Origin of the sequence: Methylocystis sp. ATCC 49242, assembly GCF_000188155.2 — a bacterium.
Classification (GTDB): Bacteria; Pseudomonadota; Alphaproteobacteria; order Rhizobiales; family Beijerinckiaceae; genus Methylocystis.
Genome location: NZ_KE124774.1, coordinates 1,631,496 through 1,687,311 on the forward strand (window position 1 = coordinate 1,631,496; position 55,816 = coordinate 1,687,311).

The 55,816-nt window shown below is 64.2% G+C and carries 62 protein-coding genes and 1 pseudogene (2 of these 63 only partly in view); 43 read left to right on the plus strand and 20 right to left on the minus strand.

Features of this window, described 5'->3' with window-relative positions:
- The 5 genes from MET49242_RS10095 to MET49242_RS10115 all read right to left on the minus strand — a co-directional run.
- A protein-coding gene (locus MET49242_RS10095) for a hypothetical protein (protein ID WP_144259559.1) crosses the window boundary here: on the minus strand, positions 1-396 show its 5' portion. The gene continues 765 nt to the left of window position 1, outside the view; only the first 396 of its 1,161 coding nucleotides appear in the window; it begins with the start codon at positions 394-396; its stop codon lies beyond the left edge, outside the window.
- Positions 393-1,448: a flagellar motor protein MotB gene (locus tag MET49242_RS10100; RefSeq protein ID WP_036282732.1), complete on the minus strand. Its 1,056-nt coding sequence runs from the start codon at positions 1,446-1,448 to the stop codon at positions 393-395. Before MET49242_RS10100 ends, MET49242_RS10095 begins: the two co-directional genes overlap by 4 nt.
- Complete coding sequence (locus tag MET49242_RS10105) at positions 1,445-2,110, minus strand: hypothetical protein (protein ID WP_036282734.1); 666 nt, start codon at positions 2,108-2,110, stop codon at positions 1,445-1,447. Before MET49242_RS10105 ends, MET49242_RS10100 begins: the two co-directional genes overlap by 4 nt.
- Positions 2,095-3,756, minus strand: a complete 1,662-nt coding sequence (fliF, locus tag MET49242_RS10110; protein ID WP_036287619.1) for a flagellar basal-body MS-ring/collar protein FliF — start codon at positions 3,754-3,756, stop codon at positions 2,095-2,097. Before fliF ends, MET49242_RS10105 begins: the two co-directional genes overlap by 16 nt.
- A 195-nt stretch (positions 3,757-3,951) precedes the next feature.
- Positions 3,952-4,839 (minus strand): flagellin, encoded by an 888-nt coding sequence (locus tag MET49242_RS10115; RefSeq protein ID WP_036287621.1) that lies wholly within the window; start codon positions 4,837-4,839, stop codon positions 3,952-3,954.
- A 503-nt stretch (positions 4,840-5,342) separates the two neighbouring features.
- Between MET49242_RS10115 and istA the strand changes: the two genes are divergently transcribed.
- Entirely contained in the window at positions 5,343-6,881 is a 1,539-nt protein-coding gene (istA, locus tag MET49242_RS10120; RefSeq protein ID WP_051134113.1) for an IS21 family transposase, read from the plus strand.
- The gene (gene istB, locus MET49242_RS10125) at positions 6,878-7,720 is read left to right on the plus strand and encodes an IS21-like element helper ATPase IstB (protein ID WP_036282736.1); all 843 of its coding nucleotides are present in this window, start codon (positions 6,878-6,880) and stop codon (positions 7,718-7,720) included. Before istA ends, istB begins: the two co-directional genes overlap by 4 nt.
- Before the next feature lie 172 nt (positions 7,721-7,892).
- On the opposite strand, the gene MET49242_RS10130 is transcribed toward istB, so the two are convergent.
- The 8 genes from MET49242_RS10130 to MET49242_RS10165 all read right to left on the minus strand — a co-directional run bounded on the left by MET49242_RS10130 (position 7,893) and on the right by MET49242_RS10165 (position 15,867).
- Entirely contained in the window at positions 7,893-8,402 is a 510-nt protein-coding gene (locus MET49242_RS10130) for a YchJ family protein (protein WP_036282737.1), read from the minus strand.
- A 193-nt stretch (positions 8,403-8,595) separates the two neighbouring features.
- A complete protein-coding gene (locus MET49242_RS10135) occupies positions 8,596-8,832 on the minus strand; it encodes a formate dehydrogenase subunit delta (RefSeq protein WP_370634996.1) in 237 nt (78 codons plus the stop codon).
- A gap of 22 nt (positions 8,833-8,854) precedes the next feature.
- Complete coding sequence (locus tag MET49242_RS10140) at positions 8,855-9,109, minus strand: formate dehydrogenase subunit delta (RefSeq protein WP_051134114.1); 255 nt, start codon at positions 9,107-9,109, stop codon at positions 8,855-8,857.
- Positions 9,099-9,926: a formate dehydrogenase accessory sulfurtransferase FdhD gene (gene fdhD, locus MET49242_RS10145; protein WP_036282741.1), complete on the minus strand. Its 828-nt coding sequence runs from the start codon at positions 9,924-9,926 to the stop codon at positions 9,099-9,101. The genes MET49242_RS10140 and fdhD overlap by 11 nt, the downstream gene beginning before the upstream one ends.
- Complete coding sequence (gene fdhF, locus MET49242_RS10150) at positions 9,923-12,802, minus strand: formate dehydrogenase subunit alpha (protein ID WP_036282742.1); 2,880 nt, start codon at positions 12,800-12,802, stop codon at positions 9,923-9,925. The genes fdhD and fdhF overlap by 4 nt, the downstream gene beginning before the upstream one ends.
- Positions 12,803-12,813: 11 nt before the next feature.
- A complete protein-coding gene (locus MET49242_RS10155) occupies positions 12,814-14,367 on the minus strand; it encodes an NADH-quinone oxidoreductase subunit NuoF (RefSeq protein ID WP_036282743.1) in 1,554 nt (517 codons plus the stop codon).
- Complete coding sequence (locus MET49242_RS10160; RefSeq protein WP_036287625.1) at positions 14,367-14,840, minus strand: formate dehydrogenase subunit gamma; 474 nt, start codon at positions 14,838-14,840, stop codon at positions 14,367-14,369. Before MET49242_RS10160 ends, MET49242_RS10155 begins: the two co-directional genes overlap by 1 nt.
- 127 nt (positions 14,841-14,967) lie before the next feature.
- A complete protein-coding gene (locus MET49242_RS10165; RefSeq protein ID WP_036287627.1) occupies positions 14,968-15,867 on the minus strand; it encodes a LysR family transcriptional regulator in 900 nt (299 codons plus the stop codon).
- Positions 15,868-16,203: 336 nt separating this feature from the next.
- On the opposite strand from MET49242_RS10165, the gene MET49242_RS10170 reads away from it, so the two are divergent.
- Genes MET49242_RS10170 through MET49242_RS10190 form a run of 5 tightly spaced genes read left to right on the plus strand, consistent with a single transcriptional unit; the run spans position 16,204 to position 20,464 of the window.
- Positions 16,204-17,796 carry a D-alanyl-D-alanine carboxypeptidase family protein gene (locus tag MET49242_RS10170; protein ID WP_036282745.1) on the plus strand — a complete coding sequence of 531 codons (1,593 nt, stop codon included), beginning with the start codon at positions 16,204-16,206 and terminating at the stop codon, positions 17,794-17,796.
- Positions 17,793-18,995, plus strand: coding sequence for a GTP-binding protein (locus MET49242_RS10175; protein ID WP_051134115.1), 1,203 nt, complete (start codon positions 17,793-17,795; stop codon positions 18,993-18,995). Before MET49242_RS10170 ends, MET49242_RS10175 begins: the two co-directional genes overlap by 4 nt.
- Positions 18,992-19,756 (plus strand): ComF family protein, encoded by a 765-nt coding sequence (locus MET49242_RS10180; protein ID WP_036282747.1) that lies wholly within the window; start codon positions 18,992-18,994, stop codon positions 19,754-19,756. The genes MET49242_RS10175 and MET49242_RS10180 overlap by 4 nt, the downstream gene beginning before the upstream one ends.
- 43 nt (positions 19,757-19,799) lie before the next feature.
- Entirely contained in the window at positions 19,800-20,069 is a 270-nt protein-coding gene (gene grxC, locus MET49242_RS10185) for a glutaredoxin 3 (RefSeq protein WP_036282748.1), read from the plus strand.
- Positions 20,066-20,464 carry a DUF1178 family protein gene (locus tag MET49242_RS10190; protein ID WP_036282750.1) on the plus strand — a complete coding sequence of 133 codons (399 nt, stop codon included), beginning with the start codon at positions 20,066-20,068 and terminating at the stop codon, positions 20,462-20,464. The genes grxC and MET49242_RS10190 overlap by 4 nt, the downstream gene beginning before the upstream one ends.
- 53 nt (positions 20,465-20,517) lie before the next feature.
- Here MET49242_RS10190 and MET49242_RS10195 read toward each other — a convergent pair whose 3' ends face one another.
- From MET49242_RS10195 to MET49242_RS10205, 3 genes are read right to left on the minus strand one after another with little or no spacing between them, the layout of a single operon-like run.
- Complete coding sequence (locus MET49242_RS10195) at positions 20,518-21,111, minus strand: DUF1254 domain-containing protein (protein WP_244430782.1); 594 nt, start codon at positions 21,109-21,111, stop codon at positions 20,518-20,520.
- A complete protein-coding gene (locus MET49242_RS10200; RefSeq protein WP_036282753.1) occupies positions 21,108-21,698 on the minus strand; it encodes a DUF1214 domain-containing protein in 591 nt (196 codons plus the stop codon). The genes MET49242_RS10195 and MET49242_RS10200 overlap by 4 nt, the downstream gene beginning before the upstream one ends.
- 12 nt (positions 21,699-21,710) lie before the next feature.
- Positions 21,711-23,945, minus strand: coding sequence for a transglycosylase domain-containing protein (locus MET49242_RS10205; RefSeq protein ID WP_036282755.1), 2,235 nt, complete (start codon positions 23,943-23,945; stop codon positions 21,711-21,713).
- Between the two features lie 140 nt (positions 23,946-24,085).
- Between MET49242_RS10205 and MET49242_RS10210 the strand changes: the two genes are divergently transcribed.
- The 29 genes and pseudogenes from MET49242_RS10210 to MET49242_RS10340 all read left to right on the plus strand — a co-directional run bounded on the left by MET49242_RS10210 (position 24,086) and on the right by MET49242_RS10340 (position 46,034).
- Positions 24,086-24,577: a YcgN family cysteine cluster protein gene (locus MET49242_RS10210; RefSeq protein WP_036287630.1), complete on the plus strand. Its 492-nt coding sequence runs from the start codon at positions 24,086-24,088 to the stop codon at positions 24,575-24,577.
- 287 nt (positions 24,578-24,864) lie between these two features.
- A complete protein-coding gene (locus MET49242_RS10215) occupies positions 24,865-25,401 on the plus strand; it encodes a hypothetical protein (RefSeq protein WP_036287633.1) in 537 nt (178 codons plus the stop codon).
- A complete protein-coding gene (locus MET49242_RS10220) occupies positions 25,304-26,677 on the plus strand; it encodes a DNA-packaging protein (protein ID WP_144259560.1) in 1,374 nt (457 codons plus the stop codon). Before MET49242_RS10215 ends, MET49242_RS10220 begins: the two co-directional genes overlap by 98 nt.
- A 26-nt stretch (positions 26,678-26,703) precedes the next feature.
- Positions 26,704-27,912: pseudogene (locus tag MET49242_RS10225) on the plus strand (phage portal protein).
- Positions 27,909-28,094, plus strand: a complete 186-nt coding sequence (locus MET49242_RS10230; RefSeq protein WP_036282760.1) for a hypothetical protein — start codon at positions 27,909-27,911, stop codon at positions 28,092-28,094. The pseudogene MET49242_RS10225 and the gene MET49242_RS10230 overlap by 4 nt, the downstream one beginning before the upstream one ends.
- Positions 28,094-28,270 carry a histidine kinase gene (locus tag MET49242_RS24915; protein ID WP_144259561.1) on the plus strand — a complete coding sequence of 59 codons (177 nt, stop codon included), beginning with the start codon at positions 28,094-28,096 and terminating at the stop codon, positions 28,268-28,270. The genes MET49242_RS10230 and MET49242_RS24915 overlap by 1 nt, the downstream gene beginning before the upstream one ends.
- Before the next feature lie 11 nt (positions 28,271-28,281).
- Entirely contained in the window at positions 28,282-28,893 is a 612-nt protein-coding gene (locus MET49242_RS10235; protein WP_036287636.1) for an HK97 family phage prohead protease, read from the plus strand.
- Positions 28,894-29,033: 140 nt separating this feature from the next.
- Positions 29,034-30,260 carry a phage major capsid protein gene (locus tag MET49242_RS10240; RefSeq protein ID WP_036282761.1) on the plus strand — a complete coding sequence of 409 codons (1,227 nt, stop codon included), beginning with the start codon at positions 29,034-29,036 and terminating at the stop codon, positions 30,258-30,260.
- Positions 30,261-30,330: 70 nt separating this feature from the next.
- Complete coding sequence (locus tag MET49242_RS10245) at positions 30,331-30,906, plus strand: head-tail connector protein (RefSeq protein ID WP_036282762.1); 576 nt, start codon at positions 30,331-30,333, stop codon at positions 30,904-30,906.
- Complete coding sequence (locus tag MET49242_RS10250; RefSeq protein WP_036282764.1) at positions 30,903-31,232, plus strand: phage head closure protein; 330 nt, start codon at positions 30,903-30,905, stop codon at positions 31,230-31,232. The genes MET49242_RS10245 and MET49242_RS10250 overlap by 4 nt, the downstream gene beginning before the upstream one ends.
- Positions 31,233-31,242: 10 nt before the next feature.
- Positions 31,243-31,653, plus strand: a complete 411-nt coding sequence (locus MET49242_RS10255) for a DUF3168 domain-containing protein (protein WP_036282766.1) — start codon at positions 31,243-31,245, stop codon at positions 31,651-31,653.
- Positions 31,654-31,673: 20 nt separating this feature from the next.
- Positions 31,674-32,084: a phage major tail protein, TP901-1 family gene (locus MET49242_RS10260; RefSeq protein ID WP_036282768.1), complete on the plus strand. Its 411-nt coding sequence runs from the start codon at positions 31,674-31,676 to the stop codon at positions 32,082-32,084.
- Between the two features lie 8 nt (positions 32,085-32,092).
- Positions 32,093-32,449 (plus strand): gene transfer agent family protein, encoded by a 357-nt coding sequence (locus tag MET49242_RS10265; protein WP_036282769.1) that lies wholly within the window; start codon positions 32,093-32,095, stop codon positions 32,447-32,449.
- 148 nt (positions 32,450-32,597) lie between these two features.
- Positions 32,598-32,693: a hypothetical protein gene (locus MET49242_RS26610; protein ID WP_371212547.1), complete on the plus strand. Its 96-nt coding sequence runs from the start codon at positions 32,598-32,600 to the stop codon at positions 32,691-32,693.
- Positions 32,690-33,277, plus strand: a complete 588-nt coding sequence (locus MET49242_RS10270) for a phage tail tape measure protein (protein WP_036282770.1) — start codon at positions 32,690-32,692, stop codon at positions 33,275-33,277. Before MET49242_RS26610 ends, MET49242_RS10270 begins: the two co-directional genes overlap by 4 nt.
- A gap of 21 nt (positions 33,278-33,298) precedes the next feature.
- Positions 33,299-33,937: a DUF2460 domain-containing protein gene (locus tag MET49242_RS10275; RefSeq protein WP_036282772.1), complete on the plus strand. Its 639-nt coding sequence runs from the start codon at positions 33,299-33,301 to the stop codon at positions 33,935-33,937.
- Between the two features lie 9 nt (positions 33,938-33,946).
- Positions 33,947-34,837 carry a DUF2163 domain-containing protein gene (locus tag MET49242_RS10280; RefSeq protein ID WP_036282773.1) on the plus strand — a complete coding sequence of 297 codons (891 nt, stop codon included), beginning with the start codon at positions 33,947-33,949 and terminating at the stop codon, positions 34,835-34,837.
- The gene (locus MET49242_RS10285; RefSeq protein WP_036282774.1) at positions 34,834-35,271 is read left to right on the plus strand and encodes an NlpC/P60 family protein; all 438 of its coding nucleotides are present in this window, start codon (positions 34,834-34,836) and stop codon (positions 35,269-35,271) included. The genes MET49242_RS10280 and MET49242_RS10285 overlap by 4 nt, the downstream gene beginning before the upstream one ends.
- 28 nt (positions 35,272-35,299) lie before the next feature.
- The gene (locus MET49242_RS10290; RefSeq protein WP_036282775.1) at positions 35,300-39,175 is read left to right on the plus strand and encodes a glycoside hydrolase/phage tail family protein; all 3,876 of its coding nucleotides are present in this window, start codon (positions 35,300-35,302) and stop codon (positions 39,173-39,175) included.
- 8 nt (positions 39,176-39,183) lie between these two features.
- Positions 39,184-40,767 carry a DUF2793 domain-containing protein gene (locus MET49242_RS26440; protein WP_036282777.1) on the plus strand — a complete coding sequence of 528 codons (1,584 nt, stop codon included), beginning with the start codon at positions 39,184-39,186 and terminating at the stop codon, positions 40,765-40,767.
- A gap of 12 nt (positions 40,768-40,779) precedes the next feature.
- Positions 40,780-41,217 carry a hypothetical protein gene (locus tag MET49242_RS23315; RefSeq protein ID WP_051134116.1) on the plus strand — a complete coding sequence of 146 codons (438 nt, stop codon included), beginning with the start codon at positions 40,780-40,782 and terminating at the stop codon, positions 41,215-41,217.
- Between the two features lie 78 nt (positions 41,218-41,295).
- Entirely contained in the window at positions 41,296-41,802 is a 507-nt protein-coding gene (locus MET49242_RS10305) for a M15 family metallopeptidase (RefSeq protein ID WP_036282778.1), read from the plus strand.
- Positions 41,803-41,841: 39 nt separating this feature from the next.
- The gene (locus tag MET49242_RS10310) at positions 41,842-42,063 is read left to right on the plus strand and encodes a hypothetical protein (RefSeq protein ID WP_036282780.1); all 222 of its coding nucleotides are present in this window, start codon (positions 41,842-41,844) and stop codon (positions 42,061-42,063) included.
- Between the two features lie 31 nt (positions 42,064-42,094).
- Positions 42,095-42,274: a hypothetical protein gene (locus MET49242_RS10315; protein WP_036282781.1), complete on the plus strand. Its 180-nt coding sequence runs from the start codon at positions 42,095-42,097 to the stop codon at positions 42,272-42,274.
- Positions 42,275-42,445: 171 nt separating this feature from the next.
- On the plus strand, positions 42,446-42,808 hold the full coding sequence (locus MET49242_RS10320; protein ID WP_144259563.1) for a PepSY domain-containing protein: 363 nt from the start codon (positions 42,446-42,448) through the stop codon (positions 42,806-42,808).
- Between the two features lie 33 nt (positions 42,809-42,841).
- Positions 42,842-43,525: a response regulator transcription factor gene (locus MET49242_RS10325; RefSeq protein WP_036282782.1), complete on the plus strand. Its 684-nt coding sequence runs from the start codon at positions 42,842-42,844 to the stop codon at positions 43,523-43,525.
- Positions 43,526-43,531: 6 nt separating this feature from the next.
- Entirely contained in the window at positions 43,532-44,914 is a 1,383-nt protein-coding gene (locus tag MET49242_RS10330) for a sensor histidine kinase (RefSeq protein ID WP_036282784.1), read from the plus strand.
- A gap of 66 nt (positions 44,915-44,980) precedes the next feature.
- A complete protein-coding gene (locus MET49242_RS10335) occupies positions 44,981-45,370 on the plus strand; it encodes a hypothetical protein (RefSeq protein ID WP_244430783.1) in 390 nt (129 codons plus the stop codon).
- 31 nt (positions 45,371-45,401) lie between these two features.
- The gene (locus tag MET49242_RS10340) at positions 45,402-46,034 is read left to right on the plus strand and encodes a hypothetical protein (RefSeq protein ID WP_051134117.1); all 633 of its coding nucleotides are present in this window, start codon (positions 45,402-45,404) and stop codon (positions 46,032-46,034) included.
- 7 nt (positions 46,035-46,041) lie between these two features.
- On the opposite strand, the gene MET49242_RS10345 is transcribed toward MET49242_RS10340, so the two are convergent.
- Together MET49242_RS10345 and MET49242_RS10350 are read right to left on the minus strand one after the other, a co-directional pair.
- Positions 46,042-46,437, minus strand: a complete 396-nt coding sequence (locus tag MET49242_RS10345; RefSeq protein ID WP_036287652.1) for a DUF3126 family protein — start codon at positions 46,435-46,437, stop codon at positions 46,042-46,044.
- Between the two features lie 146 nt (positions 46,438-46,583).
- The gene (locus MET49242_RS10350; RefSeq protein ID WP_036282787.1) at positions 46,584-47,129 is read right to left on the minus strand and encodes a hypothetical protein; all 546 of its coding nucleotides are present in this window, start codon (positions 47,127-47,129) and stop codon (positions 46,584-46,586) included.
- Positions 47,130-47,334: 205 nt separating this feature from the next.
- Here MET49242_RS10350 and MET49242_RS10355 point away from each other — a divergent pair, with 205 nt between their 5' ends.
- The 7 genes from MET49242_RS10355 to MET49242_RS10390 all read left to right on the plus strand — a co-directional run bounded on the left by MET49242_RS10355 (position 47,335) and on the right by MET49242_RS10390 (position 54,489).
- Complete coding sequence (locus MET49242_RS10355; protein ID WP_051134118.1) at positions 47,335-47,976, plus strand: DNA-3-methyladenine glycosylase I; 642 nt, start codon at positions 47,335-47,337, stop codon at positions 47,974-47,976.
- Positions 47,977-47,979: 3 nt separating this feature from the next.
- Complete coding sequence (locus MET49242_RS10360) at positions 47,980-48,609, plus strand: HD family hydrolase (protein WP_036282788.1); 630 nt, start codon at positions 47,980-47,982, stop codon at positions 48,607-48,609.
- Between the two features lie 22 nt (positions 48,610-48,631).
- On the plus strand, positions 48,632-49,150 hold the full coding sequence (locus tag MET49242_RS10365; RefSeq protein WP_036282789.1) for a tyrosine phosphatase family protein: 519 nt from the start codon (positions 48,632-48,634) through the stop codon (positions 49,148-49,150).
- Positions 49,151-49,161: 11 nt separating this feature from the next.
- On the plus strand, positions 49,162-50,148 hold the full coding sequence (locus tag MET49242_RS10370; protein WP_244430784.1) for an NAD regulator: 987 nt from the start codon (positions 49,162-49,164) through the stop codon (positions 50,146-50,148).
- 79 nt (positions 50,149-50,227) lie between these two features.
- Positions 50,228-51,031, plus strand: a complete 804-nt coding sequence (locus MET49242_RS10375; RefSeq protein ID WP_036282791.1) for a hypothetical protein — start codon at positions 50,228-50,230, stop codon at positions 51,029-51,031.
- Positions 51,032-51,349: 318 nt separating this feature from the next.
- Entirely contained in the window at positions 51,350-53,104 is a 1,755-nt protein-coding gene (locus MET49242_RS23320) for a DUF882 domain-containing protein (protein ID WP_244430785.1), read from the plus strand.
- Positions 53,105-53,302: 198 nt separating this feature from the next.
- Positions 53,303-54,489 (plus strand): IS3 family transposase gene (locus MET49242_RS10390; protein WP_371212522.1). Its coding sequence is split into 2 segments (ribosomal slippage): positions 53,303-53,555 and positions 53,555-54,489, totalling 1,188 coding nucleotides; the frame shifts between segments, so codons are not numbered across the junction.
- A gap of 169 nt (positions 54,490-54,658) precedes the next feature.
- Here MET49242_RS10390 and MET49242_RS24190 read toward each other — a convergent pair.
- On the minus strand, positions 54,659-55,360 hold the full coding sequence (locus tag MET49242_RS24190) for a site-specific integrase (protein ID WP_084678999.1): 702 nt from the start codon (positions 55,358-55,360) through the stop codon (positions 54,659-54,661).
- Between the two features lie 244 nt (positions 55,361-55,604).
- Positions 55,605-55,816, minus strand: partial view of an IS5 family transposase gene (locus MET49242_RS10400; RefSeq protein WP_036279258.1) — the end only. The gene runs 601 nt beyond the window's last position; the window shows 212 of its 813 coding nt (coding positions 602-813); its start codon lies beyond the right edge, outside the window; the stop codon is at positions 55,605-55,607.

The window sequence follows — 55,816 nt, forward strand, 5'->3', positions numbered from 1 at the left end:
GCGTGCGTCGAAATCCATCAATTTGGCGGCGGCTTCGTCCTGCCCTTCCGCGTAACGCAGAGCCGCTTCCAGCAATGGCGACAACTCGTCGGAAACGAATTTGGCGTCGAATATTTCTCGCAGATTTGTTGGCGCTCCGCCACACAACAGATAGATTGCCGCGGCGCGGACATTTTTTTCTTCCGTCCATGTCTCTGGCTCGAGGGTCATGATCGTACGCTCGATGAGATCGAACTGGCGCGCGACATTCTCGCGCGCCTTTTCGTCACCCATCACCATTCGATTCTGCATCCCGTTGAGGTCGCGCACCATGTCTGGGAATTCGACGGCGTGTACGCCGTGACTGAATATCACAACGCCGGCCGCAACAAACGTGCGCAGTAGGCGCCCTCTCATTGGCCGTCTCCTCGCAGCAGTATCTCGATGCGACGATTGACGGGCGCGAGCGGATCCTTTGGCGTCTTCAGGTGACGGTCCGCCATGCCGACGATCTTTCCGACGCGGGCGGGCGGCAGTCCGCCGCGAATGAGCATATAGTTGACAACGGTCGCGCGATCGGATGACAGGCGCCAGTTATCGTAGCTCTTGCTTGTATACGAACGACCGTCTGTATGGCCGCGCACCTCGATCTCGCCGGTCTTTTTGGCCAGAACCTTTCCGATCTGCCCGATGATGCGGACCAGCTGCGGTTTCGGTTCAATGGAGCCAACTTCGAACATCGAGAAATTCGCGTCGTCCGTCAGCGTAATCAATACCCCCTCGTCGGCCTGCTTGACTTCCGTCTTCGGCGCGGCGTGCGCGCCACGCGCTTCCTGATTGACGATCTTTTCGAGTTCCGCTTGCAGCGCAGCTGCGCTCGCTTTCGCTTTTTCGCCCTGTTCAGCCGGCGTGACGCTTGGCGCGTGGCTGTCTTTTTTTGGTGACTCGACCTTGTTTTCCTCTTGAGCGCTTTTCGCCGCGCCTTGAGGCGGAGATGCGCTCTTCGCCACGCGATCGAAAGGATCGCGGGGCGTCATTGCGCCGACTTTCGGCGACGACTCCGCGCCATCGGCGGTAGTTGGAGGCGGTTCACGTTTTGCTATTTCGTCCAAGGTTTTTATGGGATCCTTGTGCAGCGCAGAATCCTTGTCCTTGGACTCCGCTTCTTGCGTCGTCTTTACATCGTCCGCTTTCTGAAGGCTCTTGCCTTGTCCTGTCTGCTTGGGATCGCGCATGCCCTTATGTGCGGGATTTGAATCGATCAGTTGAACGGGGTTGAAGTATTGGACAATAACCGCTTTGGTTTCCTTCGATGTGGAATTGATCAGCCACATCACCAGAAAAAACGCCATCATCGCCGTCATGAAATCGGCAAAGGCAAGTTTCCAGACGCCGCCGTGATGATCTTCGTCGCCATCGCCGCGCTTTTTCCGGATGATTATCGGCGAGCCGTTATGGCCTTCACTCATCGCTTTTCGCCCCGCTCTCTCAATAGAAGGTTCATCCAGTCGCTCAGAGAGGTTTCGACGGTCGTCGACGCGAATGTCACACGCGCATCTACTTCATCGCTCTCGTGACAGCTGATTGCGACGGGCTCGGAGGCGAGGGCGCTTTCTATCTTCTCGAGCAAATCCCTGGGACCGCGAATTTCCATGGCCGACGCGCCGTCATTGGCAAGTCCCGTGCGCAACGCCGCAATCAGATCTTCCGTCACCCGCCCCGTCACCTCGCGCGCGACGAAAGGCGAAATGATGCGCGCGACATCCGAGCGCAGCTCTTCAAAGGCGGTGTCCAGCGCCTGCGCCAGCCGAGCGCTCAGCGCCGCGCCCTGCTCAGTCGCCCATCTTTCGCGTTCATCGCGCAGGCGCGCCTCGAATTCAGCGCGCTGGGCGTCGAGCGCGGCTTCCTGTCTTGCCTGAAATTCGGCGATGATTGCTTCGCGATCTACCTGCGGCTCGGGTTCGGGCTCGGGCTCGGGCGCTACAGGCTCCGGCGCCTCGAACAAGCTCTCCATCGCGGGGGCGCGATCCTCTTCCTCGTCGAGCGTCATCGCCGTCGGCGGCGCGTCGAAACGCGTCAAATAAGCGGCGACGTCGTGGATTATGGCTCCGGGTCTTACGATCGCATCCATTGTTTCAAGATCGCTGCTGCTTGTGCTTCGTCATTCTGGATGAGTTCTTCGAGCTTGCGCCGCGCAATGTCCTGCCGGCGTTCGCTGATATCCTCGAGGAGCGTCGGACCGGACATCGCGATTGCGCCGCCGGGCGTAGCTCCCGCCAGCCCTGGTATGCCGTCGAAGGTCGGCGCCTCGAAAGTCGGCGATTCGAAGCTCTGGTCACCCATGCCGATCAGCGGCGGAGGTTCGGTGCGCTCCGTGCTCGACTCGGCGAGCAAAGCGCGACGCGCCGGAGCCAAGCCGAAGATCACGACGAGGGCGGCAATGCCGAGCGCCGCGATCATGTTCAGAATGGAGCCGAGGTGGCTGCCGAGCATGGCGACGAAGCCGGGGCTTTCCACCGGAGTCATCTCATGCTCGTTGAACATGAAGTCGACAGCCGTCACCTTCAGCGCGTCGCCCCGCTCCTTTTTCAGTCCAGCGGCGGACGAGATAAGCTGCTCGATTTCCTTCAGCTGGCGATCGATCGCCTCCTGCTTCGGCGGTTCCTTGTTCGGCTCGGCGAAGGCGGAGCGATTGATGAGAACCGCGACGGAAAGATGCTCGATATTGTAGCCGCCGCTGACGGTCGTGACCGTCTTCGACGACATCTCGTAGTTTGTCAGCTCCTCGTTTTTCTTGTTCTCGTCATTGGACTGCTTGCCGTCGGCGTTGTTGACGCCGTTTTGCGGAATGTTGTTCGTGACGGTCGTCGCGGCGGCGCTGCTGCTGTCCTGAGAACGCGAGCTCTCTTTCACCGTGCGCACGGAACGCTCGACCTTGGAGTCGGGATCATAGATGGTTTCGTTGATCTGCTTGCGGTCCGTGTTGACTCGCGCGCGGACCGTCACCTGGAAATTCGGCAGACGCAGATAGGGCGTGAGCGTGCGGCGGATATTGTCCTGAATGTCCTTCTGAATGTTCTTTTCGAGCGTCAGCGTCTTGACGGGCACAGCATCGGTCGCGTCGCCGTCGGATGACGAAAGGATCATGCCGTCGGTATTGAGTACCGTGACCTGATCGACATTCATACCAGGCAATGACGAGGCGACGAGATGTCGGATCGCCTGCGCCGCGCTGGTGTCGTCCGGCCCTTCGGTGCGGATGATCACGGAGGCGGAAGGCGGCTGCTTCGCGCGGCGGAACGAACCCTCGTCCGGCATCACAATATGCACGCGCGCCGCCTTTACGCCGCGGATCAGCTGAATTGTGCGCGCGAGTTCGCCTTCCAGCGCGCGCACGCGCGTCACCTCCTGCATGAAGGAGGTCAGTCCCAGCGCGCCCACCTTGTCGAAGAGCTCATAGCCGGCGTTGGCGCTTTGCGGGAGCCCACGCTCGGCGAGCAGCATGCGCGCCTGAGCAGTCTGGCCGTAGGGTACCGAGACGGCGTTGCCTTCGGTATTTATGTCGAAGGGAATGCCGGTCGATTTCAGCACCGAGCCGATGCGGCTGACATCTTCGCGGTCCAGCCCTGCATAAAGGACTTCAAACGTCGGGCGCGAAAGATAATAGGCTGAAATCGATACGATCGCGACGACGAGCGCGAATGTGAGTCCGAGCGCCGCGAGCTTCCTCGTTCCCAGCGCCTTGAGATTATCCAGAAGTAGCGTGATGCGGTCCATGGCGAAGGCTTGATTCCTTTCTGCCTCGTTCAACATCACACTCCTCGCGCGGCCTTGCGCGAGAGTTGCCCCGGCCCGCAAATTCGCCGCGTAAATCCTTTCTTAACAATGGTTAACGCGCGTTAACTATTTGCTTCTCAGAACAACCGGGGCCGAGCTGATAAAGGCCCGGCCCCGGAAGTCACGCGACGAGACTTACTGGAACAGCTTCAGGATCATCTGCGCATTCTGGTTGGCGATCGACAGCGACTGCACGCCGAGCTGCTGCTGGGTCTGCAGCGCCTGCAGGCGCGTCGAAGCCTCATTCATGTCGGCGTCCACAAGCGAGGACACGCCGGTCGTCAGCGCATCCTTCATCGTGTCGATGAATTCGTTCTGCTGCGACACGCGCGCAACCGTCGCGCCGATTTCAGCCGCATAGGTCGTCAGATCGGCGATCGCCTTGTCGGCGTTGGACAGTGTGTCCGCGATCGTCGCCGCGGCTAGATCAGCTGCGGTGAGGCCGGTGAAGTCGGTCGCCGCGGTCGAGCCGGTCGCCTGAGCCGCCTCCAGAATGCCGGTGCCGCCGGTATTGATGAGGTCAGTGACGGTGAGGTCGATCGTGCCGACCACCGACGCCGCCGTGCCGCCGCCGTTATTGTAGGAGGCGATGAAGCTCACCGGGCTCGTGAGCGAACCGTCCGTGACGTTGAGACCCGTGAAGGTCGCGGAAGACACGACGCTCGAGAGCTGGCTGCCGAGCTGCTGAAGGCTCGTCAGGATCTTGGCCTGATCAGCGCCGGGCTGCTGCGCCTGTGCGACAGCGTTCTTGATGTCGTTCATGACCGAGATCGCGCTTTTCACGGCGGCGGTCGCGACATTGAGGACAGACTTGGCGCCGGAGAGCGAGTCGCTGATCGTCGAGAGCACGCCCTTGTCAGACTTCATCGACTCGGCGATCGCCCAGGTCGAGGCGTTCTCGGCGGCGCTCGAAATCTTGAGGCCGGTCGAGATCTCTTTCTGGGTCGTGTTGAGAGCCGACTGCGTGTTGCGCAGCGACTGCAGGGCGGTAATGGCGGAGGGGTTAACAAGAATGCTAGCCATGGTCGTCGATCCCTTGTTGGATTGATTTCGAAGGGACATACCGGAGTTACACCGGCTCGACGGAATTTGGCGTCATGCCACGGGCTTTCTGGCCCGATCCGAAGTAATGATCGACAGTCGTTCGTGAAATTCAGTTTCAAACGACGTTGCCGACATCGCGACAATACAGCAACTCGCGGCGACGGGTAGTAAAAAGCCCCAACGCGCTTAATACCGGCTTAACGCGATTTCATACACGGCGCCGGATTGTTCCGAGGCCGCTTCTGCACTCGAATTACAGTCGATGAAAGCTCGCATCGCGAGGCGGCCGCGCCCGAGAGGCGGGGGTCGTCAATTACCCTACTGACGTCGATCCGGCGAAAATGGCTTCCGGCCGTATGAACAGCGGCGGCGAAGTGTACCACTGAACCGGCTTTGGGGGCTGCTGTGACGGCGGCGCAAAAGTGTACCGGTCCTGATAGGCCGAACTCGATGTCATCGACTGGCATGGAGAGGCCGAAAGGATGTTCACAGTGGAACTCTATGCCCGGGTGAGACGCGCGGTGATGGCGGAAGGGCTGAGCCGGCGGGAAGCGGCCAGGCGCTTCGGCGTGCACCGCAATACGATCACGAAGATGCTTCAATATTCGGTTCCGCCGGGGTATCGGCGTCGGGAGCGGCCGATCTCGAAGAAGCTGGGGCCGTATATGGCCTGGATCGACAAGGTCCTGGCGGATGATCGGCTTGTTCACGCCAAGCAGCGTCATACGGCACAGCGGATATTCGAACGGCTGCGGGACGAAGAAGGGTTTTCCGGCGGTTACACGATCGTCCGGGAATATGTCGCGCAGGCGCAGTTGCGGTCGCGCGAGATGTTTATTCCACTCAGCCATCGACCGGGGAATGCGCAGGCGGATTTTGGCGAGGCGGACGCCTATATCGCCGGCAGGAAGGTCCGCTTTCATTATTTTTGCATGGACCTGCCGCATTCGGACGGCTGCTTCGTCAAGGCCTATCCGGCGGAGACGGCGGAAGCCTTCTGCGACGGCCATGTCGCGGCCTTCGCCTTCTTTGGCGGCGTCCCCCAGTCCATTCTTTACGACAATACGCGTCTCGCGGTCGCCAGGATCGTGAAGGGTGGAGAGCGTCTGCGTTCGCAAATGTTTGCGGAACTCCAGAGCCATTACCTTTTTGCTGATCGCTTTGGCCGGCCCGGCAAGGGGAATGACAAGGGCAAGGTCGAGGGGCTTGTCGGCTATGTCCGGCGCAACTTCATGACGCCACTGCCCGTGGCGGAGAGTTTCGAGGCGCTGAACGCGAGGTTCCTGGACGCCTGCACGAAACGACGGCGGGCGATCCTGCGCGGCCAGTCGACGCCGATCGGCGAACGCATGCAGGCGGATATGGCGGCATTCCTGCCGGCGCCGCCGGCTCCCTATGACGCCTGTCACAAGGTCGCGACGCGCGTGTCGTCGATGGCGCTGGTGCGCTACCGCAACAACGATTACTCGGTCCCGATGCGCTTCGGCCATCGGGAGGTGCTGGCCAAGGGCTATGTCGATCGGGTCGAGATTGTCTGCGGCGGGGAGACCATCGCCGTGCATGCGCGCAGCTACGGCAAGGCCGAGTTCATCTACAACCCGCTGCATTATCTCGCTTTACTCGAACACAAGAGCCGCGCGCTCGATCAGGCCGCGCCACTCGACGACTGGCGGCTTGCCGACTGCGTGCATCGTCTGCGGCGGCTGATGGAGGCGCGCATGGGGAATAGCGGGCGCCGCGAGTTCATCCAGGTGCTGCGGCTGATGGAGGACTTTCATCAGCATCAGGTCGAACAGGCGGTCGCGGAGGCGCTGCGTCTTGGCGCGATCAGCTTTGACGCAGTGAAGATGCTGCTGCTGGCCAGGCTGGAGAACCGGCCCGCGCGGCTCGATCTGACATTCTACCCCTACCTGCCGGCGGCTACGGTCGGCGCGACGGATCCGCGCGCCTATCTCGGGCTCGTCGCCGGCGCGAGCGTCATCGCGGGCGTCATGGAGACGACCGCGGGAGGTCCGGCATGACCATCTCGCATGAGCCAGGTTCGCAGACGATCGTCGCGCCGCAGGTGCTGCTGGGTAATCATCTCAAGGCGCTGAAGCTTCCCACCTTCGCGCGCGAATATGAGAAGGTGGCGCTGGAGTCGGCGCAGGACCGCGCCGATTACCCGCGCTATCTGCTACGCCTGTGCGAACTGGAGCGCATTGATCGCGAGCGGCGCAATGTCGAGCGCCGCATCCGGCTGGCGCGCTTTACGCAGGTCAAAAGCCTCGACACATTTGACTTTACCGCCCAGCCTTCACTCAACAAGCCGCTCGTGCTGGAGCTGGCGCGGTGCGAATGGATCGAGAAGCGACAGAACTGCATCGCCCTTGGGCCAAGCGGAACGGGGAAGACCCACGTCGCGCTCGCCCTGGGGCTCGCCGCCTGCCAGAAGGGGTTCAGCGTCGCGTTCACGACCGCCGCGGCTCTTGTGCACGAACTGATGGAGGCGCGCGACGAGCGCCGCCTGCGCGCGCTGCAAAAGCATCTCAACACCGTCAAACTGCTGATCGTCGACGAGCTGGGCTATGCGCCGTTCACGGCGGTCGGCTCAGAGCTGCTCTTCGAGGTCTTCAGCCAGCGCTATGAACGCGGTGCGACGCTGGTGACCAGCAATCTGCCCTTTGATGAATGGACGTCGGTGTTTGGCTCCGAGCGTCTCACCGGCGCATTGCTCGACCGGCTCACCCATCATGTCCACATTCTGGAAATGAACGGCGGGAGCTATCGCCTCTCGACCGCAAAGAAAGCGCAACGGCGAAACCGCGATCTCCCCGACGCGCCCGCAATCGACAAAGGAGGCGCCGACACGACGAACTGATCGCCGTCGCGCGCGTTGAACCGCGCTGCGCTACGCTCCGCGCGCCTCAAAGCGCGCGTCAACTAAACTACAAGGGCCGTGCGGCCCTTTTCTCGAAACCAGACCGGTACACTTTTACCCCGCCTTCATGCACATTTTGTTCCCGCCATTGACAGGCCGAATTGGCGGGAAATCAGGCGGCCGCTCCGCAGCACTTTTTGTATTTCTTGCCGGAGCCGCAGGGACAGGGGTCGTTGCGCCCGGGCTGGGCGCCCTTGACGATCGGCGCGTTCTTGCGATTTGCCTCTTCGAGAAAATACCAGCGGCCATCTTCCTTGCGGAAGAGCGAACGCTCCCGATGCGCGTGACGCTGTCCGTCGTTGACGAAATGCGCGACGAATTCGACGTAGCCCGTCTCATCCTCGGCCCCGCCCTGTTCGGTCGAGAGTATTTCGAGACCGAGCCATTGCGACGAACGGGACCAATGGGTGATCGCCTTGCGATCGAAGTCATCGCGCGTGCCCGGCGCCAGGGTCTCGACCAGATGGTCGATCTTGCCGAGCGCGAACGCCGTATAACGCGAACGCATCAGGGCTTCCGCGGTCGGCGCGGGCTTGCCTTCCTCGATATAGGGCGCGCAACATTCCGAGTAGGATTTCGGATTCTCGTCCTTGGCGCGGCAGGGGCAGATCGCGTCGGTCATTGGTCGCTCATTCTGATCGGGAATCGTGAGGGGGCGGCGGCGGCATACGGCCTAAAGGAGGATGCGTCGCGCGTCCATCGCTTCTCGCGCGCAAAAGATTCAAATGCCCGCGCGGAGCGGGTCCGATCGCACTCATTCGGCCCGTGTGGTACGCTGGACAATCACGAGGCGGAAACGCCCCCCGATACGTCGCTCAGCCGTCCTCTCCGCCATGACCGCAGCGCAAATCCGAGCCCGCCGTTCCCGATGGGTGAGACAGGCGCTTGACCGCCTCGAGAGCGACGGGATCGAGCCCCGCGCCGCCGTGATTGACATGGTCGATAATCGCCGCGCGCATGCGCGGATCCCAGAACTTCGTCAGATGGTCCGCCATGCTGGCGGCCGTGTCGTGCGTCTGTGCGCCGAAGAACTGACCAATCTGGTTGGCCATCTTAACAAGTTTGTCGACCGAATTATGCGACATGAGCTGAGACCTGTTCGAGAATATGTCCTGAATGGGCGAGGCGCTTGACCGCATCGATCGCAATCGGATCGAGCCCTGCGCCGCCGTGATCGACATGCTCGATAATCGCTGCGCGCATGCGCGGATCCCAAAACTTCACCAGATGGTCCGCCATGCCGGCGGCCGTGTCTTGAGCCTGCGCGCCGAAGAACTGACCGATCTGATTGGCCATTTTAACAAGTTTGTCGACCGAATTATGCGACATGAGCTGCAGCCTGTTCGAGAATGCGTCCTGGATGGGTGAAGATTTCGAAGTCACGGCCGCGCATGACGGCGACGAGCGTGATACCGCATTTTTCGGCGTTGCGAACGGCTAGCGCGGTCGGCGCCGAGACGGCGGCGATGATCGGCGCGCCCATTCGGGCGGCCTTCTGAACGAGCTCCACGGAAACGCGGCTCGTCATCAGCACCACGCCCTGCGACGCTGCGATCGCCTGCCGGGCGAGGGCGCCGGCGAGTTTGTCGAGCGCATTGTGGCGGCCGACATCCTCACGCACGATCAGCGCGCCCGTGGCCGGGTTCCAGAAAGCTGCGGCGTGAACGGCGCGCGTCTCCTGATTGATCTTCTGCGCGGCAGGCAAACGTTCCATGGCCTCGATCAGCGCCTCCGCGTGGATCGTGAGCGCGTTGTCGATGACCGGAAGGCTTCGTGTGGCGGCCTCCAGGCTTTCGATGCCGCAAAGGCCGCAGCCGGTGGGACCGGCCATCGAGCGGCGGCGCTCCGAATAGGCTTCCTGACGCCCGCCCTTGAGCCAGGCGCGGAGCTCCACGCCCGCTTCGGACGCAAGGATTTCTACCTCGCCCGCCTCTTCCGCGGTGTCGACCAGCCCTTCTGTCAAAGCGAAGCCGACCGCGAAATCTTCGAGGTCGGCCGGCGTCGCCATCATCACCGCATGAGTCGAGCCGCCATAAGTGAAGGCGATCGGGGTTTCCTCAGGGATGACCCGCACCCCCCGCGCCGTCACATCGTGACGGCGCGCGAGGCATTCCACCCTCAGCGTCGGCGACGGCGTTTCGGTCATTCAGCCGCGTCGATTGCGGTCGCGATGCGCCGGCTCTGCTCCGACAGCTCGCGATACTTCTCCTGCCACTCGGTGGGGCCGTTGGAAGGCGAAATCTGAACGGCGGTCACCTTGTATTCGGGGCAGTTGGTGGCCCAGTCCGAATTGTCGGTGGTGACGACATTGGCCTGGGTCATCGGATGGTGGAAGGTCGTGTAAACGACGCCCGGCGCCACGCGATCGGTGATCTTGGCGCGCAGCGTGGTTTCACCGGCCCGGCTCTGCACGCGCACCCAATCGCCGTCGCAAACGCCACGGTCCTCCGCGTCATGCGGATGGATCTCCAGAATGTCTTCCGGATGCCACTGGCTGTTCTCGGTGCGGCGCGTTTGCGCGCCCACGTTGTACTGCGACAGGATTCGGCCCGTGGTGAGCAGCAGCGGGAAGCGCGGACCCACCTTCTCGTCCGTCGGGACATATTCGGTGATGACGAACTTGCCCTTGCCGCGCGCGAAGCCGTTGATGTGCATGATCGGCATGCCTTCCGGCGCCGCGTCGTTGCACGGCCACTGCACGGAGCCCTCGCGATCGAGCATCTCGTAAGAGACGTTGCGGAAGGACGGCGTGAGGCGCGCGATCTCGTCCATGATCTCGGACGGGTTCGCATAGTTCCAGTTCATGCCGAGCTTATTGGCAAGGAGCTGGGTAACCTCCCAGTCGCCATAGCCGTTCTTCGGGCTCATCACCTTGCGAATGCGCTGGATGCGGCGCTCCGCATTGGTGAAGGTGCCGTCCTTTTCGAGGAAGGTCGCGCCCGGCAGGAAGACATGCGCGTAATTCGCCGTCTCCACAAGGAACAGGTCCTGCACGATCACGCATTCCATGTTGGCAAGAGCCGCCGAGACATGGCGCGTGTCGGGGTCGGACTGCAGAATGTCCTCGCCCTGCACGTAAAGGCCCTTGAACACGCCCTCGATCGCCGCGTCGAACATGTTGGGAATGCGCAGGCCCGGCTCATTGTCGAGCTTGACGCCCCAGTCCGCCTCGAAGACCGCGCGGGCCTTTTCGCCGGAAATGTGCTGGTAGCCCGGCAGCTCGTGCGGGAACGAGCCCATGTCGCAGGAGCCCTGGACATTGTTCTGACCACGCAGCGGGTTCACGCCGACGCCGCGGCGGCCAAGATTGCCGGTCGCCATGGCGAGATTGGCGATGCCCATGACGGTCGTCGAGCCCTGCGAATGCTCCGTCACGCCGAGGCCATAGTAAATGGCCGCATTGCCACCCGTGGCGTAGAGCCGCGCCGCGCCGCGGATGTCGGCGGCCGAAACGCCGAGAGTGGCTTCGAGCGCCTCCGGGCTGTTGCGGTCCTGGGCGACGAAGTCAGCCCACGCCTGGAACTCGTCCCAGTCGCAGCGCTCGCGCACGAAGGCTTCATTGACGAGGCCTTCCTTGACGATCACATGCGCCAGAGCCGTCACCATGGCGACATTCGTGCCGGGCTTCAGCGGCAGGTGGTAGTCCGCCTCGATATGGGGCGACCGCACGAGATCGATGCGGCGCGGATCGATGACGATCAGTCTGGCGCCTTCGCGCAGGCGCTTCTTCATGCGCGAACCGAACACCGGATGGGCGTCGGTCGGATTCGCGCCGATGACGAGGATGACGTCCGCCTCGTCGACCGAGTCGAAGTCCTGCGTGCCGGCGGAGGTTCCGAACGCCTGGTTGAGGCCATAGCCCGTCGGCGAGTGGCAGACGCGGGCGCAGGTGTCGACGTTGTTGTTGCCGAAGCCGGCGCGGACGAGCTTCTGAACGAGATAGGTCTCCTCGTTCGAGCAACGCGACGAGGTAATGGCTCCGACCGAATTGCGGCCGTATTTCTGCTGGACGGCCTTCAGGCGATCAGCAGCGAACGTCAGAGCCTCGTCCCAGGAAACGACGCGCCACGGCTCGTCGATCGACTCGCGGATCATCGGGTTCAGGATGCGATCGCCATGATGGGCGTAGCCATAGGCGAAGCGGCCCTTGATGCAGCTGTGGCCGTGATTGGCCTTGCCGTCCTTCCAGGGCACCATGCGAACGATTTCCTCGCCGCGCATCTCGGCCTTGAAGGTGCAGCCGACGCCGCAATAGGCGCAGGTGGTGACTTCCGAGTGCTCCGGCTGGCCGATGGCGATGACGGATTTCTCGGTGAGCGTCGCGGTCGGACAGGCCTGGACACAGGCGCCGCAGGACACGCATTCCGACTCCATGAACGCTTCGTCCATGCCGGGGGACACGCGGCTGTCGAAACCGCGTCCGGAGATCGTCAGCGCGAAAGTGCCCTGCACTTCCTCGCAGGCGCGCACGCAGCGGTTACAGACGATGCACTTCGACGGGTCATAGGTGAAATATGGGTTCGACTCGTCCTTCGGCTTCCAGTCGAAGTTCACCTCGCCGTTGTTGCGGGCGAAAACGTGGTTGGCGCCGTCATAGCCATAGCGCACGTCGCGCAGGCCGACAGCGCCCGCCATGTCCTGCAGCTCGCAGTCGCCGTTGGCGGCGCAGGTGAGGCAGTCGAGCGGATGGTCCGAAATATAGAGCTCCATCACGCCGCGACGGATGGCGGCGAGACGCGGCGTCTGCGTCTTGACGGAGATGCCCGGCGCGACCGGCGTCGTGCAGGAGGCCGGCGTGCCGTTGCGGCCCTCGACCTCGATGACGCAAAGGCGGCAGGAGCCGAAAGCCTTGATGCTGTCGGTGGCGCAGAGCTTCGGGATCTCGGTCCCGATCTCCATCGCCGCGCGCATGATCGACGTCCCTTCGGGAACGGTGACGCTCTTACCGTCAATGGTCAGCGTGACCATCTTTTCGGATTTGGACTCGGGCGTTCCGTAATCGGTTTCCTTGATAAGCGTCATGGTCGGATACCTCACTCGGCAGCGGCTTCAAGGGCCGGCTTGTGGAAGTCCTCAGGGAAGTGACGAAGCGCGCTTTCAACCGGATAAGGAGCAAAGCCGCCCAGCGCGCAGAGCGAGCCAAACTTCATCGTGTGGCACAGGTCTTTCAACAATTCGATATTCGCTTCGACATTCTCGCCCTTGCGAATCTTGTCGATCGTCTCGACGCCGCGGGTCGAGCCGATGCGGCAGGGCGTGCACTTGCCGCAGCTTTCGATGGCGCAGAACTCCATGCCGAAGCGCGCCATCCACGCCATGTCGACCGTGTCGTCGAAGATCACGAGGCCGCCGTGGCCGATGAGGCTGTCCTTGGCCGCAAAAGCTTCATAGTCGAACGGCAGATCGAACAGCGAAACGGGCACATAGGCGCCGAGCGGGCCGCCGACCTGCACCGCGCGGACCGGACGGCCCGAGCGCGTGCCGCCGGCGATGTCGTTGACGATCTCGCCCAGGGGGATGCCGAAATCGGTCTCGAACAGGCCGCCATACTTCACATTGCCGGCGATCTGCAGCGGCATGGTGCCACGCGAACGGCCGACGCCGAGATCGGCGTAATGCTGCGCCCCCTTCTCGAGAATCATCGGCGTGGTCGCCATCGACAGGACGTTGTTTACAACCGTAGGCTTGCCGAAAAGACCCTCATGCGCCGGCAGCGGCGGCTTGGCGCGGACGATGCCGCGCTTGCCCTCGAGGCTCTCGAGCAGCGAGGTCTCCTCGCCGCAGACATAGGCGCCCGCGCCGATGCGCAGTTCGATGTCGAACTTGAAGCCGGAGCCGCGGACATTGTCGCCCAGCCAGCCGGCCTTGCGGGCGACGTCGATCGCCGCCTGGAAGACCTTCGCTGCCACCGGATATTCCGAGCGCAGATAGACGTAGCCCTTGGTTCCGTTGATGGCGTAGCCGCAGATGATCATGCCTTCGATCAGCGACAATGGATCGCCTTCCATGATCATGCGATCGGCGAAAGTGCCCGAGTCGCCCTCGTCGGCGTTGACCACGACATAGCGCTGGTCCGCCGGCGCGTCCGCCACCGTCTTCCATTTGATGCCGGTCGGGAAGCCGGCGCCGCCGCGGCCCCGCAGGCCGGACTTGGCGACTTCCTCTATCGTCGCCGCCGGCCCGATCTGGAAGGCGCGCGCGAGACCCGCGCCGCCGCCATGAGCCTCATATTCCGCGATCGACAACGGGTCGATGACGCCGCAGCGCGCGAAGGTGATGCGGTTCTGGCGCTTCATCCAGGGATGGTCGTCGACCTTGCCGATGTTCAGCGCATGGGCGCCGCCAGTCAGAAAGCCGGCGTCGAACAGCGAGCCGACGTCCTTGAGCGAAACCGGCCCGTAGCCGATGCGGCCCGCAGCCGTCTGGACCTCCACCAGGGGTTCGAGCCAGAGCATGCCGCGCGAGCCGTTCCTGACGATCTCGACGGACTCGCCGCGCGCGGCGGCTTCTTTTGCGATGGCGGCGGCGAGGCGATCGGCGCCCATCGCCACGGCGGCCATATCCAGCGGAATGTAGATCTTCGTCATCAGCCCTTGGCCTCCGCGACGATTTCATCGAGCTTCGCAGCGTCGACGCATCCGATCGGCTCACCGTCAAATAGCGCCGACGGGCTATGGGCGCACAGACCCAGGCAATAAACCGGCTCGACGGTCAGCGAGCCATCAGGCGTCGTCTGCCCCCATTCGAGCTTCAGCTTGGCCAGGAAATCCTTCGCCTGCTTCTCCGCGCCCATGGATTGGCACGATTCGGCGCGGCAGATCTTGAGCGTGTGACGCCCATGCGGCTCCCGATGGAAGTCGTGATAGAAGGTCACGACGCCATGCATTTCCGCGCGGGTGATGTTCAACGCCTCGGCCATTTCCCGGACGGCGGCCTCCGGCACGTGGCCGAATTCCGCCATTAACGCATGCAAAATGGGCAGGGCGGGCCCTTCGAGACCCATATGGGCCGCGATGATCTCCCGCGCCCGCTCGTCGCTATACGGAGCAGCGCCAGCCATTTCTTCCCTTCCCGTTCCGGGCGTTTCGCTTTCGCGACCGCCGTTCTTTAGATTGTTTCCACGGACAGTGCCGGAATTTGCCGCTGCGATCAATACCGGACATTCGTTGCTCGATAGGGGTTGCCTATCAACTGTCCAAAACGCCGCTTTCGGCAAGGGTTTTGGCCTCCGCGACCAACGCCGCGACCAATGGAATCACGGGGTCGCGCTGCGGGGCGACAAGGCCGATTTCGTACACGGCTTCGGGCTCGACGATGGGGATCGAACGCAACGGCGCGGTCACGCCCAGCGTCTTGGCGAGCTTTTCCGGCAGCACTGTCGCCCAGCGGCCGGACTTTACGTGGTCGAAAAGCAGAATCACCGAATCCGACTCGAGAATCGGCGCAGCCTCTTCGCCCGCGCTCTGGATCAGGCGATCAATGATGCGCCGGTTCTGCATATCGGGCGTCAGCAGGCACAAGTCGATGCGGCCGACCTCGGCCCAGGTGACGCGCTCCCGGTCGCCCAGCGGATTGTCGGCGAAGGTCAGCAGGCGGTAGCGCTCCTGACACATGGGCACGGTGCGCACGCGGCCGAGCGGTTCGTTGTCGAGATAGGTGATTCCGGCGTCGATCTCGAGATTGTCGAGCATGGCCAGCACTTCCGCCGACGAGGCCGAAAACACGGTGAAGCTGACCCCCGGATGCTTTTCCCGATAGGGTGTCGTCAGGGTCGACACGATGCCGAGCGCCGTCGGAATGACGGCGATCTTGAGCTGGCCGGTGAGGCCCTCCTTCATGCTGCGCACGTCCTGCCGCATGGCCCGGGCGTCGCCGACGATTCGCTTGGCCCACTCCAGAACCCGCTCGCCTTCCGCCGTGAGGCCGTGGAAGCGCGAAGAGCGGTTGACGAGCAGCACGCCGAGAGAATCCTCGAGCTGTTTGATGCCCGCCGACAGCGTCGGCTGGGTGACGCCGCAAAGCTCCGCCGCGCGAGAGAAGCTCTTCTCGGCGGAGACGGAAATAAGAAATTCGAGTTTTTCGATCACTGTCAGCGTTCCGATGCCCGCGCGCGCCGCGGCCGCCGCGCAAAGTCTTTTGGGCCCGAGACACACTGCAAGGTCACGCCCGAGGGTCGGCGGCGCGCCCGCGCTTCATGACGATACGCTGCGCGCCTCCAATAACACATTTGCGCGGAAATTGCGTGCAAATTTGCAGCAAAACGACAGAGTCGGCCCACTTATGGTAACGCTCGCAACAGGGCCGTTGTCATATAGAATGTGAGGCGCGGTCACAATTTACACATATTTAACCCATCTTCCGTGGGTCAATATGCTCCCGCGGCCGATGGGATAGACTGGCCAGACCCCGAGAGATATTTGCCAATGACGAAAATGAAGAGACTTCGTCGTTTCGGCGCGCTTGCGATATTCCTTGCAGCGGTCGTCACGGCCGGACGCGCCGGCGCCACCCCGTCGCTGGTCATCGACGTCGCCTCCGGACAGGTCCTGGAGCAGGATCAGGCCACCGCCTCGTGGTATCCGGCTTCGCTCACCAAGCTGATGACGGCCTATGTCGCGCTCGACGCCGTGCGCGCGGGCCGCATCTCGATGGACACGCCATTAATGATGTCGCCGCGCGCCTGCCGCATGGCGCCGTCGAAGATGGGCTTCCGGGCGGGTTCGGAAGTCACCCTGCACAATGCGCTCATCATGCTGATGGTGAAGTCGGCCAACGACATCGCCGTCGCCATCGCCGAAGGCGTGTCCGGATCGGTCGAGGCCTTCGCGGACGAGATGAACCGCGCTTCCGCCAATCTGGGCATGACCCAGTCGCAATGGGTCAACCCCAACGGACTTCCCGACTCGCGGCAGGTCACCTCCGCCCGCGACCTCGCGATCCTGGGCCGCGCGCTTTACCTGCAATTTCCCGAATACGCCTATCTTTTCAACATCGGGGCCATGCAGATCGGCGGCAGAGTCCATCCGACCCACAACGGCCTGCTCGGCCGCTATCCCGGCGCCGACGGCATGAAGACGGGTTTCACCTGCCCCGCCGGATTCAATCTCGTGGCTTCCGCCACCCATGGCGGCCAGCGCCTCATCGCCGTCGTGCTGGGCGCCCCTTCCGCCGCCGCGCGCACCGCGAAAGCCGCGGCGCTGCTCGACCGCGCCTTCCAGACCGGTTCGCCCATCGGCACGCTCGCCTCCCTTCCGAGCGTCGGCCCGACGGCCGCGCCCGACATGCGCGACAAGGTCTGCCGCAATCGCGGCGCGGCCACCGCCGAATTCATGGCGGAGGTCGAGGACATGTCGATTCCCGTCGGCTCCGCGCCGACAGGCATTCCGCTTCTCGACTCCATGGGCGCCGGCACGCAGCGCATCAGTGTGAGGGAAATCGCCCACTTGCCTCGCCCGCAGTTCACGCCGGTGCAGGTTTACGCCGGTCGGGCTCCGGGTTACGCCGGCCCGGTGGCGCGCGCCCGCGCGCCGGGGGCGCCGATCGGCGAGCAGCCCGATCTCGCCGCCTATGCGAACGACAGCCAGACGCCGGCCAATGGCGAGGCCTCGCCGATCAGCCGCGCCGCGCCTGACGCTACGTCGATGCGGCGTGGCAAGCATGGCAAGCGCCAGTCCGCGCGCGCCGTCGACGCGCCGGCCGAGAGGATCATCCAGGATCCCGCGAACGACAATGCGGCCGCTGAGGGCGTAGCCGAAAAGAGCAAGGCCAAGGGGTCGACCAAGGCCTCGACCGCGAAGACTCCAGCCAGGTCGAGCACGAAGACGGCCGCAAAGCCGGCTGCAGGCAAGCCTGCGGCGGACAAGAACGCCGCCGGTAATCCGGCCGCCCCGAAGGACAACGCCGCCAAACCGAAGACCGCCGGGAAGGCTGACGCGAAGCCCGCGGCCGCTAAGCCTTCGGCCGCAAAGACGGCCGCCACCAAGCCGAAACCGGCCGCGCAGGAAAAGACGCAGTGAGCGACGACCCGTCAGTTTTGGCGCGGCGGCCGCCGCCGCCTGTTCCCCTGACACTCCTAACCGGCTTTCTCGGCGCCGGAAAGACGACGCTTCTCAACCGGCTCCTCGCCTCGCCGGCCCTCGCCGACACGCTGGTTCTCATCAACGAGTTCGGCGAGATCGGCCTCGATCATCTCTTCATCGAGAAAGTCGAGGGCGACATGGTGCTGATGAGTTCGGGCTGCGTCTGCTGCACGATCCGCGGCGATCTGGTGAACACGCTGGAAGATCTGCTGCGCCGCCTCGACAACGGCCGCATCAAGCCCTTCCGCCGCGTGGTTCTGGAGACGACGGGCCTCGCCGATCCCGCGCCGATCCTGCACTCGATCATGTATCACCCCTATCTGATGCTGCGATACCGGCTCGACGGCGTCGTGACCGTCGTCGACGCCGTGAACGGCGAGGGGACGCTGGACGCGCATGAGGAGGCGGTGAAACAGGCCGCCGTCGCGGATCGTCTGGTCATCACCAAGACCGACCTTCCCGATGGCCGCGCGCGTTTCGAAAGTCTCGCCACGCGTCTGAAAGCGCTCAATCCCGGCGCAAGGCTGCTTATAGCCGCCGACGGGGAGGCGACGCCCGAGGCCCTGCTCGACTGCGGCCTCTATGATCCCGCGACCAAGACGCCGCGCGTGAAAGAGTGGCTGAACGCCGAGGCTGTGCAGGAAGCGCATGACCACAGGCACGATCACGGACATGATCACGATCACGGTCATCATCACGGCCATGACCACGGACGCCATCATCACGAGCGCCGCCAGATCGACGTCAACCGCCACGACGATCACATCCGCGCCTTCTGCCTCTCGGGCGACACGCCGCTGACGCCTGCCTCCTTTGACGTCTTCATCGATCTGCTGCGCCACACCCACGGGCCCAGGCTGCTGCGCGTCAAGGGGATCGTCGGTCTTTCGGACGATCCCTCGCGTCCGGTGGTGATCCATGGCGTGCAGCATGTCTTCCATCCGCCGCACCGGCTCGACGCCTGGCCGGACGAGGATCGCCGCACCCGGATCGTCTTCATCGTCAAGGATCTCGACGAGGGCTTCGTTCACGGCCTCTATGGCGCGCTGATCAACCGTCCGGCGATGGACCGGCCCGACGCCGAAGCGCTGACCAACAACCCGCTGGCGCCCGCGCCGGGCGGCCTTCTGGGATGACTCCGGCGCTCGGCGGCCTTCCCGATCTGGCCCGCCGCGCGGGCGCCGCGCTGCTCGATCTCGTCTATCCGCCGTCCTGCCTCGTCTGTCGCAAGGCGGTGGCGCAGAATGGGGCGCTCTGCGCAGCCTGCTGGAGCGACATCGCCTTCATCGAGCGGCCGTTCTGCGAGCGGCTCGGTACGCCCTTCGAGCGCGATCTCGATCAGCCGGGCCTGATCTCGCCAGAGGCCGCCGCCAATCCGCCGGTTTTCCATCGCGCCCGGGCGGTTGCGCGCTATGACAGCGACAAGGCCCGCTCGCTCGCGCATCGGCTGAAATATTACGACAGGCTGGAGCTGGCCGGCCCCATGGGCCGCTGGATGGCGCGCGCGGGCGCCGACATTCTCTCCGACGCCGACGTTCTCGCGCCGATCCCGCTCCATCGGCTGCGGCTGATAGCTCGCCGTTTCAACCAGTCGGCGGCGCTGGCCAATGTCGTCTCGCGCGAATGCGGCGCGCCCGTCGAGACCATGGCGCTGATGCGGGTCAAGCCGACAGCCCCGCAGGTGGGCCTCTCCCGCGCCCAGCGCGCCGCCAATCTTTCCGGCGCCTTTCGCGTGGACCCCGAGCGCGCCGCCCTGCTGAAAGGCCAGAATGTCGTGCTCGTCGACGACGTCCTGACGACCGGCGCGACCGCCAACGCCGCCGCGCGCGCCCTGCTGAAGGCCGGCGCGGCGCGGGTTGATCTGCTGGTCTTCGCGCGGGCCGTGACAACGGGCTAAGTCCAAGCGTATAAGCAGCCGCAACCGAAAGCTCAGAATCGCAATGGCCCGCATCGAAATCTACACCACGCCGACCTGCCCCTATTGCATCGCCGCCAAGAAGCTGCTGACGCAAAAGGGCGCAGCCTTCGAGGAAATCTCCGTCGCCGGCGACCCCGAGGGGCGCCAGCGCATGAGCGTGCGCGCGGGGGGGCGCACGACGGTGCCTCAAATCTTCATAGACGACAGGCACATCGGCGGCTGCGACGATCTATACGCGCTCGACAGTCGGGGCGAGCTCGATCCTCTGCTGGCGGCCGGAGTCGCGTCGTGATTCATTATTCGCTCATCTGCGACGACGGCCACAACTTCGACAGCTGGTTTCGCGACAGCGCCTCCTTCGAGTCGCAGGCCGGGAGCGGGCTCGTCTCCTGCCCCTTCTGCAACTCCACGAAGGTCACGCGCGGCGTGATGGCGCCACATATCGCCCGCGGCCGCGAGGCCGAGGCGGAGAGGATGCGCGCGCTGATCAGCGAATTGCGCGAGAAAGTCATCGCCGGAACGGAAGACGTCGGCGACCGCTTCTCCGACGAGGCGCGCAAGATGGAGGACGGCGAGGTCGAGCGCCGCGCCATCCGCGGCCGCGCGACCTACGAGGAAGCGAAGGCGTTGCTCGAAGAGGGCATCGAAATTCTGCCGATCCCCGGTCTGCCGACCGAAGGCAACTGATCGGGGCGGCGCGCGTCATTTCCTGTCGCCGCATTCGCGCAAGATAACAGGCGTCACTCTTTCGGCAGTTCGAAGCTTTCGCAGCGAATCGAACCCAGCCGGTTGCGCGCGCGCTCCTGATCGGACGCGCGCTTCGCGAAGGAGCGCGCCAGCACGAAGCCGCGCTTCGTCGGCGCGGTGAGACGCACCTCCTGCGGCGGCGCGTCCTCGTCGTCATTGGCCTCCAAAGCCTCGATCTGCCGCGCGTCGCCGATCACGATGTCGATCTTGCCCTTGATCGCGGAGCGGTCGGTGATCGCGTGATAGATGCGCCCGGCGCCAGCGTGGAAAGACAACGCGAGAAAATCCTCGCCATCCGCCGGCGCGCTGACCCGAATTGGGCCTTTGGCGAGATCATAGACGCAGACGCCTTCGGCAAACGCGGGATCCTCGAAAGGCAGAACCTCCGAGCCCGGCGCCATGGGCGGCAGGAGCACGAGCCCGTTGCGCGCTTCGCCGGCGTTGGCTGCCTCGGCGAGACGCGCAAAGGCGTCACGCGGCGCGACCGTCGGCATCAGCAGCACGGAAACGATATGCACGATTCCCGCGATGAGCAGCGTCGCGATCGCCCAGGGAATGAGATCGAGATAGCGATCAGGAATGTTCATGCGCAACGCAGTTTCGTGATTTTGGGAAAAGATGCGGGATCGGGCCGCGCGTCGACGTCGAGCGACGTGTCGTAGAGGCGCAGCATGATGACGAAATTGCGCGTCTCGCCCGGCGACAGCCAGTTTCCCGGCTGCGCCGCGCGCGAAACAGCGATGTCGAAAGCGCCGCCCTCTCGACGCAGCACATCGACGGAGGAGAAGACATAACGCCCGGTCGGATTGGCGAGAAGCGCGCCGCCGGGACTCGCGAGCCCGATGGTCCAGAATCGGGCGGCCGGCAGCGGATCGACGATCTGATAATCGCAGGCGCCGTCGAGCGGGGCGCCGCTCGAATCCGTCTGGGCGACGAAGGCGAGGCCCTGGTCGCGTCCCAGCGGCGCCTCGCCGGACCTTGCGACCACGGCGCGCGCGTAGGGATCGATCTCCGAGCCGCCGACCGCCGGCCAGGCGGTCCACGGCCCGGCGCGCAGCGGGTTGAAGCCGTAGCCCGAATTCAGCGACAGTATCGTGGCGAGCAGCCCGAGGAGAAGCCCGGCGATCATCGCCGAGGCCGCGCGCAGATATTTGGCGTAGGGTCTCGTCGCCACCTTGTCCCGCCCTTACTGGATTACGCCGCCGACGGCGCGGAAGCCATGCGAACTGTTTCGCGGCTCGTCCTGCGACGCGAGCGCCGCGGGGCCTTCCAGCGCGCTCTGCTTGCCGCCGCCGATCGTCCTGATCTTCAGCTGAATGGATTCGAGCGCCTGAACAGCCCCTTTCGACAGGGTCGCGGGGCGCTGCGGCGCGCCGAGCTCCAGCGGCTTAACGCCATTTGCCGCGACGGCGTCCGCGGCCTTGGGATCGGGCTTCAGGCCGACGATGGGCTTCAGCGGAACGCCCTGATGCGCATAGGCCATGACGTCGTGCCAGGTGCCGGCGGGCAGCGTGCCGCCGGTCATGTTGTTCATCGGATCATTGTCGTCGTTGCCATACCAAACGCAGCCGCCCATCGTGCCGGAGTAGCCGCAGAACCATGCGTCCTTGTAGCCGTTGGTGGTGCCGGTCTTGCCGATGACGTCGATTCCCTCGCCGAGCTGGGCGCGCTTGCCGGTGCCTTCCTCGACGACTTTTTTCATCATGCCGGCAAGCTCGACGACTTTCTCATAGGGAACCGCCTGCGGCTGCGGCGGCGCGTCGCGATCGTGACGATAGAGCAGTTCGCCCTGACGATTGCGGATTTCGACGGCGGCGTAGGGCGTCGTCTTTTTGCCGCCGTTGACGAAGGCGGCGTAGGCGGCGGAATGCTCGAGCAAAATCACGTCGCTCTGCCCCACGGGCAGCGACGGCGTGTCCTCGAGCGGCGTGGTGATGCCAAGTCGCCGGCAGGTGTCGATGATTTTGGCGCGGCCAACGCGCGAGTCGCCATTGCCGATAGCCTGCGACAGCTGAATCGCAACAGTGTTGAGCGACTTCGCCAGCGCCATGGCGAGCGGCATGGAGCCGGCATAACCGCCGCTGTAATTGTGGACACAATAATTGCCGATGCAGGTCGGGCGGTCGGTGACGATGGTCGTCGGCTTGTATTTGCCGGTCATCAGCGCCGTCAGATAGACGTAAGGCTTGAAGGACGAACCCGGCTGGCGGGAGCCGTCCGTCGCGCGGTTGAACTGGCTCGCGCCATAGTCGCGCCCGCCGACGATAGCCCGCACCGCGCCGTCGGGCTCCATCACCACCATCGCGGCCTGCTTGACGCGATAGGAGCGGCCCTGCTCGCGCAGATTTTTCTCGATCACTTCCTCCGCGCGTTTCTGCACATTGGAGTCCAGCGCCGTGCGCACCGCCAGCACGCGATTGTCGCCGAGCTTGCCGGCGGCCGCGAGCTTGCGGATTTCGCCGAAGGCGTAGTCGAGATACCAGTCGGGCGCCGTCTCGCGCTTTCGGTCGATCGGCGTCGCCGGGCTGCGCTGCGCCGCGATGATCTGGCTCGGAGTCATAAAGCCGGCGTCGACGAGATTGTTCAGCACGTCATTGGCGCGGGAGCGGGCCGCCGGGAGATTGTTGTGGGGCGCGTATTTCGTCGGCGCCTTGAAGAGACCCGCGAGCATCGCCGCCTCCGCGAGCGTCACGTCCTTGACCGACTTGCCGAAATAAAACTCCGCCGCCGCCTGAATGCCGAAGGCGCCGCCGCCCATGTAGACACGGTCGAGATAGAGCTGCAATATTTCGCGCTTGGTGAGGTGGTGCTCCAGCCACAGCGCGAGGAATGCCTCGTTGATCTTGCGAGTGATGGTGCGCTCGTTGGAGAGAAAGAGATTCTTGGCGAGCTGCTGGGTGATGGAGGAGCCGCCCTGCACGACGCCCGAGGAACGCGCGTTGACAGTCAGCGCGCGCGCCGTCCCGATGACGTCGATGCCGAAATGTTCATAGAAGCGGCGATCCTCGGTGGCGAGCACGGCCTTGATGAGATAGTCGGGATATTGCTCCAGCGGCACGGAATCGTCATGCTTGATGCCGCGCTGTCCGACTTCCGCGCCGTAACGATCCAGAAAAGTGACGGCGAGATCGGTCTGCTTCAACCAATCGTTCTCGTTCGTCATCTGAAACGCCGAGCCGGCCAGCGCCAGCAGGACGACGCCGCCGGCAAGGCCGAGCGTCAGCGCCTCGCAGGAGAGTTCGACCGCAACGCGCGAGAAGCCGGAGACGTGAAAACGCTCCATGAAGGCGGAGAAATCCTCGTAAAGCTCGCGCGAACGGCGGCCGCTGTCGAACATGCTGGAGTCGATCAGGGCGTCGATTCTCAGCAGGATTCGCTTGATCCGCTTCACAATGGGCGAGGACGAAAAACGCTCGAACACGGCTGCCAGAACTCCCCGCGGCGGAAGAACCGCCGGCCACAATTAACTTTACCACTTTTTAAACCATCTTGACGACGGCTTGACGGACGCTCATTGCGGATATGGTTTCCGCCTGGCGGCGGAAGCGTCGAAAGGGAACAATGGCGGGCGAAAAAGGCAAAAAAGGCGCACAAACGCCCTTCTGGGAAAAACCTCTCTCCGACCTCACCCGCGCGCAATGGGAAAAGCTCTGCGACGGCTGCGGGCGGTGCTGTCTGGTCAAGCTCGAGGATGACGACACCGGCGCGATCTATCACACGAGCGTTGCGTGCAAGCTCCTGGACCACGAAAGCTGCCAGTGCGGGGATTATCCGAACCGGCGCGACCATGTGCCCGACTGCGTGCGGCTGACGCTGGCGAAGCTGCAGAAAATCAACTGGCTGCCACCGACCTGCGCCTATGTGTTGCGAAACGAGGGCAAGCCCCTGCCGCCCTGGCACCCGCTGATCTCCGGCGATCCCGACAGCGTGCATCGCGCAGATGTTTCCGTACGCGGAAAGGTCGAGGCGGGGGAGGATGAGATCGACACCGACGATCTGCCGGATTTCATCCGCCTGTGGCCCAAGCGCTGGCCGAAGAAGGCGCGATATTGAGGGGCGCGGAATTTTTTCAGTATCTTGGAATTTATTCCTTGACACCTGAACGCTGCTCGGGTAGATAAAGCTCATGCTCCACAATTGCGCTCGAGCGGCGGCGGAACCAAACGGGACGCCGCCCGGCGCGGAGTGAAACAAGTTACCGCAAGCATCCGTCCGTCATTGCGATGAGCGCAATAGACGAAGCCATTCCGGCGCCGCCTCAGGGCGCCCGGAGCGCTTCGTTGCGCTCGCAATGGCGAAGGCTGCGCTGCGGCGCGTCAATCGGATCCTGGCGAGTGCGCATGAAAACGAGAGCCGCCCCGCCCTCGCGCGAGAAAATCGCGCAGGCGAAACTTCTCTACGACGCTGGCGTCACGCCCATCGCTGAAATTCTCGACCTCCTCGGCATGAGCGTCGGTCAGTTCCGCCGCTTCCGGGAATCGAACGGCTGGCCGATGCGCCCCTCCGCCTGCGCGCCGAAATCGAAACCGCCGTCCGGAGCCGCTCCGCCCCCGAAGAAAGACGCCAGCGGACTGATCGCGCGGCTCGAAGAGGCGGTCGAGCGCGAATTCGCTCGCGCCGAGGCGGCGCTGGAAAAACACGCGCCGAAGACCACCGAGGCGAGCGCCCGAACGCTCGCGATACTCGTGAAGACGCTCGCCGAACTTAAGCGCATTCGGCGCGAATCCGACGAACAGAGAGACGGCGCCAGGGACGACGATGACGAAGCCGCCTCCGCCCATGACGAACCGCCCCGCGAACTGGCCGAACTGCGCACGGAGCTTGCTCGACGGATTGAGCGACTGCGCGGCGAACGGCCTTCTGAACGAGGCGATTGACGGCCTCTCCGCCCGGGAACTCGCGCGCCTGCTGAACGATTGGGAGATCGTCGCGCGAAAGGACCAATGGCCGCCCGACCTCACTGAAGCCGGCCTGCCATGGCGCGTCTGGCTCATCCTCGGCGGACGCGGCGCAGGCAAGACCCGCGCCGGCGCGGAATGGGTGAAGGGCCTGGCGCTCGGGCGCCCGCATTTTTGCACGCGGCCGGTGTCACGCATCGCACTCATCGGCGAGACCGCCGCCGACGTTCGCGAGGTCATGATCGAAGGCGTGTCCGGCCTGCTTGCGATTCACGGAAAGCGGGATCGGCCGCGATGGGAAAGTTCGCGCCGCCGTCTCGTCTGGGACTCCGGCGTCGTCGCGCAGGCGTTTTCGGCGGAAGATCCGGAAAGCCTGCGCGGACCCCAATTTCACGCCGCCTGGTGCGACGAACTCGCTAAGTGGCGCTACGCCAGGGAGACATGGGACATGCTGCAATTCGGCCTGCGCCTCGGCGACTGGCCGCGACAGCTCGTGACGACGACGCCGCGGCCGACGCCATTGCTGAAAGACCTCATCGCACACCCGGCGACCGTTTTGACGCGCGCGCTGACGCGCGAGAACGCCGCCAATCTTGCGCCGTCATTTCTAGAAAGCGTCGTGGCGCAATACGCCGGCACGCGGCTGGGACGGCAGGAGCTCGACGGCGAGATCGTCGAGGAACGCAAGGACGCGCTGTGGACGCGCGACCTGATCGAAGCCTCGCGCGTTGCCGATGCGCCAAGGCTTGCGCGCATCGTCGTCGCGGTCGATCCGCCGGCGAGTTTCGGCAAGCGCGCCGACAATTGCGGAATCATCGCCGCCGGCGCCGACGCGGGAGGCGCGATCTTCGTGCTCGCGGACTCGACGATCTCCGCGGCGCGTCCGGCGCAATGGGCCCGCGCGGCGATCGCGCTTTATCACAAGCTTTCCGCGGACGTCCTCGTCGCCGAAGTCAATCAGGGCGGCGAGATGGTGCGCGCGGTGCTGAATGAAGCCGATCCCGCCGCGCCCGTGACAATGGTGCGCGCGACGCGCGGCAAATATCTGCGCGCGGCGCCGGTTGCGCAACTTTACGAACAGGGTCGCGTGAAACATGTCGGAGCGTTTCCCGCGCTCGAGGACGAAATGTGCGATTTCGGCTTCGACGGATTGTCCTGCGGACGCTCGCCCGACAGGCTCGACGCGCTGGTGTGGGCAATCACCGCCCTGGCGCTGACGCCGAAAGCGCCCGAGCCGCGCATGCGGCGAGTGTGAAACCAAGCCATGAAAAGGGATTCGAAATGCCGTCGCTCCTCTCGCGCCTTCTCGGCGCGCGCGCTCCCGCGCGTGAAACCAAATATTCGCGCGCGGCGAAACTTCTCGCCATGCACACGATCGGCCAGCCGCACTGGACGACGCGCAATTCTTCCAGCCTGACGCGCGAAGGCTATGAGCGCAACGCCGTATGCCATCGTTGCGTGCGCATGATTGCGGAGAGCGCCGCCTCGGTGCCCTGGCTCATGTATCACGGCCGCGACGAACTGATCGACCATCCGCTGCTCGATCTCATCGAGCGGCCCAATCCGCTCGACACCGGCGTTTCCTTCCTCGAAGCGGTCTGCGCCAATCTTCTGCTTTACGGGAACGCCTATGTCGAGTCCGTCCTGCTCGACGGGCAATTGCGCGAACTCTACGCGCTTCGTCCGGACCGCATGACCGTCGAGCCCGGCAAGAACGGCTGGCCTGCAGCCTAAATCTATCGCGCCATGGGCGACGAAGCGCGCTACGAAATGCGGGGCGAGGGAATCGAGCCGATCCTGCACATAAAACTGTTCAATCCGCTCGACGATTATTACGGATTCGCGCCCCTCGCCGCCGCCCAGATCGCGCTCGACACCCATAACGCCGCGAGCTTCTGGAACAAGGCGCTGCTCGACAATTCGGCGCGACCTTCCGGCGCCCTTGTCTACGCCGGGCCGGACGGCGCGCATCTGACGGACGAGCAGTTCACGCGGCTGAAGGAGGAGCTCGAAGAGAATTTCTCCGGCGCCGTCAATGCGGGCCGCCCTCTCCTTCTCGAAGGCGGCCTCGACTGGAAAGCCCTGTCGCTTTCGCCAAAAGACATGGACTTCACGGAAACCAAGGCGGGCGCCGCACGAGAGATCGCTCTCGCCTTCGGCGTGCCGCCGCTGCTCATGGGGCTGCCCGGCGACAATACGTTCAGCAATTATCAGGAAGCCAATCGCGCCTTCTGGCGACAGACCGTGCTGCCGTTGGTCGTCCGCATCCAGAAGAGCTTTCAGGCCTGGCTGCAGCCGGGGTTTGAAACCTTCCGCTTCGACTATAACGCAGACCGGCTGGAAGCCTTCGCAACCGAGCGCGCAAGCGAATGGGAGCGCGTCGGCAAGGCGAACTTCCTTACGCTCGACGAGCAGCGCGAGGCGGTCGGCTATGGTCGCAGGCCAACGCCGGACGCAACGCGGGCTGGCGCAAAATGCGAGGCGGAATGAGCGACATTCTCGGCGCCGTGCTCGAACGCGGCGACCTTGCGCATCTTGCGCTGTTTCTCTGGGCCTGCGTCGCCACCGCGCAGGCCAATATGGCGATGCGCGAGCTTAGCGAGGCGACGAGACGCATCGACGCCTTCGTGCGCGAACTCTCGAGATTCAACCGAAGATATGGGAGCGATTAATGACGCATGTGACATGGCGGTTTCCATTCAAGAAGCGCGGACGCCGGCGCGCGTCGCGTTATCGCGAAGACCCATCCGCCGTATTCAAGACCTTCGTCCAGGTTCTGACGCAGATGCACGCCCAGACACGCGCGTCAGACCAGCTTCATCTCGGCGCACATGCGGAGAAAGGCTGATGCCGGCGGCCATGACCGATATTCGCTTCGGCGCGGCGAGAGAAATGAAGCGCGCTCGAGCGCCGCTCGCGCGAACGGGCGCGGGCGGCGCAATTGAAGGTTACGCCAGTCTTTTCGGCGTCGTCGACAATGGCGGCGACATGGTGATGGCCGGCGCCTTTGCGCGTTCGCTGCTCAAACGCGGCGCCGCTGGCGTTAAGATGCTCTGGCAGCACCAGGCGAGCGAACCGATCGGCGTGTGGACGTCGATCTTAGAGGACGCGCGCGGACTGAAAGTCGCGGGTCGCCTCGATCTCTCTGTGGCTCGCGCCCGCGAGGCGCTGTCGCTGCTGCGCGGCGGCGCCGTCGACGGGCTATCGATCGGTTTTCGCACCCTGCGCGCAACGACCGACAAAAGCAGTGGCGTGCGCCGCTTGCACGAAATCGATTTGTGGGAGATCTCGATCGTCACTTTTCCAATGCTGACAGCGGCGAGAGTTGACGCAGTCAAGCGCGGGGCGCTTGTTCCCGAGCCCCGCACAATCGATAGAACGTCCTGCAAAGTCGCAAGGCTGAAATCGCAGCAGGCCGCCTTGGCCTTCGAACGCCAGTTACGCAGACTCGACGGCCAGCGGCCGCTCTGACTTCCCGACATATCCGCGTCGTCGCCGTCGGCCGTGGATAGGAACAAAAGACGGCTCACATACGCGCAACGCATTACTCGGCGGCGCCTGCCGCGCGAGAGCGGTCGCGCGCGCCTGTTTTGCATCAAGAGGTGGTCTCAATGTCATCGATCGAAATAAAGTCTGCCGGCGACGATATCGTCGCCGATCTCAATCGCGCCTTCAGCGCCTTCAAGGAAGCCAATGACGAGCGTCTGGCGCAGATCGAGACCCGCATGGGCGCCGATGTCGTCACAGAGGAAAAGCTCGCGCGCATCGACCAGACGCTCGATGAAACGAAGAGCCGTCTCGATCGTCTCGCGCTCGACATGTCGCGCCCGCGCATTGGCGGGGCAGTTGTAGAGGACCGCAACGGACGCGAACACAAATCCGCATTCAATCACTACATGCGCTCCGGCGAGGCGACGGGTCTGAAGGCGCTCGAGGCCAAGGCGATGTCGCGCTCCTCGGGTCCCGACGGCGGTTATCTCGTGCCGATCCCCGCTGAACGCGAGATCCTGCGCCGTCTCGCGAAGCTCTCGCCGATCCGCGCGATCGCCAGCGTGCGCGAAATCTCGAGCGCATCATTGCGCCGGGCGTTTTCCACGACCGGCCCCGCCGCCGGGTGGGTGACGGAAACCGATCCGCGACCCCAAACCAATAACCAGCAGATCGCAGACATGACCTTCCCGGCGATGGAGCTTTACGCCATGCCTGCCGCAACGCAGGCGCTGCTCGACGACGCTGTCGTGGACATCGAGCAATGGATCGCCGACGAAGTCCAGGTCGCCTTCGCGGAGCAGGAAGGAGCCGCCTTCGTCAGCGGCGACGGCGTCAACAAGCCGAAAGGCTTCCTCGCCTATACGACCGTCGCCGACGCAAGCTGGACCTGGGGCAATGTCGGCTATGTCGTGACGGGCGTTTCCGGCGCCTTCGCCGCGACGAATCCGTCGGACGCGCTGTTCAACCTCGTCTACGCCTTGCGCGCCGGCTATCGACAGAACGGCAAATTCGTCATGGGCCGTCGGGCCCAATCCCTCGTGCGGCAGTTCAAGACGACGACGGGCGACTACATCTGGACGCCCCCGGCGACGGCCGACGGATCGGCCTCGCTGATGAACTTTCCCGTCGTCGAGGCCGAGGACATGCCGGATCCCGCCGCCAACAGCCTCTCGATCGCCTTCGGCGATTTCGAGCGCGGCTATGTTGTAGTGGATCGCGTCGGCATTCGCGTCTTGCGCGATCCCTACTCCGCGAAGCCCTATGTGCTTTTCTACACGACGAAGCGCGTCGGCGGCGGCGTGCAGAATTTCGAGGCGATCAAGCTGCTGAAATTTGGCGTGTCCTGAACCTCCGCGCTTCACGCGTCCGCGGCGCAAGTCGCCGCGGACTTTCCCTCCCCCGACATCAGGAGCAGGCATGCGACCCATGCTCATTGGCGCGCCAGCAGTCGAGCCCGTCTCGCTTGCGGAAGCGAAATCGTGGCTGCGAGAAGATTCGAGCGACGAAGACCAGTTGATCCAGGCGCTGGTCGTTGCGGCGCGCATGACTCTCGAGGCCTATACGCGCCGGTTTTTTGTCACACAAAACTGGCGTCTGATCCTTGACGCCTGGCCATCCTCGCTACGCGCAACGTCGACCGTCGCCCTGCCCTTTGCGCCGTTCCAGACCGTGACCGCCATCCGCGTATACGATGTCAATGACGCCTCGCTACTCGTCGGTTCGACGACCTATCGCGCGCCTTCCGCGACAGACGCCGGACGCATCGTCTTCAAATCCGCGCCGCCCGCGCCGGGGCGCGCGAACGATGGCGTCGAAATCGATCTGACCGTCGGCTACGGCTCGCTCGCGGCGCAAACGCCCGAACCATTGCGGCGCGCCATCCTGACGCTTGTCGCCTATTGGAGGGAAAATCGCGGCGACGACAACGGAAGCGCCCTGCCTAAATCAGTCATACAGCTCGCGAGCCCCTTCCGACGCGAGCGGCTGGCATGAGTCGGCGACCTTCCATCGGCGACCTGCGTCAGCGCGTGACGATCGAGTCCGTCATCGACACATTCGACGACGTCGGCGGATTTGCGCGCAGCTTTACGCCGCTTGCGCAAGTCTGGGCGCGGATCGAAGCGACCGGCGCGCGCGACCAGTTCGTGGAGCAGCGGGCGGAGCAATCAACGACACATGTCGTGACGATCCGATGGCGCGACGACGTGAAGAGCCAGATGCGCTTCGCTTTTCGCGGGCGAAAACTGCTCATCCGGAGCGTTCTCGATCACGACGAACGGCGCCGCTTCCTTGCCTGCGAATGCGAGGAGATTTCGTAAGGAGGAGAGCATGAGCACATCGCCGGTCATCGCGCTTCGAAAGGCGATCCGCGCGCATCTTCTCGCTGATGCGGCGCTCGTCGCGGCGCTCGGCGGCGGCAAGATCTTCGACGAGACGCCGCGCAACGCTGAACCGCCCTATGCGCTTTTTGGCGAAACGCAGATGCGCGATTGGTCGGCCGACCTTTCGCGCGGCGCCGAGCAATTTCTTACCTTTGCCGTCGTTTCGACCCAGCGCGGGTTGAGCGAGGCGCTCGGGATCGCGCAACAGATCGTGGATCTGATCGACGAAGCGCCACTGACGCTTCAGGGCCACATGTTGATTGATCTGAGCTTCGTTTCCCTGGAGACGAAACGGGATCAGAGCGGTCGCTTCGCCCGCGTCAATTTACGCTTCCGCGCAACGACCGAATATCTCTAACATTCAAGGAAACTACGAAGATGTCCGCCCAAAAAGGCAAGGATCTGTTGTTGAAGATCGGCGACGGCGCCGGCGGCTTCGTAACCGTGGCCGGACTGCGCACACGACGCATCGCGCTTAACGCCGATACGGTCTACGTCACCGACGCAGAGTCGAACGGCCGCTGGCGCGAATTGCTCGGCGGCGCCGGCGTCAGACGCGCCAGCGTTTCCGGAACCGGCGTATTCAAGGACCAGGCGTCGGACGCGATGCTCCGTCAGGCGTTTTTCGACGGGTCGTTGCGCGACTGGGAAATTGTCGTCCCCGGCTTCGGCGTGCTCAGCGGACCATTTCAGATTTCCAATCTCGACTATCGCGGCGAACATGCTGCGGAAGTAACTTTCGACATCTCGCTCGACTCCGCGGGCGCGATTACCTTCACGGCAATCTGAGGCGAGTCATGGCGAATTCGAAGCGCGGCGAGATCGAGGCGCTGCTCGACGGGAAAACCTACACACTTTGTCTTACGCTCGGCGCATTGGCGGAGCTCGAAAGCGGACTGGGCGCAAATGACCTCGTCGCGCTGGCGGAACGCTTCGAGGCGCGTCGACTCTCCGCCCGCGACATTCTCCGCATCATCGGCTGCGGGCTGCGCGGCGCCGGACATGCGCTGAGCGACGACGACGTTGCGCAGATGAAGGTTTCGGGGGGACTTGCGGGTTATGTGCAGATTGCGGCGAACCTCCTCGCCGCGACATTCGGCGACGAGCCGGAGCCGCACGCGCCGCAAAACCCTCCGACGCCGCAGGACGCCTGACGGCGAAGCGAACGAAGACGGCGCGCGATCCCTCTCCCCGCGCGCCTTTTCCGTTCTCGCGCGCCATGGCCTTTGGCCTGGGCGTCCTGCGGCTTCGCCCCCCCCCCGCGACTTCTGGTCGATGACGCCGCGCGAACTGCATCGCGCGATGGAAGGCGTCTACGGACGTGGTGGCGGGGCGCCGTCACGCGCGACCCTCGATGAATTGATGCGCGAATTTCCAGACGCGAGGCCTCCAAAGTGACTGAAGCAGATAATTTTCCCGACGTCTTCAATCAGCCTGGAGCAAACAACCCGCTCGCCGCCCAGGATCTCAAGGCGATGAAAGCGTTGCTCGACCAGATCAATGTTTCCGCGGGCAACGTCACTCGAACCCTCTCCAACGGCTTTGGCGCAGCGTCCACGAGCGGCAAGAGTTTTAACGAGACTCTCGCGGCAATCGCGCAATCGCTGGCGAGAGTCGCTATGCGCGAAGGCGCCAGGGCCTTGGCCCAGGGCCTCGTAAGCGGGCTGAGCGGCCTCTTTTCAAACGCCTTCAGCGGGAGCGGCGCCGTCACGCCCTTCGCGGAAGGCGGCGTCGTCGCAAGTCCTGCCTATTTCGCCAATGGCGGAACAGTCGGGTTGATGGGAGAACGCGGAGCCGAGGCGATCATGCCGCTTGCACGCGGCGCCGACGGACGGCTCGGCGTGGTCGCACAGACTGGCCGCGCGCCGGTAGCCGTGACGGTGAACATCGCCGCACAGGATATCGAAAGCTTCCGCCGTTCGGAGGCGCAGATCACCGGCGCGCTCGCGCGCGCTGTGGCGCGAGGCCAACGCAATCTTTGACCATTCTCGAAGGGATAGCGCATGAGCGATTTTCACGAGGTCCGCTTTCCGCTCGATGTTTCCCTGCATGGCAGTGGAGGACCGGAGAGACGCACTGAAATAGTGACGCTGGGCTCCAACCGGGAGGCCCGAAACGCGCGCTGGGCGCATTCGCGGCGACGCTACGAAGCGGGCTATGGCGTAAAGAGCCTCACACAGCTCGCGCAAGTCATCGAGTTTTTCGAGGAGCGGCGCGGAAGACTCTATGGCTTCCGCTGGCGCGATCGAGTCGATCACGCGTCCTGCACGCCAGGCGCAACGATTTCGCCCACAGATCAGGTCATCGGCGCGGGGGATGGAACGCGCGCAACTTTCCAGCTCGTGAAGAACTATGGCGGCGCCTTTTCCGCCTATACGCGAGCCATCGCAAAGCCGGTCGCCGGGAGTGTGCGCGTCGCAGTCGATGGCGTGGAGAAGACCGCGTTGCAAATGTCGGTCGATACCACGACGGGGCTCGTGACATTTGCGCCGGGACAGATTCCTGCAGCAGGCGCCGTCGTGACTGCGGGATTTCATTTCGACGTGCCGGTTCGTTTCGACACCGACTTTCTCGAAATCGACATGCAGGCATTCGAGGCCGGAGTCATTCCGAAAATCCCGGTCATCGAAATTGCGTTGTGAGGAACCACGATGCTGAATCTTTCTCCTTCCATGCTGGCGAAACTGGAATCTCGCGCGACAAGCTTTTGCAATTGCTGGCGGCTCGCGCGACGGGGCGGCGTTGTAATGGGCTTCACGGATCACGACCGGGATCTTTCCTTCAACGGCGTGACATTTAGCGCCGGCGCCGGGCTATCCGCGTCGCAACTCGAAAGCGGCCTCGGCCTCGCGCCAGGAACAGCGGAGGCGAGCGGCGCGCTGACCGACGACAGTTTGCGTGAGGCCGATCTTCTCAACGGGCTTTACGACGGCGCCTCGGTAGAGACATGGCTTGTCGACTGGAGGAATGTCTCGGACCGTTTGTTGCTCGACGTGTCGACGATCGGAGAAGTGCGGCGCGGGGAATTCGTATTCCATGCGGAGTTGCGCTCTGCCGCCCATATCTTCGAGCAGCAACAGGGCCGCGCTTTTCAGCGCGGGTGCTCCGCGGAGCTCGGCGATGCGCGTTGCGGCGTCAATCTCGCAACGGCGGGTTTGCATACGACGGGAACGGTCGTCTCATTCGCTGGCGGCGTGATGACGCTCGACCTCGCGGCCTCCTTTGTCAGCGGCTTCTTCACTGGCGGCGTTCTGGAATTCACGAACGGCGACAACGCCGGCGTGCGTCTCACAGTGAAATCACACTTGCAGGAAGCATCGCGCGCGAGCATTGCGCTCTGGACTCCTCCTGGGGCTATGGTCATCGCAGGCGACGCGGTTTCGGTGACCGCAGGATGCGACAAGTCTCCATCGACCTGCCAGACGAGGTTCAACAACATCGTCAACTATCGCGGCTTCCCGCATATGCCGGGCAATGATCGCGTTATCGCCTATCCCAGCGCGCTGGCGCCGGCGATGGACGGAGGGAGCTTTTTTCGATGAGCCTCGAACGCGAAGCAATCGTCGCTGCGGCGCGTCGCTGGATCGGGACGCCATACACGCATCAGGCGTCGCTCCTTCACGTCGGCTGCGACTGCCTCGGGCTCGTTCGCGGCGTGTGGCGTGAAGTGATCGGCGACGAGCCCGAACGCGCGCCGCCATACACGCCGGACTGGGCGGAGACGCTCGGCGTCGAGACGCTTCTCGAAGCAGCTCATCGACATTTCGTGGCCGTGCCGCCCAATGCGTATTGCGCCGGCGATGTTCTCGTCTTTCGCTTTCGGGATCATCTGCCGGCAAAGCATCTCGGCATTGCGACCTCCGCGACGCATATGGTGCATGCGCACAGCGGCGCCGGTGTTTCGGAGACGCCGGTCGGAATGCATTGGCGCAAACGCATAACCGCCGCATTCGCTTTTCCCGGCGTCTCCGGCTGACGCACCATCTCACCTTTTCGAGGTATTCATGGCGACGCTCGTTCTACAGACGATCGGCTCCGTGGTCGGCGGCGCCGTGGCCGGGCCGATCGGTTCGACAATCGGACGACTCGTTGGAGCCGCCGGCGGCGCCTTCATCGATCAGGCGCTGCAGCCGCAATCTTCGCCACGCTATTCCATCGGCCCGCGGCTGAAATCCATGGATGGCGTTACATCCATGGAAGGCGGGGGCGTTCCGCGCGTCTACGGCCGCGCGCGCATCGGGGGACAGATGATCTGGGCGACCCGCTTTCTCGAGCGCGTGTCCGTCGCTCCCGGAAACAGTCAGAAAAGCGGCAAGGGAACCGGCGGCGGCGACGCGCCGACCTTCAATTTCACCTATTCCTATTCGGCGAATTTCGCCATCGCCCTCTGCGAAGGGCCGATCGCTTTCGTGCGCCGCATCTGGGCCGATGGCTCGGAACTCGACATGACGACGCTGCCGATCCGCATTTATACGGGAACAGAGAATCAGGGGCCGGATCCGCTGATCGTCGCCAAGGAAGGCGGCGGCAATGCGCCGGCCTATCGCGGCCTCGCCTATATTGTCTTTGACGATCTCCCCCTCGCCGCTTTCGGCAATCGCATTCCGCAATTCACATTCGAGGTGGTGAAGCCTGTCGCGGGGCTCGGCGAAATGATCCGCGGCGTGGATCTCATTCCGGGCGCGACCGAGGCCGGCTATCTGCCGACGCTGAAGCTGAATTTCTATTCGCCTGGAGCGACGGCGGCGGAAAATCGTCATCAGTTGACGGCGGCTACCGACTGGACGGCGTCGATCGACGCATTGCAGGCGCTCTGTCCCAACCTCGAAAGCGTGGCTCTCGTCGTCGCGTGGTTTGGCGACGATCTGCGCGCGGAGCATTGCACGATCACGCCGCGCGTCGATGCGCCGTTCAAGACCATCGGCCAGTTCAATTACATCATCGGCCCCTATTGGCCGCCGGACTGGTCCGTCGCCGGTCAGACGCGAACGACAGCGCAAATCGTTTCCCAGATCGACGGCCGCGCGGCTTACGGCGGCACGCCGAGCGACGCCTCGGTCGTCGCCGCCATTTCCGATCTGAAGGCGCGCGGGCTTTCGGTCGTTTTCTATCCATTCCTGATGATGGATGTGCCGCCGGGCAACACCTTGGCCAATCCTTACACGGGCGGGGATGGGCAGCCGGTGTTTCCCTGGCGCGGACGCATCACCTGCGATCCCGCGCCGGGTCGGCCCGCTTCGCCGGACGCAACGGCGGCTGCGGCTTCGCAGATCAACGCCTTCGTCGCGCGTTACCGGACTTTCATCCTGCACTACGCCAATCTCTGCCAGTCCGCCGGGGGAGTCGACGCCTTTCTCATCGGCTCCGAAATGATCGGCCTCACGCGCGTGCGCTCTGCGCCCGGACAATATCCATTCGTCACGGCGCTCACGGCGTTGGCGGCGGACGTGAAGGAGATCGTCGGCGGCGCGACGAAGGTCTCCTATTCCGCCGACTGGACGGAATATGGCGCGCATGTTCCGACGGCGGGGGAATTGCGCTTTCCGCTCGATCCCTTCTGGGCGTCGAGCGCTGTCGATTTTATCGGCGTCGACGTTTATTGGCCGCTCTCCGACTGGCGTGACGGCGACGCGCATCTCGACGCGCAGGAAACGGCGAGCGTCCATGATCTCGCTTATCTGACGTCACGGGTCGCGTCAGGCGAAGGCTACGACTGGTATTACGCGGACGCCAGCGCGCGCGCCGCGCAAGTCCGCACGCCGATCACGGATGGCCTCGGCAAGCCTTGGGTGCATCGGCAGAAGGACTTTCTCTCCTTCTGGTCGCAACAGCATTACGAGCGAGTCGGCGACGCGGAGCTCGCGGCGCCCACGGCCTGGGTTCCGCAGTCCAAACCGATCTGGATCATGGAGACGGGATGTCCCGCGGTCGATCGCGGAGCCAATGCGCCGAATGTCTTTCCCGACGCGCGCTCGAGCGAGGGAGGACTCCCCTATTTCTCGCGCGACGGTCGCGATGATCTGATGCAGGCGCGCTTTCTCGAAGCGATGATCGCACATTTCGATCCGACTCGTCCCGGCGGCGCGACAGCGAATCCCGCGTCGGCTGTTTACGGCGGTCCGATGGTCGATCCTTCCCGCATTCATGTCTGGTGCTGGGATGCGCGGCCTTTCCCTGCGTTCCCCTCTCAGAGCGCCGTGTGGAGCGATGCGGCGAACTGGGAGACCGGACATTGGCTCAACGGCCGACTGGAGGGCGTTCCGCTCGATCGTCTGGCAGTGGAGTTGGCGAAGGCCGTCGAGGCGCCGGGCCTCGTGGTCGATCGGCCCAATATCGGCGGCTTTCTCGACGGCTATGTTGTGGAGCGGCCAATGTCGCCGCGCGAAGCAATCGATCCGCTTTGCGCGCTTTATGGTTTCGACGCGGTCGTCGGAGGCGGCAAGCTGGATTTCGTCGAGCGCAGGGGACCGGCGACGTCGATTGACGACGATGATCTCGTCGCCGGCAGGGACGCTACGCTCGTCACGCTGACGCGCGCGCAGGAAAGCGAACTGCCGCATGAGATCGCGCTTTCCTATTCGGACTCGGAAAACGACTTCCAGATGGCCCGCGTGCTGTCGCGCCGACTTGAAGGCCTCTCCGCGCGCCAGAGCGAAGCGCAGGCGGCGGTGATGACGCATCGCGCCAACGCGCAAATGCTCGCCAATGTCTGGCTGCAGGATTTGTGGATCGGGCGTGAGACGGCGGAATTCGCGCTGCGGCCGGGACTCGTTGCGCTCCGGCCGAGCGATCTCGTGCGTCTCGGCGCCGCGGGCGGCGGGCGGTTGTTCCAGATCCAGCGGATCACGGACGGCGCTGCGCGGCAGGTGAGCGCGCGCGCCATTGATCCCTCCGTCTATGACGTCCCCGCGCCGCGAATTTCACGCAACGCGACCGCTTCGCCAAAAATTCTGGGGCCGCCGCGCGTCGTTGTGCTCGATCTCGCGATCGAACGCGACCAGCCCGCGCTGTCATATGTCGCTGCTTTCGCCGATCCCTGGCCGGGATCGCTGGCAATCGTGAAATTGACGGGCGGCGACGCCGAAACTGTCGGCGTGATCGGCAAGCGCGGGACGATCGGCGACACGCTCGACACGTTGCGCGCCGGACCTGTGGCGCGCTTCGACAATGGATCGAGCGTGACGGTGAGATTGAGCGGGGGCGAACTCGCTTCGGTCGACGATCTCGCCGCGCTCGCGGGAAAAAGCGCCATGGCGATACAGGGCGGCGACGGCGCGTGGGAGATCTTTTCCTTCGCGCACGCCGAACTTGTCGCGGCCCGCACCTTTCGACTCTCGCGGCTCATTCGCGGGCTGGGAGGCGAGGAACATCTGGCGGCGCGCGATGCGCCGGCGGGGTCGACTGTCGTGCTACTCGACGATGCGCTGGTTCCGCTGGCGCGCAAGGTTTCCGAAATCGGCGCTCCGATTACCTATGCGATCGGTCCCGCCGACCGGAACTACGCCGACCCGCTCTATGTGCGCGCCGCCGTCACGGCGACCAACAAGTCGCTGCGGCCCTATGCGCCGACGCAGGCGCGCGCTCTGCGGACTGGGAATGGAATCGTGATCAGCTTCATCAGGCGATCGCGCGTCGACTCCGACGCATGGGAGACGCTCGACGTCCCGCTGGGCGAAGCAAGCGAAGCCTATGAGGCGGAGATCCCGCTTCCGGTCGGGACACGCAGGCTCGTCGCGACGACGCCGTCGATCCTCTATCCCGCCGCGCAGGAGATCGCCGATTTCGGCGCAGAGCAAAGCGTAATCAGCCTCTCGATTTATCAAATCAGCGCCACGGTCGGACGCGGCTTTCCGCTCACCGTGACGCTCGACGTTCAATAGGGAAACCGATGACGCTCACAAAACATCTAGCGCTGCCGCTCATCGATGCGGCGCAAGCGCAGAAACACGTCACGCACAATGAAGCGCTCGCTTTGCTCGATGCGCTCGCGCATCTTGCCGTCAGCGCGCGCGATGCGACAACGCCGCCGGCGACGCCGGCGGAAGGCGATCGCCTTCTCGTCGGCTCGGCCGCAACCGGCGCCTTCGCCGGCAAGGACTTTCAGGTCGCAACCTTTCTCGCGGGCGGCTGGACCTTTCTTTCGCCGCAGGCCGGTTGGCGCGTCTATGTCGCGGACGAATCCCGCCTGCTCGTCTTTGACGGCGCCGGCTGGATCGACGTCGGATCGACGTTCGACGAATTCCAAAATCTCGCGCGCCTCGGCGTGGGAACGCTCGCCAACGCGGCAAATCCGCTTTCCGCGAAACTCAACGCCGCGCTCTTCACCGCGAAGCCGGTCGCAGAAAGCGGCTCGGGCGATCTGCGCGTCACGCTCAACAAGGAGGGCGCGGCGAATACGGTCTCGCAGCTCTATCAGTCCGGCTACTCCGGACGCGCCGAGACGGGGCTCACAGGCGACGACGATTTTCGCGTGAAAGTTTCTCCCGACGGTTCGACCTGGAAAGATGGAATCGTCGTCGACAGGACAACCGGCGCAGTGTCGTTTCCCAACGGCGGCCCGACGAAAATCGTCGCCTTTACCTCCAGCGGCGTCTACACGCCGACGCCCGGCCTGCGCTTTGCGGACGTGATCCTCTTCGGCGGCGGAGGCGGCGGCGGATCGGGGGCGCGTCAGGCGGCCGGAGCGGCGGCTTCGGGCGGCGGAGGTGGCGGAGGCGGCGGCGTCAACCGCGGGCGCTTCACGGCGGCGCAGATCGGCGCCGGCAAGGTCATCGCCATCGGCGCCGGGGGCGCGCCGGGCTCCGCCCAGACGACAAACTCTACAGCCGGCAACGCAGGCGCCGCCGGGGGCGCCACGGCCTTCGGAACGCTGATCAGGGCTGGAGGAGGCGGCGGCGGCGCCGGGGGCGGACTCGCTGTCGCGTCGGGCGGCGGCGGCGGCGGCGCGGATATCAACGGCGGCGGCGGTTCGGGGCCGACCGCGGGCGCGGGCGCTTACGGCCTCGCCAATGGCGGCGCGGGCGCGCAGGGCGGAAGCTCGCTCGGCGGAGACGTGGGCTCCGGCGGCGGAGGCGGCCCCGCAGCGGGGGCGGCGGGAGCGGCGGGAGGAACGGTTCGCAAGGCGTCGGCGGGAGGCGGCGCGGGCGGCGGCCTTACGGCCGCGAACGCTGTTAGCCCGGGCGGCGTGGGCGGACTCCTCTACGTCAACAACACGGCCCAGCAGGGCGCCGCCGGCGCGGCCGGCGTCAGTGGAGGCGCCGGGCCGTCCTTCGCTGCCGGCGTCGGACCCGTCGACCAGCCGGGCGGCGGCGGCGGCGGCGGCGGCTCGTCGCTCACGGCGGCGGGCAATGGCGGCGCGGGAGGCTTTCCCGGCGGCGGCGGAGGCGGCGGGGGCGCACACCAGAATGGCGGCTCGGGCGGAGCCGGCGGCGCCGGCGGCGCGGGTTACGCCATCATCATCGAATATTTCTGATCGGAGGTCGCCATGCGATTTGCCCTCATTCGCGACGGCGTCGTGGAAAACGTCGTCGAGGCCGAAGAGAACTTCCCGAGCGGACATTCCCCGACCGACGGCGGCGTGATTGCGTTGCCGGCGCAAAACGCCGGGCCGGGGTGGATTTACGACGGCGAGACGTTTTCGCCGCCAGACGTTGTCGCTTCTGCGCCGGAATCGGTGACAATGTTTCAGGCGCGCGAAATCCTGCGGCGCACGCCGGCAAAGAACGGTGGAACGCTGCTCGACGCCGTCAACGCCTACATCGACTCGCAGCGCGCTGAACAGCCGACGCTGGCCCTCGCCTGGGAATATGCGACGCATGTGGAGCGCAATGGCGTTTTCGTCAAAGCGCTCGCCGGCGTCTTCGATTTGAGCGAGGCGGCGCTCGACGAACTCTTCCGCGTCGCCGCGACAATCGACGCCTGAGCCCTCTCTTCACGCCCAACGCAAATCTCGTGCGCCAGCGCGCGCGATTACGTCCGCTTGCCTGAAAGGAAACCCGCAATGAACTGGCCACATGAACGCGTCGTCTCCGAATTGATCGAGTTTTACGGCGATCCCGTGCTGCACAGCTCGATCAATCCCAAATGGGAGCGCGACAACATCGTCGATCTCGTTCCCCCCTACGCCATGCGCTACTCCTGGGGGCCGCCGGTGAGGGCGCTGCGCTTCCACAGGAAATGCCGGGACGCTTTCGGCGAGGCGCTGCTCTCCATCAAAAAACTTTACGGAACGCAAAAGGACATCGAGGCGCACCGTATGCATCTGACGGGCGGCTCGCTGATGGTGCGACTGAAGCGCGGATCGAGCCATTCATGGTCGATCCACAGCTGGGGGGCCGCGCTCGACATCGATCCGCAACACAATCCTTTCCCTGCGAAATGGCGCCCCGGCTTCATTCCGATCGAAGCGGCGCAAGCCTTCCAGAAATGCGGGCTGATCTGGCGCGGCGCGAACGGCGACAACGACCCGATGCATTTCCAGGCGGCCGAGCACAGCTATCGCCACTGAGGCGACGACCTTCCGGCGACAACGACAAGGAGAAAATCAATGTCCGCCCTCGATAATCTGACGGCAGCTTTCAATGATGTGAGATCCGCCGTTGCGCTCGGCGTCGAAAGAATTCGCCAGCTTGCGCAGGATCTCGCCATCGCGCGCGCGAGCGCAGCCGACGCCGCCGTGATCGACCAGATCGCCGCCGAACTCCATGCGACCGCCGACCAGCTGCGCATCGCGCTGGCGACGGTCGATCACGCGCAGCCTCACGCCTGACCCGCGACCCTCACACGAAACGGAGAATGCAATGATCGGTTATCGCACCTATATCGCCGCCGCGCTGGTCGCCATTTTCGGGGCGCTCGCCTCGACCGACTGGATTTCCTTCATGGATGACCCCAAGGCCGGCGCCGTCGCTCTCGGCTCTGCGGTTCTGATGGCCGTAATGCGCAGTTTCACCACAACCCCGCCCGGCTGGAGACTGTGACGCTTCTGCTGATGAGCAGCCAAGGTTGCGGGAATTGCGCGCTACGCCGAAGGTCGCCATGATGCTCTGCGATGAATGCAGCCTATTCACGCGCCCGAGGGCGTCGGGGCGGGCGCAGGCCAACACTCTCATTCACCGCGCGTTCATTGCGCGCGGTGAAGTATCGGGTCAATGATGAAGGAAACGCCGGCCGCCTTGACAAGGTTCCGTTACGCCTGCTTTGCAACCGTGAGCGCGGCTGCGCTTGCCTGCGCGCGCGCAGAAGAGGCCGCGGAGCGCGCGCCCGATCGGCCGCAGTGCTTCTCCACCACCCAGACCCGCGAGAAGATCGAGAAGCACAAGCTGACCGACCCGTTCACCTGCATGCGCGCCGAAGCTGCAAAGCTGAACGGCGAGCCGATCGGCGCGAGGTTGTGTCGTCTCGCGGAAATCTTCATCTACGAGATCAGCGTTCTGCAGCCGGACGGCCGCGTCGTGAAAATTCATGTCGACGCGACGACCGGCCAGCCGCATTCTGGCCGCAAGGAAAACTGACTCCGTAGGGCTGCTCTATCGGGAGGGGAAAAGTTGCGACTGCTCGTCGTAGAGGACGACAAGGATTTGAATCGCCAGATCGTGCAGGCGCTGGAACAATCCGGCTACGCCGTCGACCGCGCCTTCGACGGCGAGGAAGGGCAGTATCTGGGCGACAACGAGCCCTATGACGCAGTGGTGCTGGACATCGGCCTACCCAAGAAGGATGGCATCACTGTGCTGGAAGAATGGCGCGCAGCCGGCCGCGACATGCCTGTCCTCATTTTGACCGCGCGCGACCGCTGGAGCGAGAAGGTGCAGGGTTTCGACGCCGGCGCGGACGACTATGTCGCCAAGCCCTTCCACATGGAGGAAGTTCTGGCGCGAATACGCGCCCTGCTGCGCCGCAGAACCGGCCATGCGACGAATGAACTCGTTTGCGGCGCGGTGCGGCTCGACACCAAGTCCGGCCGCGTCGTCGTCGACGGCGCGCCGGTGAAGCTCACCTCGCATGAATATCGGCTGCTCGCCTATCTGATGCATCACAGCGGCCGCGTCGTGTCGCGCGGCGAGATCATCGAGCATCTTTACGACCAGGATTTCGACCGCGATTCGAACACGGTGGAAGTCTTCGTCGGCCGTCTGCGCAAGAAGCTCGGGGTCGATCTCATCCAGACCGTGCGCGGCCTCGGCTATATGGCCGCGCCGCCGACGGAGGTCGCCGGCGGGAAACGGTAAAAGCGCATGCGCCTCCCGGGACTCTCGGCAAATTCGATCGCCACCCGCCTGTTTCTGACGGCGGCTGCGCTGAGTTCCGCCGTGCTGCTCCTCGCAAGCATTTTCTTCACGGCCTATTACCGTAAGGAGGCGGAGGAGGTCTTCGAGCGGCGGCTCGACGTCTATCTGCGCGCCATCGTCGCCGACGTCTCGCAATCGGGCGAGGAGGGCCGCACCGGGCCGGGACAGCTTGGCGACCCTCAATTCGAACTTCCCGGATCGGGCTGGTATTGGCAGATCACGCGCATGGACGATGAGACGCGCGACATCAAGGCGTCGCGCTCCCTTTTCGCCGGACGCTTGCCGAAGCTCTCCGAACTCGGCGTCCCGGCGGAAGTCGGCGGCTTTCGTCGCGGCTTCGCTCAGGGCCCGGACGGACATCGGTTGCGCATTGTCGAGCGCGTGATCGACGTCGGCGACACAGGCATCTATCTCGTGCAGGTTGCGGGCAGCGCCGATGAAATGGAAGAGCAGATTACGCGTTTTCGGTTCGAGCTGATGGTCGCTTTTGCCGCACTCGCGATAGCGCTGGCGATCGTGGCCGCGTTTCAGGTGCGTTTCGGCCTTCGGCCATTGCGAATGTTGAGACACGAACTCGTCGCCATCCGTCGCGGCGAACGTGAACGCATCTCGGGCGACTATCCAAGCGAAGTGGCTCCTCTCGCGGGTGAGCTGAACCTGCTCATCAGCGCCAATCGTGACATTCTGGAGCGCGCCCGCACGCAGGTCGGCAACCTCGCCCATGCGCTGAAAACGCCGCTCAGCGTCATGGTCAATGAAGCGGACGCCGTCCCCTCCCCTCTCGCGGACAAGGTAAGCGAGCAGGCTCGGATCATGCGCGACCAGATTTCATTCTATCTCGACCGCGCAAGGGCGGCGGCGCGCGGCGGGGCGCTCGGCGCGGCGACGCAGGTCGAGCCATGCGTCGAGGCGCTCCTGCGCACCTTCACGAAAATCTACAGCGACAAAGGTGTGAGATTCTCCGGCGGGTCGGGAAAGGATCTGCGCTTTCTCGGCGAGCGGCAGGATCTGGAGGAGATGATCGGCAATCTCCTCGACAATGCCGGAAAATGGGCGAAATCCGAGGTCAATATCGCAGTCGATAGCGAACAGGACCCGGCCGGACGGACGATTCTTCGCGTCACGATCGACGATGATGGCCCCGGCCTCGCGCCGGAGCTTCGCGCGCAGGCGACGGAGCGCGGTCGCCGACTCGATGAAACCAAGCCGGGGTCTGGGCTTGGCCTCTCCATCGTCGTCGATCTCGCGGCGGCCTACGGCGGATCGCTGGCGCTCGAGGACAGTCCTGGCGGGGGACTGCGCGCGCAGTTGCGCCTGCCGGGGTTTTGACAGCCACGCTTCGATCCTGCATGAGGGGAGAATTGCGGCCGGAATCAACAAGCGGAGATACCGACGATGCGCGCGAAAGCCGCCATGGCGATTGGCCTCCTGTGCGCGACGCTTGGCGTTGGCGCCTGCAGTTCCACAACCGAGCCTTCTGCAGCGGCGGCGGTCCCCGTCGTCTCCGCTCCGCCGCCGCCGGCGCCGGGCGTGGTTGGCGTATCGATCGGCCAGTCGCTCGACGAGAAGGACCGCGCCGCAGCCATCGCCGCGCAGCAGGAGGCGGTGGCCTCCGGCGCGCGCAAGAGCTGGCGCGGCGAACATGGCGCCTATGGCTTCATTTTGCCGGGGCCGGAAAGCGGTTCCTGCCGCGACTATACCCACAAGATCTTCATCAACGGCCGCCCTCAGGAAGCAAAGGGTCAAGCGTGCCGCCAGAGTGGAGAATGGCGCGTAACGAGCTGAGCTGACCCTTTTGGAAGGCGAGCCTCGCCTGATGAAGCTCCTTCTCGCTATCCTTGTCACGACGCTGATCGTGATCGCGGCTTTCTTCATTCTGTTTTCGCCGGGGGAAGAATCCCGCAGGATCGTCGAAGCGGAAATGGCGGGGGCCAGATTCGTCTATGCGCGAGCCTATGCGCGCGATGAAACGACCGGCGCCGGCGGATTGGCGGATCGCCTCGCCTTTGTCGCATCTTTCCCGGCGTTTACGCCGCTGACGGCGAAACAGCGCGCCGCCGGCGCGCCGGCCGTGATGCTCACCGTGACGCCGAAGGACGACAGTCTCGATCCCGCGGAGCGGCCCGGAAAGCTTTACGCCCGCTTCCTCACCGCCGATGCGCTGGCGGGTCCTGGCGGCCTGGTGAAGCGCCATTTCGAGCAGGGCTCGCCCTACGATTTCGAGGAGCTGTATATTGCGCCGCCGGACGGACGCATCTTTTTCGCGCGCTGTCCCAAGGCGCATTCAGGCGCTGCGTCGGAAGCCTGCCTGTCCGTGTTTCGCGACGGCGCCTTCGATGTCGAATTGCGCTTTCCGCCCGTCTTCCTCGAAAATTGGGACGCGCTTTACGACGGCGCGCGCGGGCTCCTGACGCGAATGACGAAAGCGGCCGCGCGCAAGAAGCGCTAACGGCGTCTCACTCTTCCTCGAGATCGAAATCGAGAATGGCGATCTGCAGCGTGAAGCTGGACAATTTCGCGTCATCGGCCGAGATGACGCCGAGAAATTCACCGTCCGTATTCAGTTCGACCGAATCTGTTTTGCGGCCGCGGGCGACGATGGACAGGCGGTCGTTTTCAAAGAGCTTGCGCAGATAGGACTGCAGCACTTCGCGGCCCACGGGGATTTTCATCTCGAAAGCGAAGGAGCGATCACCGTCCTCGTCGTCGACGGAAATCGACGCGATCTTGCGCTCGCCCAGATGCACCGCAGCATTGTCCGGATTCTTCGGGTCCGCAGTGACGCGAACATCATCGTTGCCGAAGGATCGGCGCAGGAACGCTTGCAGTTTTCGCAATTCGCTCTTGTCCAACCCCGCCTCCAAACCTTCAGTTATTACAGACCTGTGACACGAACGGACGCGTCGGGCAAGTGCGTTGCCGGCCTGTCCGCGATCTACCCAAACAAAATCGCCCGGCGAAGATTCGCCGGGCGATATTCGTGGCCTCTAGCGAGCGATTATTCGCCGGCTTCTTTAAGGCGCTTGTTGCAGCTGCTCCAGAATTTCGGCCATGTCAGCTTTTTGTCGGCCTTCAGCAGTTCCTTCTTTTGCGCCTTCCATTCGGCGGCGCATTTCTTCTGACGGCTCTGCGTGGCGGCCTTCGTGTCTTTCGCGGCAGGCTTCGCTTCAGCAGCCGGGGCGGCCTCGGGTTTGGCTTCGGCCGGAGCGGCCTCGGCGGCCGGCGGCGGCGTCAGCGGAGCAGGAGCCTCGGCGGCCGGGGCCGGCGCGGGGGCGGCGGCTTCGGCGGGCTTCGCCTCGGCCGGCTTCGCTTCGGCAGCGGGAGCGGCTTCCTTGGCCTGCTCGGACAGCTTCGTGCGGCATTCCTTCAGGAAGTCCTGCCAGCTTCTGCCGGCGAGTTCGTTCGCCGCCTTCGCCGCCTGATATTGAGATCCGCATTCCTTGAGCACATTGGCCTGCGCAAAAGCCTCACCGGAAACGGCGACGCCAAGGCCCGCGGCGACAATGCCGACCGCAGCGCGAGAAACAGCGTGACGGATCACCATATAAATTCTCCCCTGATAAAGCCGCCTGGAGATTCGCGAGCGACTTGAGACGGCGCACTGAAGCACACGGCGCGCCAGCTGTCTGCGGCGATGTGTCGGCGGCGGCTTGACGATAGTCCCAACATAGTTGTGAACGCAATCTGAACGCGCAATAAAGGTGGGAAAACGTGGCGTCATGCCGCATCATTCAGGGAGAAACCCGCCTTTGCCGAACGCGCGCGCGCAGCCCGCAAGCTGGGGGGACGCCGTATTGTCGCATGCGGATGGACTCGCGCGCTGCCCATGGGTGGGCGTCGATCCGCTTTATGTCGCCTATCACGACGAAGAATGGGGGCGTCCGGAGCGCGACAGCCGGGCGCTCTTTGAAAAGCTGGTTCTGGATGGATTTCAGGCCGGGCTCTCGTGGATCACTATCCTGCGCAAGCGCGAGGCGTTCCGCGCCGCTTTCGAGGGGTTCGATCCCGCCGCAGTCGCCCGTTTCGATGACAAACGCGTGCATGATCTGATGCTGAATGACGGGATTGTGCGCAACCGAGCCAAGATTGAAGGCGCCGTGCTCTCGGCGCGGGCCTGGCTCGCGATTGAAGCCGCTCAGGGCTTTTCCTCATATATCTGGGACTTCGTAGACGGATCGCCGATCGTCAATTATCCTAAACGAATCAGCGATGTGCCGACACAAACCCCGCTCTCGCAGCGCCTCTCGAAAGACCTGAAGGCGCGAGGCTTCAAATTCTGCGGACCGACGATTGTCTACGCATTCATGCAGGCCGTTGGCATGGTGAATGACCATCTCGTCGATTGCCATGTTCGCGCCGAAAGCCCCCGCGCCCGGAAGAGGCGCGCCTGAGCCATGCGCGATCCCGCATCCAGAAAGCGGCCCGCCGGCAAGGACGCCGCGCCGCGCGCCTGGCAGAGAATGCTCTCGGGCCGTCGGCTGGACCTTCTCGATCCATCCCCGCTCGATGTAGAGATCGAGGACATCGCCCATGGGCTTTCCCGCGTCGCGCGCTGGAACGGCCAGACCCTCGGCACGCATATTTTCTCCGTGGCCCAGCACAGCCTGCTCGTGGAAAAAATCGCCGGCGAGCTGGACCCTGCGATCGGCCGGGCCGAGCGGCTCTTCATGTTGCTGCATGACGCGCCCGAATATGTGATCGGCGATATGATTTCCCCCTTCAAGGCGGTGATCGGCGACGCTTACAAATCGGTCGAGAATCGCATTCTCGGCGCGATTCTGCTGCGCTTTTCCCTACCCGCGACGCCATCGCCGGCGGCGCTGAAACTTTCCAAGCAGGCCGACCGCGCCGCCGCTTTTTTCGAGGCCGTCAATCTTGCCGGCTTTACACGCGGCGAAGCCGAGCGCATCTTCGGCCGCCCGGCGATCTCGCCGCAGGCTTTTACGGACGACATCGCGCCCGCCGCCATCGAGGCGACGCAAGCGCGTTTTCTTGCTCGCTTTCACGCGATCGACCAGGGGTGAGAAGAAGGCCGTGAGGGTTTCGATGACGAACGGGCGCCTCTACGTCTGTTCCATGACCAAAGTGGTGGACACCGTGCGCGCGAGCGGCGCCCGCTCGCTCGTCACGATCCTCACCGCCGGAGCGTCGCTGGTGCGGCCCTGCGAGATCGCACGTGAGCGCCATCTGCGCATCGCGGTCTCCGATATCGACACGCCGCGCGACGGGCATGTTCTCGCGGGCGAGGAGCACATCGACCGGCTGCTCGCCTTCATGGAGGAATGGGACCGCGCCGCGCCGCTGGTCATTCATTGTTATGCGGGCGTCAGTCGCTCGCCGGCCGCGGCCTATATCGCGGCCTGCGCCCTTGCCCCGCATCGATGCGAATTCGACCTTGCGCGCGAACTTCGTGACGCCTCGCCGACCGCGACGCCGAACCGGCGGCTCGTGGCGCTCGCCGACCGGCGGATGGGGCGGGAAGGACGAATGGTCGCGGCCATTTCCGCGATCGGCCGCGGCGCAGACTGCTATGAGGGAGCGCCCTTCGCGCTCGAACTCGCCTGAGCGAGGCGATCGTGACGCCGGCGGCGCGCATTCTGTCGCCGCCGGTCGAAATCGGGCTGACGGCCGCGATCGTCGCGGTGCGTGACGACGAGCCCCTCATCCTGACCACCCGAACCGAAGGCGCCGACGCCGTGGCCTCCCTTCCCTCGGGCCCGTTCGATCCGATTCGTCATCGCACCTTCGAGATCGGACTGCGCGAATGGGTGGCGGAGCAGACCGGCGCGCCGCTGGGCTATGTCGAGCAGCTCTACACCTTCGGCGACCGGGGACGGCACGCCCGCGCCGGCGACCGCGACCCGCATGTCGTGTCGGTCGGCTATCTCGCCCTCACCCGCATCGGCGACGAGACGCAGCGGCCCGCAGAGGGCGCCTGGCGCAGCTGGCACGATTTCTTCCCATGGGAGGACTGGCGAAAGGGCCGACCAGAGATCATCGAGACGACGATAGCGCCGGGCTTGCGCGGCTGGGTCGAGGAGGCGCCGAATGCGGTCTCCTCCGCAGGACTATCGCGCCGGCAGCGGGTCGACCTCCTTTTTGGCGCGCAGGGACGCGGTTTCAACGAGGAGAACGTGCTGGAGCGGTACGAGCTTCTCTATGAAGCCGGCCTTCTGGAAGAGGCCTTGCGCGACGGCCGCGAGGCGGCTGCGAGGCGCGGAAAGCTCGCTCCTCTCGGGGTCCCGATGCGCCACGACCACCGCCGCATACTCGCAACCGCCATGGGCCGTTTGCGCGCCAAAATGAAGTATCGGCCGGTGATCTTCGAACTGATGCCGCCCGCGTTCACATTGACTGAACTGCAACGAACAGTTGAAGCGATCGCCGGCCGCCATCTTCACAAGCAAAACTTCCGTAGACTGGTGGAAACCTCGGCGATCGTCGAGCCCACCGGAGAGATGCTGCTGAAAACCGGCGGCCGGCCAGCCGCCCTATTCCATTTTCGCCGCAATGTTCTGCAAGAACGTCCTTCACCGGGACTACGCGTCGGGATAAGGAGCTGATTTTGCTCTTTAAGATATTGTTCACCCTGAGATGGTGAACATCGCCTGAAGCTTTGGTCCGTAAGCGTAGAGGTGAGTCTTGGGCTATCTGTCGCCGCCGCCGTCGCCGGCGCCCGTGGTCGTCTACAAGGACGTCGGGGGGCTCGTTACCGATTACGAAGCCCAAACGGAACAGTATCGTCGTGAGAACCGCGAAGTCCGGCTGCATGAATGTCGCTCGGCCTGCACGCTGGCGCTGAGCCTGCCAAACGTCTGCGTCTATCCCGACGCCAAGATCAAGTTTCATCAAGCCTACAACGCGATCACCAAGGAGGTCGACCTCGGCGTCTCGTCGAAGCTCTTCGCCTCCTATCCTTCGGCGGTGCAGGCGCGACTGGGCTATCTGACCCGAGAATATCGCATCCTTTCGGGGACCGAACTGATCGCGCTCGGGATGCGCAACTGCAACGGCGACAATCCGGTGCTCATCGCAAACCGCAAGCCGAAGGCTGAGCCCGCGATGGCGATCGCGAATGCGCGCCCGAACGCGAATCCGAATCCCTGGGGCGACATCGCTCACAAGGTGCAGACCGCCGTCGCAAGCGCCCTGTCCTCCGGCGCCGGAGAGACGCCGCGCGGCTCGGTTCGGGTCGCGGTCGCCGACCGCCAGCGCCTTCCGGAGACATCGCGTCTCTCGACGGACGCCACCGCCCGCTTCGAGGGCTCGCCGAGCGTCGCCCGAGAAATCTCCGACGGCGTGGACGTGCCATTGCCGCCGAGGCGGCCGCCATCTACCGCTTTCACGACGATGGACGCGCAACTCCCGCCCCGGCTCCAGCTCATCAAGGGCGCCCAGCCGATCCTCGCCACGAGCCGATTCGTTCGCTCGGTGGCGACCCGTTGAGCGGTCGGGCTCGGGCAATATTTCGCCACGATGTTACCTTAACCCTCCTCGCGAGTGGGGACTCAGGCGGCTTTCGGCCGCAAAGGCGTCAGCGACGGCGAAACGCATCGCGAGCGCATGCTCATCCCCACACACAGAAAAACGGCTTACGCCCGAAGCGATAGGCCGCCAGCGACTTCCGGCGTGGCGACGGATCGCGGGGCAAGGGACGGATCAAAGGCTTGAGCCGAGGGTCTTCGGACGCGGCTCGAGCGAGATGGGGAAGCAATCCTTTTGACGACGCCGCGCCGCAAGCATCATCGCAGACGATCCCTGGCATTGGGCGCAATCGCCGCCTGCATTGCGGCATTCACGCCGAGTCTTACGGAAACCGCCATCGCCAACGGCGACACCCGCACAATCTACCTCCACCACGCCCATACCGGCGAAGACATTGCGGCGACCTATCTGGTCAATGGTCAGTATGACAGCAATGTACTGCGGCAGCTGAACTGGTTCCTGCGCGACTGGCGCCGCGACGAACCGACGAACATGGACCCCCGCCTTTTCGACGTCGTCTGGGAGGCCTATCGCACCGCCGGCGCGGGTAATCAGGTCATCAACGTCGTCTCCGCCTATCGCTCCCCGGAAACCAACGCCATGCTCCGCTCCCGCTCCCGCGCGGTGGCGAAATATTCCCAGCACATGCTCGGCAAGGCGATGGACACCACCATGCCCGGCATGCCCATGTCCCATATCCGGGAGATCGGCATGCGCATGCAGCGCGGGGGCGTCGGCTATTATCCGACCGCCGGAACGCCTTTTGTTCATCTCGACGTCGGCAATGTGCGCTCCTGGCCGCGCATGACCTATGACCAGCTCGTCCGCCTCTTCCCCGATGGCAAGACCGTGCATCTGCCGACCAATGGCCAGCCGCTTGCGCGCTATGAGGAGGCCCGCGCCGAGATCGAGGCCCGCGGCAACGGCGCCTATGTGACCGCGCCGCGGCGTACGGTCGGCGGCTTCTTCGCGATGCTTTTCGGCGTCGGAGGCGGCGAGGAGGACGACAGCGAAGTTGCGGCCCCGCCGCCCAGCACGCGCAAGCAATGGGCCTCTCTCGCTCCGCGCAACGGTCGCGGCGCGAAAATGGCGGAGACGGATGAAGAGGGCGGCGGCGCCCCCGCCGCCGAGGCGGCGACCGACCGCCGCGGACGCGGCCAGCAACTCGCGCGGGCGGAGGAAAATCTTCCGCGAGGCGAGACCGCGATGTCCTCTCCCGGCGTGACGGCGATGGCGACGCCGGCCGCGGAACAGGCGCAGGAGCCGCAAGAAAAAGAAAGGCCGGCGCCGACTGTTCGGGTTCCGCTGCCGCCGCCGGGACGTCCGGCCTCCCTCGCCAGCAAGCCGACGCCGCTCGAGCCGGAAGACAGGGCCACCGCCGTCGCGGCGCTCGAGATGGGCGCCCAGCCCGATCTGCGCAACTCGTTGGAACAGCAGGAAGCCGAAAGCGTCGAGGCTGGATCGACCCGCGTATATGCAAAAGTCCCGCTGCCGCCGCATCGCCCATCGATGCTGGTCGCCGCCGTGACCGCGGCGCCGCTTCCGCCGGCGAGGCCGTCCGCTTTGCAGAAGTCCGCCTCAGGCCGCGGCGCCGACGCAAACGCCGCTCACGCGATTGCGAATCTGGTCGACGAGGGAAAGGGCGCAGGCTCATCCGCAAAACGGACGGACGATGAGCCGCTCGCCTATGTCGCCCCCGCGTCGGAGAAGAATCAGGACGCGGAAGCGGCAAAAACGCAAAAGCCGGTCGCCGCAAAGACCGAACAACGCACAGTGGCGCGCCGCTCCGATTTCGTTCCTGCGCGGCTGGATCGCTCCAACTTCAACACTTTGACTGGCGCGACGCCCACGAGCCGGGCGTCCGCACGCTCGGTGACAGGCGCGCCGATCGGGGCCGTCCGCGCCGCTGCGCGCGCAGCAGAGCCAAGCGTGCTCGCGCCGCCGCAAAGGCCGTCGCACATCGTCGGCTTCGCTTCGCCGGACGCTACGCCGCCGACCGACAAATTCGCGCCCGGCGCGCAGCGCGGCCGGTAACGATCCGAAATCCTGCTGATTTATTGCACCGCCCGACGCCGATCGACGCTCTCGAAAATCCGCGAGCGCTACGGTCCGGCGACGCGCGACGTCAAGCCTTGCGTAATAGTCGGTTTCAGAGCCTTGCGCTGAAGGTGACCTGCCCCTGAGAAACTCGACCAGATGCGATTAGAGTCCGGCCATATCGGGACGGACGAGATGAAGAAGAAGCGGTTCACGGAAGAGCAGATCATCGGGATTTTGCGGGAGCACGAGGCGGGCGCGAAGGCGGCGGATCTGGCTCGCAAATATGCTGTGTCGGAGACGACGCTTTACAACTGGAAGGCCAAATATGGCGGCATGGACGTCTCCGAGGCCAAGCGGTTGAAAGCGCTCGAAGAAGAGAATGCGCGGCTGAAGAAGCTTCTGGCCGATCAGATGCTGGAAGCCGCGGCGCTGAAGGAGCTTTTGTCAAAAAAATGGTAGGGCCCGCCGCCAAGCGCGCAGCCGTTGTGCATCTGCGAGCCGCCATGGCTCTGTCGGAGCGTCGGGCCTGCCAGATTGTCGCCGTCGATCGCGCGACCGTCCGCTACATCTCGAAGCGGCCGACCGACAAGCCGTTACGGGAGCGGCTGCGGGAACTCGCCAACGAGCGCCGGCGCTTCGGCTATCGGCGGCTGTTCGTGCTGCTGCGGCAGGAGGGCGAGACGTCGGGCAAGAACCGCATCTACCGGCTCTATCGCGAGGAAGGGCTGACGGTGAGAAAGCGGCGCGCCCGCCGAAGGGCTGTCGGCGCGCGGGCGCCCATTCCTGTCGAGGCGCGGCCGAATGCGCGTTGGTCTTTGGACTTCGTGCATGACCAGTTCGCCTGCGGACGCCGGTTCCGCATCCTGAACATCGTCGACGACGTGACGCGTGAATGCCTCGCGGCGATCCCCGACACATCCATCTCGGGCCAACGCGTGGCGCGGGAACTGTCGGCGCTGATCGCATGGCGCGGCAGGCCCGGCATGATCGTTTCGGACAACGGCACGGAGTTCACCTCGAACGCCGTGCTGTCGTGGTCGAGCGAGAACAGGATCGAGTGGCGCTATATCGCGCCGGGCAAGCCGATGCAGAACGGCTTCTGCGAGAGCTTCAACGGGCGCATGCGCGACGAACTGCTGAACGAGACGCTGTTCTTCGGGCTCGACCATGCCCGGGAGAAGATCAGCGCCTGGGCCCAGGACTACAATCACCGCCGCCCGCATTCGGCCCTCGGCTATGCGACGCCCGCCGCCTTCGCGGCCAATCTCACCGCAACAGGCGATCGGCTGCGCAACCCGGACCAACTCCGCCGATCGCCTGTTGCTCCATTCGCGCCCTCGGGCGTATCAACCGGAAGGACTCAACCCGCCGCTGGATGAAAGTTCAGGGGCAGGTCAAAGGGATGGTGGGGGAAGTAGGACTCGAACCTACGAAGGCTTAGCCAGCGGATTTACAGTCCTGCATCATAATTTCATAATTCATTGTATTAAAACGATTTATGTTGGCTCGACTGCGTTCAATGTTGCATTTTTGTTGCGTCCAGTTTTGCTAACCGAGAAGTCTCCTCTCCGCATCTGCCAGCTCTGCCGCATCGTCCCCCCGGGGGAATAGATGTCCATATCTGTCGGCAGTGATCGTGATTGAACTATGACCCATCAGGACCTGAACCGCTTTAAGCGGCATCTCACGCCCGCCGTCCCGAGTCCTGTTGATGAGCCAGCTTGCAAAGAAATGTCTCAGCGAATGGAGGCCATACTTGGGAGCGCCATTGCCATTTACAATGCCAGCGGTCTTCAAAGCGGGGTTGACGATGCGGTGCACGATATTGGAATGGTGTTGGACAAGACCGGATGGAGACGGAAATACCAGCGCCCCCGCGCTTATGGGGCAAACCAACTTCCATTCTTTTAAACGCTTCAATACTCCTGGGGGTACCGGTATCTTTCGATTGCCGGCTTTAGATTTCGGCGGTCCAATTTTGCAGTACCTATCTGCACGTTGACGGATATGAATCTCGCCAAACTTCAAATCAATGTCGGACCACCGCAAACCGCGAAGCTCAGAGGCCCTTAGACCGCAGAAGATCGCGACCAGCAGGATTGGCTCTTGATCGGACGGAATAACTTCAAGCAAGCGCTTTATTTCGTCGCGGCTTGGGATATCGCGACCAATCTCAAGCTTATCTCTTCCACTCTCCCCCCCCTGCCCTTCTCGCACGCGCAAGCTCGCGAACCGGATTTGCGCCAGCAATTTTTCCGGTTTCCTTCGCGTGGGTGATGAGTGAACCCAGAGAAGTTAAAATTTTGCGGATAAGTGCGGGAGATCTAGGGCGTCCCAGCGGGCCAAGCGTAGCGTCGCCAGACCTCAGAACCTCTCGGAAATCAACGACCATTGGCGTCGTAAGTTTAGAGAGCTTCACGCAACCAATTAGGGGATTGATATGAAGTTCCACATGTTGCCGATACTGCGCCAACGTGGCGCGCTCTAGAGGGTGTTATGCACCTTGGATCATGAAATCTGCTGCGCGCTTGAGCATGAGACATGCGAAGGCGACGACGTGGAGTCCTGCGAGGGTCTGAGCATAGCGCTCGTAGTCTTTGACGAGCCGCCTGCATCGCGTCGCCCAGGCGAATGAACGCTCGACCACCCAGCGCTTGGGCAGCAACACGAAGCCCTTCTTCGCTTCGGCAAGTTTGACGACGCAAA

Bases quoted from the DNA above. Each gene is read 5' to 3' on its own strand.
- MET49242_RS10100 (WP_036282732.1), bottom strand. From the start codon at position 1,448: ATGAGTGAAGGCCATAACGGCTCGCCGATAATCATCCGGAAAAAGCGC.
- MET49242_RS10105 (WP_036282734.1), bottom strand. From the start codon at position 2,110: ATGGATGCGATCGTAAGACCCGGAGCCATAATCCACGACGTCGCCGCT.
- fliF (WP_036287619.1), bottom strand. From the start codon at position 3,756: ATGGACCGCATCACGCTACTTCTGGATAATCTCAAGGCGCTGGGAACG.
- MET49242_RS10115 (WP_036287621.1), bottom strand. From the start codon at position 4,839: ATGGCTAGCATTCTTGTTAACCCCTCCGCCATTACCGCCCTGCAGTCG.
- istA (WP_051134113.1), top strand. From the start codon at position 5,343: ATGTTCACAGTGGAACTCTATGCCCGGGTGAGACGCGCGGTGATGGCG.
- istB (WP_036282736.1), top strand. From the start codon at position 6,878: ATGACCATCTCGCATGAGCCAGGTTCGCAGACGATCGTCGCGCCGCAG.
- MET49242_RS10130 (WP_036282737.1), bottom strand. From the start codon at position 8,402: ATGACCGACGCGATCTGCCCCTGCCGCGCCAAGGACGAGAATCCGAAA.
- MET49242_RS10135 (WP_370634996.1), bottom strand. From the start codon at position 8,832: ATGGCCAACCAGATTGGTCAGTTCTTCGGCGCACAGACGCACGACACG.
- MET49242_RS10140 (WP_051134114.1), bottom strand. From the start codon at position 9,109: ATGTCGCATAATTCGGTCGACAAACTTGTTAAAATGGCCAATCAGATC.
- fdhD (WP_036282741.1), bottom strand. From the start codon at position 9,926: ATGACCGAAACGCCGTCGCCGACGCTGAGGGTGGAATGCCTCGCGCGC.
- fdhF (WP_036282742.1), bottom strand. From the start codon at position 12,802: ATGACGCTTATCAAGGAAACCGATTACGGAACGCCCGAGTCCAAATCC.
- MET49242_RS10155 (WP_036282743.1), bottom strand. From the start codon at position 14,367: ATGACGAAGATCTACATTCCGCTGGATATGGCCGCCGTGGCGATGGGC.
- MET49242_RS10160 (WP_036287625.1), bottom strand. From the start codon at position 14,840: ATGGCTGGCGCTGCTCCGTATAGCGACGAGCGGGCGCGGGAGATCATC.
- MET49242_RS10170 (WP_036282745.1), top strand. From the start codon at position 16,204: ATGACGAAAATGAAGAGACTTCGTCGTTTCGGCGCGCTTGCGATATTC.
- MET49242_RS10180 (WP_036282747.1), top strand. From the start codon at position 18,992: ATGACTCCGGCGCTCGGCGGCCTTCCCGATCTGGCCCGCCGCGCGGGC.
- grxC (WP_036282748.1), top strand. From the start codon at position 19,800: ATGGCCCGCATCGAAATCTACACCACGCCGACCTGCCCCTATTGCATC.
- MET49242_RS10195 (WP_244430782.1), bottom strand. From the start codon at position 21,111: ATGAACATTCCTGATCGCTATCTCGATCTCATTCCCTGGGCGATCGCG.
- MET49242_RS10210 (WP_036287630.1), top strand. From the start codon at position 24,086: ATGGCGGGCGAAAAAGGCAAAAAAGGCGCACAAACGCCCTTCTGGGAA.
- MET49242_RS10215 (WP_036287633.1), top strand. From the start codon at position 24,865: ATGAAAACGAGAGCCGCCCCGCCCTCGCGCGAGAAAATCGCGCAGGCG.
- MET49242_RS10220 (WP_144259560.1), top strand. From the start codon at position 25,304: ATGACGAACCGCCCCGCGAACTGGCCGAACTGCGCACGGAGCTTGCTC.
- MET49242_RS10230 (WP_036282760.1), top strand. From the start codon at position 27,909: ATGAGCGACATTCTCGGCGCCGTGCTCGAACGCGGCGACCTTGCGCAT.
- MET49242_RS24915 (WP_144259561.1), top strand. From the start codon at position 28,094: ATGACGCATGTGACATGGCGGTTTCCATTCAAGAAGCGCGGACGCCGG.
- MET49242_RS10235 (WP_036287636.1), top strand. From the start codon at position 28,282: ATGACCGATATTCGCTTCGGCGCGGCGAGAGAAATGAAGCGCGCTCGA.
- MET49242_RS10240 (WP_036282761.1), top strand. From the start codon at position 29,034: ATGTCATCGATCGAAATAAAGTCTGCCGGCGACGATATCGTCGCCGAT.
- MET49242_RS10245 (WP_036282762.1), top strand. From the start codon at position 30,331: ATGCGACCCATGCTCATTGGCGCGCCAGCAGTCGAGCCCGTCTCGCTT.
- MET49242_RS10250 (WP_036282764.1), top strand. From the start codon at position 30,903: ATGAGTCGGCGACCTTCCATCGGCGACCTGCGTCAGCGCGTGACGATC.
- MET49242_RS10255 (WP_036282766.1), top strand. From the start codon at position 31,243: ATGAGCACATCGCCGGTCATCGCGCTTCGAAAGGCGATCCGCGCGCAT.
- MET49242_RS10260 (WP_036282768.1), top strand. From the start codon at position 31,674: ATGTCCGCCCAAAAAGGCAAGGATCTGTTGTTGAAGATCGGCGACGGC.
- MET49242_RS10265 (WP_036282769.1), top strand. From the start codon at position 32,093: ATGGCGAATTCGAAGCGCGGCGAGATCGAGGCGCTGCTCGACGGGAAA.
- MET49242_RS26610 (WP_371212547.1), top strand. From the start codon at position 32,598: ATGGAAGGCGTCTACGGACGTGGTGGCGGGGCGCCGTCACGCGCGACC.
- MET49242_RS10275 (WP_036282772.1), top strand. From the start codon at position 33,299: ATGAGCGATTTTCACGAGGTCCGCTTTCCGCTCGATGTTTCCCTGCAT.
- MET49242_RS10280 (WP_036282773.1), top strand. From the start codon at position 33,947: ATGCTGAATCTTTCTCCTTCCATGCTGGCGAAACTGGAATCTCGCGCG.
- MET49242_RS10285 (WP_036282774.1), top strand. From the start codon at position 34,834: ATGAGCCTCGAACGCGAAGCAATCGTCGCTGCGGCGCGTCGCTGGATC.
- MET49242_RS10290 (WP_036282775.1), top strand. From the start codon at position 35,300: ATGGCGACGCTCGTTCTACAGACGATCGGCTCCGTGGTCGGCGGCGCC.
- MET49242_RS26440 (WP_036282777.1), top strand. From the start codon at position 39,184: ATGACGCTCACAAAACATCTAGCGCTGCCGCTCATCGATGCGGCGCAA.
- MET49242_RS23315 (WP_051134116.1), top strand. From the start codon at position 40,780: ATGCGATTTGCCCTCATTCGCGACGGCGTCGTGGAAAACGTCGTCGAG.
- MET49242_RS10305 (WP_036282778.1), top strand. From the start codon at position 41,296: ATGAACTGGCCACATGAACGCGTCGTCTCCGAATTGATCGAGTTTTAC.
- MET49242_RS10310 (WP_036282780.1), top strand. From the start codon at position 41,842: ATGTCCGCCCTCGATAATCTGACGGCAGCTTTCAATGATGTGAGATCC.
- MET49242_RS10315 (WP_036282781.1), top strand. From the start codon at position 42,095: ATGATCGGTTATCGCACCTATATCGCCGCCGCGCTGGTCGCCATTTTC.
- MET49242_RS10320 (WP_144259563.1), top strand. From the start codon at position 42,446: ATGATGAAGGAAACGCCGGCCGCCTTGACAAGGTTCCGTTACGCCTGC.
- MET49242_RS10330 (WP_036282784.1), top strand. From the start codon at position 43,532: ATGCGCCTCCCGGGACTCTCGGCAAATTCGATCGCCACCCGCCTGTTT.
- MET49242_RS10335 (WP_244430783.1), top strand. From the start codon at position 44,981: ATGCGCGCGAAAGCCGCCATGGCGATTGGCCTCCTGTGCGCGACGCTT.
- MET49242_RS10340 (WP_051134117.1), top strand. From the start codon at position 45,402: ATGAAGCTCCTTCTCGCTATCCTTGTCACGACGCTGATCGTGATCGCG.
- MET49242_RS10350 (WP_036282787.1), bottom strand. From the start codon at position 47,129: ATGGTGATCCGTCACGCTGTTTCTCGCGCTGCGGTCGGCATTGTCGCC.
- MET49242_RS10360 (WP_036282788.1), top strand. From the start codon at position 47,980: ATGCGCGATCCCGCATCCAGAAAGCGGCCCGCCGGCAAGGACGCCGCG.
- MET49242_RS10365 (WP_036282789.1), top strand. From the start codon at position 48,632: ATGACGAACGGGCGCCTCTACGTCTGTTCCATGACCAAAGTGGTGGAC.